The sequence below is a fragment of the Chryseobacterium carnipullorum genome, assembly GCF_003815695.1.
Taxonomy (GTDB): Bacteria; Bacteroidota; Bacteroidia; order Flavobacteriales; family Weeksellaceae; genus Chryseobacterium; species Chryseobacterium carnipullorum.
In genome coordinates this window covers 2,736,345-2,794,015 of sequence record NZ_CP033920.1, presented here as the reverse complement: position 1 = coordinate 2,794,015, position 57,671 = coordinate 2,736,345, and the positions used below count along the sequence as shown (strand labels likewise).

48 protein-coding genes, 2 tRNA genes, 3 rRNA genes and 1 riboswitch (2 of these 54 cut by a window edge) are annotated in these 57,671 nt (G+C 38.5%); of the genes, 15 read left to right on the top strand and 38 right to left on the bottom strand.

The genetic code is table 11. The features are described 5' to 3' along the window. The 6 genes from EG346_RS12750 to EG346_RS12725 all read left to right on the top strand — a co-directional run. Positions 1-2,512, top strand: the 3' portion of a protein-coding gene (locus EG346_RS12750; protein ID WP_078674559.1) for a CusA/CzcA family heavy metal efflux RND transporter. It extends 1,883 nt beyond the left edge of the window; the window shows 2,512 of its 4,395 coding nt (coding positions 1,884-4,395); its start codon lies off the left edge, out of view; its stop codon occupies positions 2,510-2,512. A 20-nt stretch (positions 2,513-2,532) separates the two neighbouring features. Beyond that, positions 2,533-3,720 (top strand): efflux RND transporter periplasmic adaptor subunit, encoded by a 1,188-nt coding sequence (locus tag EG346_RS12745; protein ID WP_074229984.1) that lies wholly within the window; start codon positions 2,533-2,535, stop codon positions 3,718-3,720. A gap of 30 nt (positions 3,721-3,750) precedes the next feature. Continuing rightward, positions 3,751-4,074 (top strand): DUF6122 family protein, encoded by a 324-nt coding sequence (locus EG346_RS25110; protein ID WP_074229985.1) that lies wholly within the window; start codon positions 3,751-3,753, stop codon positions 4,072-4,074. 29 nt (positions 4,075-4,103) lie between these two features. Beyond that, positions 4,104-4,985, top strand: coding sequence for a bestrophin family protein (locus EG346_RS12735; protein WP_123879061.1), 882 nt, complete (start codon positions 4,104-4,106; stop codon positions 4,983-4,985). Between the two features lie 65 nt (positions 4,986-5,050). Further along, positions 5,051-6,280, top strand: a complete 1,230-nt coding sequence (locus tag EG346_RS12730) for an MFS transporter (RefSeq protein WP_074229987.1) — start codon at positions 5,051-5,053, stop codon at positions 6,278-6,280. Between the two features lie 69 nt (positions 6,281-6,349). Further along, positions 6,350-7,171 carry an RteC domain-containing protein gene (locus tag EG346_RS12725; protein WP_074229988.1) on the top strand — a complete coding sequence of 274 codons (822 nt, stop codon included), beginning with the start codon at positions 6,350-6,352 and terminating at the stop codon, positions 7,169-7,171. A gap of 14 nt (positions 7,172-7,185) precedes the next feature. Here EG346_RS12725 and EG346_RS12720 read toward each other — a convergent pair whose 3' ends face one another. After that, on the bottom strand, positions 7,186-12,597 hold the full coding sequence (locus EG346_RS12720; RefSeq protein WP_123879059.1) for a helicase-like domain-containing protein: 5,412 nt from the start codon (positions 12,595-12,597) through the stop codon (positions 7,186-7,188). Continuing rightward, complete coding sequence (locus EG346_RS12715) at positions 12,584-13,021, bottom strand: DUF1896 domain-containing protein (RefSeq protein WP_088583478.1); 438 nt, start codon at positions 13,019-13,021, stop codon at positions 12,584-12,586. Before EG346_RS12715 ends, EG346_RS12720 begins: the two co-directional genes overlap by 14 nt. 169 nt (positions 13,022-13,190) lie before the next feature. Here EG346_RS12715 and EG346_RS12710 point away from each other — a divergent pair, with 169 nt between their 5' ends. From EG346_RS12710 to EG346_RS12700, 3 genes are all read left to right on the top strand, one after another. Next, on the top strand, positions 13,191-13,985 hold the full coding sequence (locus EG346_RS12710; RefSeq protein ID WP_088583479.1) for an AraC family transcriptional regulator: 795 nt from the start codon (positions 13,191-13,193) through the stop codon (positions 13,983-13,985). A 66-nt stretch (positions 13,986-14,051) separates the two neighbouring features. After that, the gene (locus EG346_RS12705) at positions 14,052-14,894 is read left to right on the top strand and encodes an SDR family oxidoreductase (protein WP_088583480.1); all 843 of its coding nucleotides are present in this window, start codon (positions 14,052-14,054) and stop codon (positions 14,892-14,894) included. A gap of 2 nt (positions 14,895-14,896) precedes the next feature. Continuing rightward, on the top strand, positions 14,897-15,484 hold the full coding sequence (locus EG346_RS12700) for an ASCH domain-containing protein (RefSeq protein WP_088583481.1): 588 nt from the start codon (positions 14,897-14,899) through the stop codon (positions 15,482-15,484). 27 nt (positions 15,485-15,511) lie between these two features. Here EG346_RS12700 and EG346_RS12695 read toward each other — a convergent pair whose 3' ends face one another. From EG346_RS12695 to EG346_RS12640, 10 genes are all read right to left on the bottom strand, one after another. Then, on the bottom strand, positions 15,512-16,390 hold the full coding sequence (locus EG346_RS12695; protein ID WP_123879057.1) for an ORF6N domain-containing protein: 879 nt from the start codon (positions 16,388-16,390) through the stop codon (positions 15,512-15,514). After that, on the bottom strand, positions 16,390-18,474 hold the full coding sequence (locus EG346_RS12690) for a type IA DNA topoisomerase (protein WP_123879055.1): 2,085 nt from the start codon (positions 18,472-18,474) through the stop codon (positions 16,390-16,392). Before EG346_RS12690 ends, EG346_RS12695 begins: the two co-directional genes overlap by 1 nt. 6 nt (positions 18,475-18,480) lie before the next feature. Continuing rightward, a complete protein-coding gene (locus EG346_RS12685; RefSeq protein ID WP_123879053.1) occupies positions 18,481-19,950 on the bottom strand; it encodes a DUF3945 domain-containing protein in 1,470 nt (489 codons plus the stop codon). A gap of 102 nt (positions 19,951-20,052) precedes the next feature. After that, positions 20,053-20,343 carry a helix-turn-helix domain-containing protein gene (locus tag EG346_RS12680; protein WP_074230273.1) on the bottom strand — a complete coding sequence of 97 codons (291 nt, stop codon included), beginning with the start codon at positions 20,341-20,343 and terminating at the stop codon, positions 20,053-20,055. Positions 20,344-20,354: 11 nt separating this feature from the next. Further along, entirely contained in the window at positions 20,355-20,708 is a 354-nt protein-coding gene (locus tag EG346_RS12675) for a helix-turn-helix domain-containing protein (protein ID WP_074229993.1), read from the bottom strand. A 251-nt stretch (positions 20,709-20,959) separates the two neighbouring features. Further along, positions 20,960-21,805 carry an RteC domain-containing protein gene (locus tag EG346_RS12670; RefSeq protein WP_078674553.1) on the bottom strand — a complete coding sequence of 282 codons (846 nt, stop codon included), beginning with the start codon at positions 21,803-21,805 and terminating at the stop codon, positions 20,960-20,962. 394 nt (positions 21,806-22,199) lie between these two features. Next, complete coding sequence (gene hemL, locus EG346_RS12660) at positions 22,200-23,483, bottom strand: glutamate-1-semialdehyde 2,1-aminomutase (RefSeq protein WP_123879049.1); 1,284 nt, start codon at positions 23,481-23,483, stop codon at positions 22,200-22,202. Positions 23,484-23,557: 74 nt separating this feature from the next. Then, the gene (locus tag EG346_RS12655; RefSeq protein ID WP_123879047.1) at positions 23,558-24,619 is read right to left on the bottom strand and encodes a glucosaminidase domain-containing protein; all 1,062 of its coding nucleotides are present in this window, start codon (positions 24,617-24,619) and stop codon (positions 23,558-23,560) included. 16 nt (positions 24,620-24,635) lie between these two features. Beyond that, entirely contained in the window at positions 24,636-25,547 is a 912-nt protein-coding gene (locus tag EG346_RS12650) for a 1-aminocyclopropane-1-carboxylate deaminase/D-cysteine desulfhydrase (protein ID WP_123879045.1), read from the bottom strand. A gap of 429 nt (positions 25,548-25,976) precedes the next feature. Then, positions 25,977-26,303, bottom strand: coding sequence for a hypothetical protein (locus EG346_RS12640; protein ID WP_073333238.1), 327 nt, complete (start codon positions 26,301-26,303; stop codon positions 25,977-25,979). A 40-nt stretch (positions 26,304-26,343) separates the two neighbouring features. Between EG346_RS12640 and EG346_RS12635 the strand changes: the two genes are divergently transcribed. Both EG346_RS12635 and EG346_RS12630 read left to right on the top strand, forming a co-directional pair. Further along, complete coding sequence (locus EG346_RS12635; protein ID WP_076510366.1) at positions 26,344-26,526, top strand: C1orf53 family protein; 183 nt, start codon at positions 26,344-26,346, stop codon at positions 26,524-26,526. 1 nt (position 26,527) lies between these two features. Continuing rightward, the gene (locus EG346_RS12630) at positions 26,528-27,055 is read left to right on the top strand and encodes a DUF4136 domain-containing protein (RefSeq protein WP_073333245.1); all 528 of its coding nucleotides are present in this window, start codon (positions 26,528-26,530) and stop codon (positions 27,053-27,055) included. Positions 27,056-27,138: 83 nt separating this feature from the next. Here EG346_RS12630 and EG346_RS12625 read toward each other — a convergent pair whose 3' ends face one another. Then, positions 27,139-27,339: a hypothetical protein gene (locus tag EG346_RS12625; protein WP_123879043.1), complete on the bottom strand. Its 201-nt coding sequence runs from the start codon at positions 27,337-27,339 to the stop codon at positions 27,139-27,141. 450 nt (positions 27,340-27,789) lie between these two features. Here EG346_RS12625 and EG346_RS12620 point away from each other — a divergent pair, with 450 nt between their 5' ends. Then, positions 27,790-29,322, top strand: coding sequence for an endonuclease (locus EG346_RS12620; RefSeq protein ID WP_123879041.1), 1,533 nt, complete (start codon positions 27,790-27,792; stop codon positions 29,320-29,322). Between the two features lie 161 nt (positions 29,323-29,483). On the opposite strand, the gene EG346_RS12615 is transcribed toward EG346_RS12620, so the two are convergent. From EG346_RS12615 to namA, 15 genes are all read right to left on the bottom strand, one after another. Next, positions 29,484-29,840: a hypothetical protein gene (locus EG346_RS12615; protein WP_123879039.1), complete on the bottom strand. Its 357-nt coding sequence runs from the start codon at positions 29,838-29,840 to the stop codon at positions 29,484-29,486. Between the two features lie 35 nt (positions 29,841-29,875). After that, complete coding sequence (locus EG346_RS12610) at positions 29,876-30,352, bottom strand: hypothetical protein (RefSeq protein ID WP_123879037.1); 477 nt, start codon at positions 30,350-30,352, stop codon at positions 29,876-29,878. After that, entirely contained in the window at positions 30,352-31,245 is an 894-nt protein-coding gene (locus tag EG346_RS12605) for a hypothetical protein (RefSeq protein WP_123879035.1), read from the bottom strand. Before EG346_RS12605 ends, EG346_RS12610 begins: the two co-directional genes overlap by 1 nt. An 82-nt stretch (positions 31,246-31,327) precedes the next feature. Continuing rightward, positions 31,328-34,162 carry an OmpA family protein gene (locus EG346_RS12600; RefSeq protein WP_123879033.1) on the bottom strand — a complete coding sequence of 945 codons (2,835 nt, stop codon included), beginning with the start codon at positions 34,160-34,162 and terminating at the stop codon, positions 31,328-31,330. A gap of 3 nt (positions 34,163-34,165) precedes the next feature. Then, complete coding sequence (locus EG346_RS12595; protein WP_073333266.1) at positions 34,166-34,666, bottom strand: DUF4280 domain-containing protein; 501 nt, start codon at positions 34,664-34,666, stop codon at positions 34,166-34,168. 2 nt (positions 34,667-34,668) lie between these two features. After that, the gene (locus EG346_RS12590) at positions 34,669-35,712 is read right to left on the bottom strand and encodes a hypothetical protein (RefSeq protein WP_123879031.1); all 1,044 of its coding nucleotides are present in this window, start codon (positions 35,710-35,712) and stop codon (positions 34,669-34,671) included. 18 nt (positions 35,713-35,730) lie between these two features. Then, a complete protein-coding gene (locus EG346_RS12585; protein ID WP_123879029.1) occupies positions 35,731-36,771 on the bottom strand; it encodes a LysM peptidoglycan-binding domain-containing protein in 1,041 nt (346 codons plus the stop codon). 167 nt (positions 36,772-36,938) lie between these two features. Further along, positions 36,939-38,351 carry a T6SS phospholipase effector Tle1-like catalytic domain-containing protein gene (locus EG346_RS12580; RefSeq protein ID WP_123879027.1) on the bottom strand — a complete coding sequence of 471 codons (1,413 nt, stop codon included), beginning with the start codon at positions 38,349-38,351 and terminating at the stop codon, positions 36,939-36,941. Between the two features lie 5 nt (positions 38,352-38,356). Then, entirely contained in the window at positions 38,357-38,662 is a 306-nt protein-coding gene (locus tag EG346_RS12575) for a hypothetical protein (RefSeq protein ID WP_073333278.1), read from the bottom strand. A 14-nt stretch (positions 38,663-38,676) separates the two neighbouring features. Continuing rightward, positions 38,677-39,651, bottom strand: coding sequence for a DUF2931 family protein (locus tag EG346_RS12570; protein ID WP_228429323.1), 975 nt, complete (start codon positions 39,649-39,651; stop codon positions 38,677-38,679). A gap of 64 nt (positions 39,652-39,715) precedes the next feature. Beyond that, complete coding sequence (locus tag EG346_RS24820) at positions 39,716-39,886, bottom strand: hypothetical protein (protein ID WP_155859170.1); 171 nt, start codon at positions 39,884-39,886, stop codon at positions 39,716-39,718. A gap of 1 nt (position 39,887) precedes the next feature. After that, positions 39,888-41,819 carry a type VI secretion system Vgr family protein gene (locus EG346_RS12565; protein ID WP_123879023.1) on the bottom strand — a complete coding sequence of 644 codons (1,932 nt, stop codon included), beginning with the start codon at positions 41,817-41,819 and terminating at the stop codon, positions 39,888-39,890. 167 nt (positions 41,820-41,986) lie between these two features. Beyond that, a complete protein-coding gene (gene tssD, locus EG346_RS12560) occupies positions 41,987-42,391 on the bottom strand; it encodes a type VI secretion system tube protein TssD (RefSeq protein WP_123879021.1) in 405 nt (134 codons plus the stop codon). A gap of 184 nt (positions 42,392-42,575) precedes the next feature. Next, positions 42,576-42,869, bottom strand: coding sequence for a DUF2752 domain-containing protein (locus EG346_RS12555; protein WP_123879019.1), 294 nt, complete (start codon positions 42,867-42,869; stop codon positions 42,576-42,578). A gap of 9 nt (positions 42,870-42,878) precedes the next feature. Next, on the bottom strand, positions 42,879-43,931 hold the full coding sequence (gene namA / locus EG346_RS12550) for an NADPH dehydrogenase NamA (RefSeq protein WP_123879017.1): 1,053 nt from the start codon (positions 43,929-43,931) through the stop codon (positions 42,879-42,881). A 100-nt stretch (positions 43,932-44,031) separates the two neighbouring features. On the opposite strand from namA, the gene EG346_RS12545 reads away from it, so the two are divergent. The 3 genes from EG346_RS12545 (at position 44,032) to EG346_RS12535 (ending at position 47,879) form a co-directional block, all read left to right on the top strand. Next, on the top strand, positions 44,032-44,514 hold the full coding sequence (locus tag EG346_RS12545; RefSeq protein WP_073333294.1) for a cytidine deaminase: 483 nt from the start codon (positions 44,032-44,034) through the stop codon (positions 44,512-44,514). A 258-nt stretch (positions 44,515-44,772) separates the two neighbouring features. Then, a riboswitch (cobalamin riboswitch) is annotated at positions 44,773-44,948 on the top strand. Between the two features lie 32 nt (positions 44,949-44,980). Next, a complete protein-coding gene (locus EG346_RS12540; protein WP_123879015.1) occupies positions 44,981-46,822 on the top strand; it encodes a TonB-dependent receptor plug domain-containing protein in 1,842 nt (613 codons plus the stop codon). Between the two features lie 13 nt (positions 46,823-46,835). Then, positions 46,836-47,879, top strand: coding sequence for a YncE family protein (locus EG346_RS12535; protein WP_123879013.1), 1,044 nt, complete (start codon positions 46,836-46,838; stop codon positions 47,877-47,879). A 157-nt stretch (positions 47,880-48,036) separates the two neighbouring features. Here EG346_RS12535 and EG346_RS12530 read toward each other — a convergent pair whose 3' ends face one another. From EG346_RS12530 to EG346_RS12485, 10 genes are all read right to left on the bottom strand, one after another. Then, complete coding sequence (locus EG346_RS12530) at positions 48,037-49,458, bottom strand: CCA tRNA nucleotidyltransferase (protein ID WP_123879011.1); 1,422 nt, start codon at positions 49,456-49,458, stop codon at positions 48,037-48,039. 42 nt (positions 49,459-49,500) lie between these two features. Continuing rightward, a complete protein-coding gene (locus EG346_RS12525) occupies positions 49,501-49,845 on the bottom strand; it encodes a nuclear transport factor 2 family protein (RefSeq protein WP_073333305.1) in 345 nt (114 codons plus the stop codon). 105 nt (positions 49,846-49,950) lie between these two features. Then, positions 49,951-50,499 (bottom strand): L-threonylcarbamoyladenylate synthase, encoded by a 549-nt coding sequence (locus tag EG346_RS12520; protein ID WP_123879009.1) that lies wholly within the window; start codon positions 50,497-50,499, stop codon positions 49,951-49,953. Between the two features lie 296 nt (positions 50,500-50,795). Continuing rightward, positions 50,796-50,903: ribosomal RNA gene (gene rrf, locus EG346_RS12515) — 5S ribosomal RNA — on the bottom strand. Between the two features lie 157 nt (positions 50,904-51,060). Continuing rightward, positions 51,061-53,822: ribosomal RNA gene (locus EG346_RS12510) — 23S ribosomal RNA — on the bottom strand. Between the two features lie 158 nt (positions 53,823-53,980). Continuing rightward, positions 53,981-54,054, bottom strand: a tRNA-Ala gene (locus EG346_RS12505). A gap of 86 nt (positions 54,055-54,140) precedes the next feature. Next, positions 54,141-54,214 (bottom strand) — tRNA-Ile (locus EG346_RS12500). A 218-nt stretch (positions 54,215-54,432) separates the two neighbouring features. Further along, positions 54,433-55,949: ribosomal RNA gene (locus EG346_RS12495) — 16S ribosomal RNA — on the bottom strand. Together the 16S, 23S and 5S rRNA genes with 2 tRNA genes alongside form the textbook arrangement of a ribosomal RNA operon. A gap of 980 nt (positions 55,950-56,929) precedes the next feature. Next, a complete protein-coding gene (locus EG346_RS12490; protein ID WP_123879007.1) occupies positions 56,930-57,436 on the bottom strand; it encodes a DinB family protein in 507 nt (168 codons plus the stop codon). Between the two features lie 108 nt (positions 57,437-57,544). Continuing rightward, on the bottom strand, positions 57,545-57,671 hold the 3' end of the coding sequence (locus EG346_RS12485) for a GNAT family N-acetyltransferase (protein WP_123879005.1). The gene runs 326 nt beyond the window's last position; the window shows 127 of its 453 coding nt (coding positions 327-453); the start codon falls outside the window, past its right edge; the stop codon is at positions 57,545-57,547.

Sequence of the window (57,671 nt, the reverse complement as noted above, 5' to 3'; positions counted from 1 at the left end):
CGGTGATATGGTCGTTGTTTTAAAACCTAAAAAAGAATGGACAAGCGCAGCAGATAGAGAAGAATTGATTGATAAAATGCAACAATCACTTGCTGTTATTCCCAATGCTACTTTCAGCTTTCAACAGCCTATACAAATGCGTTTTAATGAGTTGCTAACCGGAGCTAAGCAAGATGTTGTCTTGAAAATTTATGGAGAAGACCTGGATGTACTTTCAGATTTGGCTTCTGATGTAGGAAAGAAAATAAAATCCGTTGAAGGTGTAGAAGATTTGTATGTTGAAGAAATCACAGGATTGCCACAAATAAGCATCCAATTCGACAGAGATAAAATAGCACAATACGGTATGAACGTAGAAGATGTAAACAGTGCCATTGAAACAGGATTTGCGGGAAAAACTGCAGGCTTGCTGTACGAAGGAGAAAGAAGATTTGATGTAGTGGTAAGATTAGACAGCGCATCAAGAGCCGACATTACAGATGTACAAAACCTATTTGTAAGTACACCAACAGGACAGCAGATACCTTTAAGCGAAGTCGCCAATATTTCCTATAAACCGGGTCCTGTACAAATACAGAGAGATAATGCCAAAAGACGTATTACGCTTGGTTTCAATGTTCGTAACCGCGATGTAAAAAGCATTGTGAATGATATACAGGACATCGTTGCAGCCAAAGTAAAAATGCCGGCAGGTTATCATATTACTTACGGCGGACAGTTCAAAAATCTGGAAGAAGCCAATGCAAGACTTGCCGTAGCCTTACCGGTAGCGCTATTGCTTATTTTGCTATTGCTCTATTTTACATTCCGTTCTGTGAAGCAAGGTTTGCTGATTTTTACAGCTATTCCGCTTTCAGCTATAGGTGGTGTATTTGCATTGCTGATAAGAGATATGCCTTTTAGTATTTCTGCTGGTGTAGGATTTATTGCGCTATTTGGCGTAGCGGTATTGAACGGTATTGTACTCATTGCAGAATTTAACCGATTGGCAAAAGAAGGCGTTACCGATATTTATGAGCGAGTGCGCATTGGCACAAAAGTGAGGTTAAGACCCGTATTAATGACGGCAATGGTGGCATCATTAGGTTTTCTTCCGATGGCTATTTCTTCCTCATCAGGTGCAGAAGTACAACGTCCTTTAGCAACCGTGGTTATTGGCGGGCTGATAACTGCAACAGCGCTTACCTTACTGGTGCTTCCGGTGCTCTATATCTATTTTACAAAATCAACATTCAAAATGAAAAAGAATAAAACATTACCAACGGCAATATTGCTCTTAGGTTTTTTATGCTTTTCATCTACACTGAAAGCGCAGGTATCTTCAGGAACAAACACAAGAGTATTGACCTTACAGCAATCTATTGATGAAGCCGTAAAAAACAACAACAGCATAAGGATTGCCGAATACAACATCAATGTTCAAAAAGCTTTGAAAAAAGGAAGCGTAACCATTCCAAAAACTGAGCTTTCTTACACACAGGGCGTTGTAAGCAACCCAACCATTAATGATAATCTCATTAACGTGACCCAACGCTTTGACTTTCCTACACTGTACAGCAACCAGTCAAAACTGGCACAAGAAAAGATAATCAGCACAGAAAAATACAAAGCCGTTTCGGAAAATGAATTGATAGAAAATGTGAAGCTGGCGTATTTGCAATACCAGTATGTTCTGGAAAAAGGAAAACTCATTGCAGCGTTAGACAGTATTTACAGCAATCTGAGCAAAGCAAGTGATGCAAGATACAGAACGGGAGAAAGTACCAATCTTGAAAAAATGACCTCTTCCGTTCAGTTAAAACAAATTCAAAATGAACTTGAAAAAAACAATGCCGATGTGAAAATTGCCAAACAACAATTGCAAACTTTACTGAATACCACAGATGATATCAGCATTGCAGAAACCAACCTTACGGCTAAAGAATTACTATTAACTATCGAAAACTTTTCTGCAAATAACAATCCCATTATTGGATACCTGCAACAAGAAGTAAACGTAAGCCAGCAGGAAATACAGGTTGAAAAGAGTAAAATGTTGCCCGAAATTATTTTGGGTTATAGCGCTCAGACTTATAAAGGAATGCAGACCATCAATGGTATTGACAGGACTTATACCGGAAAAGACAGGTTTAGCTTTTTTCAAATTGGTATTGGCATTCCATTGTTTCCGGGAGGTTATAAATCAAAAATTAATGCAGCAAAAATTAACCGGGAAATTGCAGCAACACAGGTGGAGCTGAATAAAACCAACCTCAATGGTCAGTTAAAAGAATTGGAACAGCAATATGCCAAACTTCAGAATGAGCTGAATTATTATCAGCAACAAGCTCTGCCACAAGCCAATTTAATCATCAGCAATTCCGAAAAAAGTTTTAAAAGCGGTGAGGTTTCCTATGCCCAGCATTTGCAAAATTTAACGCTGGCAAATAACATTCGTACCGCTTACGTAGAAAGCCTGTACAATTTCAATAAGGCAATTATCGCCATTGAAACACTTTCCGGCAATAAATAATCATTAAAAAAATTAGAAAAATGAATAGTTCGTTCAAAAAATACATTCCCTTTTTACTAATCGTAGTAATTACGGTGTTATCCTGTAAAGACCAAAAAGAAACAGCTACAGAACAGGCAGTTACAGAGAACAAAACCGATACTGCATCCCAAGTAAAACAAATAACATTTACGCCAGACCAGTACAAATTATCGGATATACAAACGGGTACTATAGAACTGCGAAACCTAAGCAATATCATCAAACTAACGGGTGCAATTGAAGCCGAACCCAACAGTGTAGCCACCGTATCTGCACCTTTAGGCGGTTACATCAAATCAGCAGGTTTATTACCCGGGCAATTTGTAAAAAAAGGGCAACAATTAGCCACACTCGAAAACCCTGAATTTATTTCCATACAACAGGAGTATTTAGAAAGCATTGGCAGGTTAGAATACCTATCGCAGGAATACAAAAGACAACAGGATTTAAGAAATGAGGATATAAATGCAGCAAAAACCTACCAGCAGGTAAGTTCCGACTTCAAAGTAATGAAAGCCCGCATCTCAGGATTAGAGCAGCAAATGGCTTTGATTGGCATCAGTACTGCTTCTCTTAAAAGGAGCAATAAAATTTCGAGAACAGCGGGCATTTATGCACCCATATCAGGTTACATAAAAAACAGCAATACCAATATCGGAAAATACGCATCGCCTACCGATATCCTATTTGAAATTACAGGTACCAATGACCTACATCTTGCTTTAAATGCCTTTGAGAAAGATTTAGGCAAAATTCAGGTAGGGCAAACCGTTAGGTTTTCACTATCCAATGAAAATGATTACAAGCACACCGGAAAAGTATTTTTGGTTGGGCAGGCTGCAGACGATAAAAAGATGATACCCGTACATTGCCATTTTACTAAAGATGTAAAACTACTGCCGGGAATGTATGTAAAAGCGTGGGTAGAAACCGGAACAGATGAAAAAAATGCAGTGCCGAATGATGCACTTGTACAGTTAGAAGGAGTGGATTATATTATTGCGCAGACCAATGAAGGCAAAAACGGTTATACTTTTCAATTAATACAAGTTGCCAAAGGCATAGAACAAGAAGGTTACACGGGCATAGAATTACCATCAACAGCAAATCCTCAACAAATAAAAATAGTTACCAAAAATGCGTACACTATTTTATCAGCGATTAAAAATGCCGAAGAAGAGGAATAGTTAAGATTTGCCCCAAATAGAAGTTAAAATATGTCCCTATTTATATTACAAAACATTATCCACTATACGCTGCATTTTTTCTTTCCAGGGTTAGTTGCTTTTGTATTTTTTAAAAAGGAATGGAAAACGGTTTGGATAATTTTATTATCAACGATGCTTGTTGACATTGACCATCTGTTTGCCGAACCAATATTTGATCCAAACAGATGCAGTGTAGGATTTCACTTTCTGCATTCATATTACGCTATAGTGCTGTATGTTTTGTTGTTCCTATTTGGAAACAAAATAATAAGAATTATTGCCCTTGGTTTATTGCTGCATATGGTAGCCGATTTTCAGGACTGTTTGTGGTAGTGAACGATTAATAACAAAAATTTTAAGAAATGCTTTTAAACAAAAAAATATCTATTTCATACTTTGTTAAGCAAGTAAAATGGCAAATATTCTTTGTAGTTACCTTTGCTCTAACCATTGGTTTTCTGCATTTAACCCCTGTACTGGCAGATATTGCAATACCATTTAGCATATTGGCTCTTTTAGGAACTATTGTTTCTATTTTACTTGCCTTTAGAACCTCACAGTCTTATGAAAGATGGTGGGAGGCGAGGATTGTTTGGGGAGCTATCGTTAATGACTCTCGAATACTTACAAGGCAATTGAACCAATTTCTATCGACTAAAGAAAAAGAAGAAATTAAAATCTTTGCTCAACGGCAAATTGTATGGGTGTATGCTCTGGGCGAAACCTTGAGGAAAGTAGGATTTTCTTCAAAAGTCGAAGCGTATATTAATTTTCATAAAATTAGTGCTGTCAATATTCCAAACGCTATTCTTGATGAGCATTCTAAACAAATGGGTTTTTTAGCAGAACAAAGAAAAATTTCGGAGTTTCAGCAACTGCAACTAAACGAAACAATTACTAAGCTATGTGATAGTATGGGGAAATGTGAACGCAAAAAAAACACGGTATTCCCAAGAGCGTACAGCCTGCTATTACATACATTAATCTACGTTTTTACCATCTTGGTGCCATTCGGATTAGAGCATTCGCAGTTTACTATACAAATTATACTGTCAATACTTATTCCTATAATGTTTATTGCCATAGAAAAAACCGCCATAATGATGCAAGACCCATTTGAGAATACACCTGTTGATACTCCGATGACATCGCTGGCTTTAACCATAGAAATCAATATCAAGCAAATGATTGGTGAAGACGAAATACCCCAAAAGAAAGACAATGAGCTTTATTTTGAAATGTAGTGGTACTTAAGTTTTTATTATCAAACCTGTGTATCTGTCGTACAGAAATCAAAATTAAATAGACAATGAATAAAATAATTAAACCAATTATAGAACCCTTCAAATCTCTGAGGAATGCTACTTTTGCAAAGCTATATTTCGCCCAAATCGCAAGCCTTTTGGGTGATGCTTTTACTTGGCTCGGTTTGGCTTTGCTTACCTACCAAATGAGCCCTAAAAACGCAGCGGCAATATTAGCATCAGCCCTTACTTTAAGGGTAACAGCCTATATTCTCTTTTCGCCTTTTGCAGGTGTTGTATCAGAAAGATTTCAACGAAAGCAGATACTGCTCGTTACACAGGTGGCAAGAATGACAATCGTATGTGCGTTACCATTCGTTAATGCCGAATGGCAATTATATGGGTTGATATTTGCCTTGAATGTATTTGCAGCATTTTTTACACCAACTTATAGGGCAATTATTCCACAGATAGTTGAAAAAGAAATTTACAGAGAAGCCAATGGTTTATCAATGGCAACATTTCAGTTATTGAGTGTTTTCGGACCCGCACTGGCAGGGATTTTCGCAGTATGGATGGGTGCTACACAAATATTTTTCATAAATGGTGCAACTCTTTTCGTTGCTATACTTATAATACTTACTATTCCCAAAGGAACATTGCAAAAAGGTGTAAATAATGAGAATACAGCATCTAAAAATACGTGGAATGAAGTATTAAAAGGCATTCGATTACTATTCGGTAACAAAATTGTTCGTTTCGCTTTAAGCATCGAGTTTATATCAGCTATTGCAGGAGCTATCATCTTAGTAAATACAATAGGTTTGGTTAAAAATTCCTTGAAATTGGATGACCAACATTACGGTTGGATAATGTCAATTTTTGGCGTGGGTGCAGCTATTACCGCATTCTTATTGGGAAGTTTAGACAAATCGAAAAGTAGAAGTGTATCCCTAATAAGCGGTGCAATGTTACTAGGTATAGCCATTAGTTTTGCTAATTTTTTACCATACAACGGAGTAATGTTTTTATGGGTTTTGGCAGGTATCGGTCAAACATTAGCAGATATGCCGTCCGAAACCCTAATCGGCGAAAATATTGAAGCCAAAGACCACGGCAAAGTATATGGTGCTCATTTCGCATTTTCCCATTTATGGTGGGCAATAGCCTATCCCATTGCAGGATTTTTAGGTACACAGTTTCCCGGTCGGGAGTTTTTGTATGGCGGTATTGCCACAATTATTTTAGCGATTGCAGCTATTCTGCTGATTAGAAAACCACAGGTAAAACAATAAAAATGGCTTAATGAAAATAATTAGGACATTTATTAATTAGCCCAGATATTAATCCCAAAAGATAAATATATGACTAAATTCTTCAATGAAACGTTGCATAAACTAGAAACTGAAATCACAGAAATTGAAGCGGAAAGCTGTTTTCAAAAAGTTGAAGCAATCATCAACCTTATTGTAAATTCTTTGTCCGAATTAAAGGAGTATGTCCTGAAAAATGAATTCCAAGATAAAGAGGAAGAAATCCGCTTTTTCAAATATCAGAAACCTGTAATTGTTGCCAAGCTTATTTTTTACAACGCCATCTATAAAATCGAAACCAAAAGACCCTACGGTGCAAAACTCATTAAAAAATACTTAAATATAGAATTAAGGAAATTGAAAAGATTTTTTGAAAGTAATCTTGAATTTTATAAATACTATCGAACCAACAATACCTACATTGATGAAAAAATTTTTGTACGTGGCAAATATGATATTAAGCTAAGTTTAGATACTTTTTATTTTCAGGCAGACCATACCTTTTCGACTTCTCACGATTATAAAGTTGCAAAAATTATTGCCAATGACCAGCTTCAAATTTACATCGAAAACCAACTTCATAAAGCAACAAACGAAGAAAAATCAACCGATTTGCCCACACTAAATTGGACTGCCAGTAAAACGGCGTTGATAGAACTAATTTATGCTTTGCATTCCCAAGCTGTTTTTGAAGGTGGAAACATAGATCTAAAAGTGATAGCCAAAACATTTGGACAAACTTTTAATATAGATTTAGGCGATTTTTACCACACTTACATCGAACTGAAAAGCCGCAAAATCAACCGTACAAAATTCCTTGATAACCTTAAAGAAAGTCTTCTGAAAAAAATGGACGAACAAGACGAAATGTAAACGGTTTGATATTTTTAAACACCTCTTGAAAGATGAATGCTTTTATTCTTTAAAGCACTTTCGGGATTGGCTGTTTTTAGCGTTTGTTTTTCAATTTTTTCTTTCTCTTCGCCTTTATTTTCGGGGTTTATTGATAATTGTATCTTCCGTTCAACCGAAGCCAATTCAGTTTTCAGTTCACTCAATCTGTCTTCTTTTGCCCAAGTCCCATTTATCACTTCCTGAAGCACAGGTAAATCTTTTTGTATTTCTACGATTTTCTTTTTCTCTTGGTCGATGTAGCTTGGTAATTTTTCCAATGCGTTTAGGAAATTCATTGCAGCCAGCTTTTCATCTTTAGCAATTAAACCGTTGTTGTAGGTATATTTAATGTTTCCTTCGCCCTGAACCAAAAATCGGTTTACCCGAATATCCAAACCTTCTTTTTCAGACATTTCGGTTTTTACCAACAACGTAAATCCGTACAAATTTCCAATCTCTTCGTACTGACCGCCAGTTCGGGATTTATCTGCAAGTTGATTGAGCTTGATGCCGATTTGTTTTATATCTGCATTAAGTGGTAAACCGTCTAACTGTACAGGATTTGCAATAGTTCCATCCGAATGTTTTTGAATGCGTTGTTTTAAATTTCCCCAATCGAGGTTCATTCTGTTGAAACGAGATTGTGCGCTTTCCAATAACACTGTATAATCTTGCAATTTGTATTTGGCACTAGATTTAGAACGGTTGAAAGCTTGTTTTTCGCTTTCCAAACCTGCAATTTGTTTTTCTAATTTGGCTTTATCCAACAGGTCTGTATTTCCTGAAAGTATCGCCACATATTCCGAAAAATTCATTCCCGATTTTTCATCCATACTTCCTTCGTCAATCGTTCGTTTGCCCAGGTTATTGTTTTTTAATTGGTCAATAAAAAGTTGTTTGTTGTAAAGCAGATTGAACTTATAACTATCCAATGATTTTTCTACTGCATAGATAATTACATCCACTTTGTTGTTGGCAAAGAACTTGGCGATTTCATTGCCTTTGCGAACAGCTCTGCCATCACGTTGAGCAAGGTCGCTTGGTCGCCACGGCGTATCAAGATGATGAACAGCAACGGCTCTTTTCTGCGCATTCACGCCTGTTCCAAGCATACTTGTAGAACCGAAAAGTACACGAATTTTGCCTTCGTTCATTCCTTTAATAAGTTCCTTACGTTGCTTATCATTTTTGGCTTCTTGTATAAAACGGATTTCGTGAGCAGATACACCGTGGTCTTCCACAAGTTTGCGTTTGATTTCAGAATACACATTCCATTCGCCAGGTTTATAAGTTCCCAAATCAGAAAAAACGAACTGCGTTCCTTTCTGTGCATTGTATTGGTTGTAATATTTAGCAATAGTTGCTGCACAATGCGAAGCCTTGCTATCGGGATGGTCTTCGTATTTCCCACTTACCATTCGCATATCCAACGACATTTTGCGGGCGTAGTCTGTAGCAATGAGCATTTTTGCTTTTTCTTCACTTTGCGACAACGGTGGTCTTCCCAGCAACTCGGCATTTCCTGTTTTTGCAAAATCCATTAATTTTTGAATAAATGCAGACTGGTCTGGAGTAGGCGGAATAGTATATAAAATCTCATTCTTATCCGGTCGGTCAATTCCTATATCTTTTGCCGTTCTGTAATCTGTAATTTCAGAATAGAATTGCGCCAATTCCGGCACTTTTATAAAATATCGAAAACGTTCTTTTGCAACAATATTATTGGCAACTGAAAATTCATAATCGGTCGTTTTTCTTGCGTAAATAGCTGCCCAAGCATCAAAAGAATGAATGCCCTGTTTTTCCATTGCTCTTGGTCGCAGGTATTTAAACAAAAGGTACAACTCCGTCAAAGAATTGCTGATAGTTGTTCCCGAAAGAAAAGTGGCTCCCATATCCGCATTGATGCGCTCCTGAATGGTGCGGATAGCAAAGAGCAGGTTCATTGCCTTTTGGCTTCCGTCCACATTTCCCAATCCTGCAACCCTTGAATGCCTTGTATTAAACATCAGATTTTTGAATTGATGGCTTTCGTCCACAAACAAATGGTCAATGCCCATCATCTTAAAATCAACCACATCATCTTTGCGATTATCAATATCGTGTTGCAGAGTTTTTAGTTTTACTTCAAGGTTTTCTTTTCGTTTGATTACTCCGGCAAGCATTCCTCTGGTAACTTCTTTGCCCTGCGATTGCAACGCATCGAGGTTTCGTTCTACGCTATCTAACTCAATTTGTAGAATTTCTTTTTGCATTTCGGACGATTGCGGTATCATCCCGAATTGGTCGTGCGTGAGGATGACGCAATCCCAATCGTTGTTTTTAATGTCGCCAAAAATACGTTGGCGTTTTTGGGGTGTAAAATCTTCTTTGCCCGGAAACAATATTTTTGCGTGTGGATAAGCGGTGCGGTAAGCTTCGCCAATTTCGTGGACATTGCTTTTTAGCCCGATAATCATAGGTTTATGAGCCAACCCTAAACGCTTCATTTCCTGTGCTGCCGTACACATTACGAGCGTCTTTCCTGCACCTACTTCGTGGTCGCAGATTGCACCGTTGTTCAGCTTTATCATCCAAACCGTGTCCTTTTGGCTGGAATACAAATCTTCAATTCCGAGTGCTTTGCGGTCTAACCCAGGAAAGTTCTGGTGAGTTCCGTCGTAATTCGGACGGACAAAGCAGTTAAACGTGTCGTTGTATTTGTCGGTAAGCCTTGTTTTAAATTCATCATTTTGGGCATGAAGCCAGTCTGTAAAAGCGGTTCGGATTTCATCAATCTTGGTATTCGCCATTTGTATGGCTTCCATATCCCGTACCTTGACTTCTTGATCGCCAACCATCACTTTTTTAGTAATATCAGGCGTAGTATTGACAAGGGCGTGTTTGAGCAGAGCAATCCCGTCAAACGTCCGGCTTTCAGCTTTTACGGCGTATTTATCCCATATATGAACATTCTTTTGTTTACAGCTTACAGAAAAATCATCAGAACTCTCCGAGTAATGAATGTTCACCTCCGTATCAAAAAGATGTGAAGCAAACCGGCCATAAATACCAGTGGGTATCCAACGCTCGCCGAGGTTAAAATCCAATTCTTCAAACTCAATTCGTCTTGGTCGGGCTTCTTCCAAAACGGTAAGGCTTGCTTTAGCCTGTGCATCATCGGGATTACTTTCGAGATACGCTTTGACTTCCTGGGCTTTTTCCACAACGTTACCTGCAATCCAGCGTTCGGATATCTCGTATTTCTTTTGTAAAGGATTGTAATAAATACGACCGTGTAAGGCTTCTTTCAAAGCGTCATCAGTCATACCGCTGATTTCGGACATATAATCCAAATTCACGTTTCCGTACTTATTGAGCGAGGCCGCTAATGCTTCTTCGGGATTGTCCGTTGTTATGGTTAAGGTAGAAAAACTTACAGGGCGACTGAATATATCGGCCTTGTGTACCACGCCACCAACCACACGTTCCAGATAAGGTATTTCCTTTCCGGAACTATCCGTTTTGATGAGCTTGATATTATCGGCACTGTTGAGGTTTCCGTGCCTTTTGACAAAGGCATCGTATAATTGATTAAGATTTTCTCTTTCTTCTTTATGTTCGGTCTGAAGCTTCGCCTCCTTATTGTAAAGATCTTGGTAAACATCACGTACAGCAATGTAGGCTTCTGTTCTTGCTTTCTGCAAGGTCGGTAATTGCAAAGGGTGGAATACTGCCGTACCGTCTGATGTATCTACATTTTGCAGATGACCGACCCAACCTTTATCCAATACAAGGCAATCGTTTCTGTGGAATGATTTTAATTGTTCACCATACGGAGCTGGTTCAGGAATGTTGTCGGCATCGGCTGGCTTATCAGCTTGGCCATTCCCATTGAGACCCGAAAACAGGTCGCCGATGGCTTCCTGTTTTTCGCCATTGTTAGATGGGCTTCCGTTGGTAGTTCTATTGGTAATCGGAGGTGCATAAGGTTGCTGTATCGCACTACTGAACAGGTCAGGTTGGCGACCCATTGCACCTCTTCTTTTATTGGTGCTTTGCCTTTTAACTTGTGTTGTTCTTTTAGGTGGAGCAGTAACCATTACAGGCTCGTCCGAATTTTCAAATAGGTCGAAAATGCTTAATTGTTTTAATTCCTGCGGGTTTTCCCGATTGATTATAGGAACAGATAAAGATTGTATTTCCGGTTGAATGGTTACAGGTTCGATAACCGTTGGCTCAATCGGAATTTGTATTAAAGGTTCATCGTTCCGTTCGCTTTTGAACAAACCTAAATTCAGGTGCTTTCCAAAATCGTCGGAAAGCATTTTTTTGAGGTCTTTGGCAATTCCGGCAACGCCGTCTTTGTGCGTATAAATTAATGCTGGTTTTCCATAAGGGTCGGTATCTAATTTGCGGTCTGTATGTACAATTCTTGTGCTGTCCTGAAAAAAAGCATTACCAGGCGTATTGTATTCTGTTTGCTTGCTCTGACAAAAGAGTTCTTCCGCTTCTGTCAGATTTTGTTTTGCCGTATTTTTTTGAAGGATAATCAAATCACTGCCAACTTCCGTTCCTGCATATTCCGTAAACAAATTGTTGGACAATCTGACCAACGAAACCAAATTGTTATCCTGCATTAATGCCCTGCGTATCGGTTCGTTCTTTGGGCTATTTAAAATTCCTTGTGAAGTAATGTAAACTAACAAACCTCCCTCACGGAGCATATCAGCACCCTTTAGAAAGAAGTAATTGTGTATGCTTCGGGCTGCCTGTACTTTTGCACTGTCCTTGCTTCGGGAATAGGATAAATCAAAGACGGAAGTATCGCCGAACGGTATATTACTGGCGATTACATCATAGCTGTTTTGTTCCTTTTCGGGGATTTCCTCAAAACCGCTGATGCGGATATGGCTTTCGGGATAAAGCTGTTTTAAAACTTTGCCTGTCAGCAAATCCTTTTCAAAGGCGGTAACTTTGGGTTGTTGGTTTTCGGAAAAGGATTGAATGAACGAGCCGATACCTGCGGAGGGTTCGAGGAATTTATCAATGTTCAGACCGCTTTCACGAAAAGTTGCGGAAATCGCATCTATGACCTGTGGCGGTGTATAAAAAGCCGTCAGTACGGAGCTTTTCATACTGTCCACATACCTGCGGTATTGCTTTTCGTCTTCTGAATTTTCTTTGAGTAGTTGGTGAAGTTCCTGCGTAATCGGGAAAAGGTCGTGTTCTGTTTTTCTCCAACTATTGATGTCTATTTCGTTCGCTATGGGGTTCAATACGAATTTAAGACCGCCAAATCCGCTGTATTGCATCATTAGCAGCCTTTCACCTACGGTGGCTTGTCGTATCTCCTTTTCCAGTTTAAAAGCAATTCGCAGGGCATCAATGTTCTGTTGGAGATGTTGCTTTTTACTGAAGCCCATTTTTCTCTATCCATATTGCGATGGTTCCGGTTATTTCGGTATAGAGCAGATCAAACTCATAACCGTATGCGAAGTCATCGGTTAGTTCATAGCCGGAGAAAACAGGCTCACAAACAGGGAGCATTCTAAAGGCGAATGGTCGCAGTTCCTCGTCTGCCATTATGGTATCAAACTCATTGCATACGACTTGGAAAACCGTATCGAATTTGGAGAAATACAAGCCCTCAAAAAGTATGTAGTTGGCTATTTCGTTGCATTGCTCAATAGCGTTTCCCGAACGGAAAGCACCCTCGTAAGCATTGGCAGCCCACGATGAACGTTGGTCAATAAATTTTTGGTCGTTTGCCTTTTCGGGGAAGCTGGTGTTTAATAATTCTTGTAGTCGTAACCTAAAATATGATAGGTCTTTTTGCTGTATATCCATACTATAATTTTGTTAGAATTTACTTGAACCCTAAAATTATAGCAGTAGATAAGAGCCGTTAAAAATGTGGCAGGGTTTGGCGTTGAGAGGCAGGATTTGGCGTAAGAGAACTAATAGTGAGGGATTTAATTTGTACTTTTGAAATGACGAAGCAAAAAGGACAAACAAAATGAATTATCAACAAATACTTCCGACAGAGCCATTACGGAAATATGTCCGCTATTTTTGGATATTGGAAGACGATAGTTTAGGCTTTTCTCAAAAGACTTTCAAGATCATATCGGATGGCTTGCCCGGACTTATTTTTCAGGAAAACGAAAAAGCATTCCATGACAAAGACAATCAAGAGTTACCACAATTGTTTTTATATGGGCAGACTACACGATACACTGAACACAGAGCAATAAAAAATTTCCGAAACATTGGCGTTTATTTTGAACCGACCGCACTAAAATCCATTTTTGGAGTAGATTCTAATGAGCTGACTAATCAACATATTAGCATAAACGAACTGGTTAATACCAATATAACTGACCAACTTTCCGATACGACTTCTTCCAACCAGCGAATAGAATTATTGTCTTCCTTTTTGATACATCTTGCTAAACAAAGAAATACCGAAAACGAAAAAGTAAATTTTGCAACGGTCCAGCTGCAAAAAGGTGTGAGCCTACCGACGATACAAAACGAACTGAACCTATCTGAACGTTCGTTGGAACGGCATTTTAAACAGCATATTGGTATATCACCCAAACTATACGCAAGGATAAACCGCTTTCAATCCGCCTTGGAAAGCATGCGCCAAACCAGATTTAATTCACTGACCGACATTACTTACCAAAACGATTATTTTGACCAATCGCACTTTATCAGAGAGTTTCACGAATTTGCGGGAACAAACCCTAAACATTTTATACGCAACGCCAACGAACAAGTTGCGAACTTCCCCGAATGGAAAATTTAAGCGTTGTCGGTTTTATCCAATTTTACCAAAAAGAAGGCTGATAATTTTGCAGGAAAAAGTAAAGTTATGATAGCCATTACAGGAGCAAACGGACATTTAGGAAAAGCGACCATTCAATTTTTGTTACAGAAAGTAGCACCGACCGATATTGTTGCCATTATCAGAAACCCCGAAACGGTAAATGAATTTAAGGAAAAGGGCGTAACCACCAAACAAGCGGATTACAACGATTTCAACACACTTAAAGAGGTATTCAAAGGGATAGAGACAGTATTGCAAATATCCACCATCGGAGTGGACATTGAAACAGCCAAACAGCAGGAAAAGAATGTCGTAAATGCAATCGTGGAAAACAACGTAAAGCACATTGTTTATACAAGTATCGTACAAGCCCGACCCAACACCATTTTTCAAGGAACGGAAACGCAATACCATACGGAAGAATTGATAAAGGAAACAAAAATTCCTTACACGTTTTTCAGAAACAGTATGTATATGGAAGCCATACCCGAACTGATTGGAAACGTTTTCCAGACAAATGAAATCCGTTATCCATCGGGAAGCGGAAAAGTAAGTTTTGTATCACGAACAGACATAGCGGAAGCCATTGCAAACGTACTGACCGAAAACACACACCAAAACCAAACTTATGAAATCACAGGAAATAAAGCATATACGTTTGGCGAATTGGCAAAGCTGTTAAGTGCCGAAATGAAACACATTGATATTGCAGACACTACTTTTAGAGAAGAATTGATTGGCTATCAAATGCCTGTAGATGTAGTGGATTTATTGGTAAGTATGGCAAACGGGATTAAAGTGGGAGAATTTTCATATACATCCGATACTCTTGAAAAATTGCTTGGCAGAAAACCCTTAGATTTGAACAAGTATGTAAAGAGTTTATAAGTATGTTATTTAAAGAGATACATTTAAGCGGAATAAAATCGGGCAAGATAACTTTGGCATTCCGCAGATGGCAAAAGGTTTCTGTAAAAGTCGGAAACCTTTTACATACATCTATCGGCTTAGTAGAAATCCGTAAAATTGAAATCGTAGACGAAACCGATATAACCGACAAAGACGTTTTACACGCAGGATTTGCAAACAAAAAACAATTACTACAATCATTTACGCACAACAGCATAGGAATGATTTTCAAAATATCTGTTAGCTATCATTCCGCAGACCCACGAATAAAATTAAGAGAGCAAACGGAACTATCAGGAAAACAATTTGCCGACCTAAAAAAGAAGTTAGAACGGTTGGACAATCACAGCAAGCAAGGACATTGGACGGAAAAAATTTTATTGACGATAAAAGACAATCCAGATTTACACGCCATTGGCATTGCAAAGCTGACAGGCTTTGAAAAAGAATGGCTGAAACTGAATATCCGAAAATTGAAAAATTTGGGTTTGACAATAAGCCATACAGTAGGTTACGAGCTTTCGCCATTAGGTAAGAGTTTTACCGAAAATCTATTAAATGAAAAATAAAAACCTCTGAAAGTGCAGAGGTTCGTGTTATGGATTGTTGAGGATTTGAAGCATTCTGCCGACTTCAATATCCATTCTCGAAAAGGCAAACCATTTTTTGCCCAGGTCTTTCAGTGACGCTCCGATATGGTAGAGTTCCGTATCATCAATAATTAAAAAGCGGTCGTGTGCATCGGAAAAAGCCTCAATTTCAATCGGAGGGTATTGGCTATTGTACCGTTGCACATCCAGCCTTAGCTGGTTGCTGATATTTTTGGTATAGATGGTTGCAGTTACGGCATCGCCACGTTTACCCAATAAGGTCAGTACCGTATCATCTATATAATTATCCAAAAGGATAATGGAACTTTCGGCACTTCGGATAATATCGGAAACAAAGGCATAGGCATCAAAAACCTGCCCGTTGTAGAAAATACCTTTTTCACTGTGGAGCTTGTCGCTTTCCAAAGCCTTAAAAATCTCTTCAAATCTTTGGTCGGCTTCTAATTGTTTCAGTTCAATTTTATCCAAACGATGAAACAAAGCGGAATTACTGATAAGCATTCTACGCATTTCAACGAACGCTTCCATAATTTCAACACTGACTTTAACTGCAATATCTGAACGGAGTATGGCAGAAGCCATTGCGACACCTTGTTCAGTAAAAACGTAGGGCAAATAACGTCTTCCGCCATAGCTTAAACTTGAGGTTCCAAATTGGAACCTCAAGTTTTCAACTTCTTCTTCGGTCAGTTGAAAGCAAAAAGAAGCAGGAAACCTTTCAATATTTCTTTTTACGGCTTTGTTGAGGTTCTTTGTTTCCACTTGGTATAAGGAAGCGAGGTCGCTATCCAACATCACTTGCTTTCCACGTATGGAATAAATCAGGTTTTTGATTTCCATTATGCTAATAGGCTTATTTTCCATTACTTTTTGTAGCTTTTATTTTTGGTAAACTCAAAAGAGGTTTTGCAATCCTCATTCAACACGATATAAGCATCGAATTTCTTACCTGCCTTGCTTTTCATTCCTTTGATGAGTGAAGTTTTCTTTTTATTGATAAGGCTTTCAATATCGGCTATGCCGATTTGTACGCCACATACATTACGGAACTGTACCCAATTACAAGCCTCATCAGGACACTTCACTATTTTATCACGGATAGTGAGTTGCTGGCTTTTACATTTCGGGCAAACCAATTTTGGCAGGTTATTTTGAGCAATCGAAGTTTGCAACAGTTCATTGGTAATAGATGAGGCGTAAGTTTCCATTTCTTTTTGAAATGCCCCTGCATCGGCTTCGTTGTTTTCGATTTTTTGCAAAGCCAATTCCCATTCGGCGGTCATTGCCACATCCGCAATTTTACGGTCTTTGACCAATTCGTACACCTGCAATCCTTTTTCGGTAGGGATTAAGGATTTCTTTTCACGTTGTACATAGTTACGGGTAAACAGGGTTTCAATTATTGCGGCTCTTGTAGCCGGAGTGCCAATACCGATATTTTGCAGGGCTTTCCGTTCGTCTTCATTTTCGATTTCCTTTCCTGCACTTTCCATAGCCGACAAAAGCCCTGCTTCGGTATATAATACAGGCGGTTTGGTTTTTTTTTCCAAAACGGAGGCTTCTTTTTTTTTAAGTTCATCGCCTTTTTTCAGTTCGGGCAAATCCTGTACAGGCTCGGTATCATCATCGGAGAAACTGCCTTTGATGGAACGCCAGCCCGCTTCTATAACCTTACAACCCTTTGCCGTAAAATCATAATGCAACGCCTGTAAACCCACATCGGTTATCTCTTTGATGCAGGCTTGTGAAAGGGCTTCGAGCAACCGAAAGGCAATCATATCATAAACGGAGCTTTCCTTTGCGTTCAGGGCAGACGGGATTTTATCCGTAATCAATAATCCGTGGTGGTCGGTAACACGCAAATCGTTCACGATGCGTTTATTGAAACGTCCCCATTTTATTTTTGACACTGCTTGCTTGCAAGTTTCTCTGTCCTGCAAAGCTCTTACGAGATTGGGAATTTCTGCCCACACATCTTCTGGTATGTACTTGCTCCCGGTACGTGGATATGTGATAAACTTTTTTTCGTAGAGGCTTTGGGCAATATTGAGCGTTTCTTCGGCAGAAAGGTTCAGTTTTTTGTTAGCTTCCTTTTGCAGTCCGGTTAGGTCGAACAATAAAGGAGGTTGCTCCGTTACACTTTTGGTTTCTACCGATGTAACCGTTGCCATTTCGCTTCGCCGAATGGCTTTCAGCGTATCATCGGCAAGTTTTTGGTCTTCCCATTTGGTTTTGGAAATGCTTTTAAAATCTATCAGCTCTTTGTTGTGCGATAACTGTATCTGCCAATATCTCTTTACCGAGAAATTTTTGTTTTCCAGATAGCGTTTGCATATCAAAACCAATGTAGGCGTTTGCACTCTTCCGAGTGAATAGATACCATTTCCTGCGGCTATGCTCAATGCCTGTGTAGCATTGATGCCCACGAGCCAATCGGCACGGCTTCTGCCTTGTGCCGCCTGGTAAAGTCCGTCAAATGCTGCCCCGTCTTTAAGGTTATCAAAGCCTTGTTTAATGGCTTTTTCGGTAAGCGAGCTTATCCAAAGGCGTTCAAAGGGCTTGTTACATTTCAGGTATTCATAAATGTACCTAAAAATGAGTTCGCCTTCACGCCCTGCATCGGTTGCAACGATAATGCTGCAACTTTGCTTAAATAGCTGCTCAATAACTTTCAGTTGCTTTAATGCGCCTGTATCAGCGGTATAACCTTTGTCTTTTTTTACTTTCCGGACGGTCAACAAAAAAGGGTTGGGGAGTATCGGCAAAGCAGCTTTGTCAAACCCCGAAATCCCGTAATCTTCTGGCATTCCCAATCCTATTAAATGACCGAATGCCCACGTAACAAAATAGCCATTACCTGTCAGGTAACCTTCCTTTTTATCGGATGCTCCTACAAGTCTGGCTATTTCTCTTGCTACGCTTGGTTTTTCTGCAATGATAGTTTTCATACTTAATTATCTTTTTACGCCTTTGGACTTTGCAGGGGCTTGAGACTTTTCCTGTTGTTCCTGCTGTTGCTTGTTTTTCGGTCTTTGTTGCCCCGATTTTAAAGGCTCATTGATTTTTTTGGTGGCTTCATTGGTTTTCCCTTCTGAATTGACAGCAGTTTGCGTTTTATGGGTTTCAGTAGGTTTTGCTCTTTCCTTGTATTGATTTGGAAATTCAAAATTTGTTTTACCATCTTCTTTATTGAAAGTGATGTAACCTTGATAAGGCTGTCCTTTTTTGTCTACCAATCCGTCAATGTAGATGGTTTGACCATTTTTAAAATCCTTATGTTGCTCATCGGTCAGTTCCTTACCACGGAAAGTTTTTGGAGCTTCTTGTGCTTGGTTCTGCTGATTGCTTTGTTGATTGTTCTGTCCGTTGCTTTGAGTTTGCTTGTTGGTGTTGCTTCTATCAAACAAAAACTCAACATAACGTTTGTCTGCATTAAACTGAACCGTTGCTGAAAATTCCGTTCCTTTGTTTGAAATCATACCCTCTAAATAAAGCGGTTTACCTTCCAATAATGTTTGTTTTTGGGCATCATTGAGTTTCACGCCTTTAATTTCATCAGGGATTTTTATGAAATCTGTCCGTAGGGCAATAATGTCGTTGGTAAGCCTATCTATACTGATGATGGATGGCATCATTTCGCCTGTTTTGGTGTTTTTTAAATCAACCACACGACCCATATTGCCAGTTGCAAGTAGATTTTTTTTGTCTTCATCGGTAAATTTGTGTCCGAAAAATTCAAAATGTAAGGTTGGTTCTTTTTTGATACCGTGAATTCCCACAACAACTTTTCCATCTTCGGCTTGCTGTAATGAAAGACGGGCATCAGTACGGAGAATTGAACCACCGAGATTAACGCCAATGGGCACAAGTTCGTTGGTCTTGAAGCCTTTTAATAAAGGTTCTAACAGATTTCTTTTTTCTAAAAATTCCTTGCTCAATCCAAGATTATTCATTGTGTCCCAATCAATTTGTTCCGGTTTGTAGCGGTATTCGCTAGTTTCCGCTGCTGTTTGTGTTGTTGCCATATCTTTTTGATTTTCTTGTTTATTATCCTGCTTTATTTCTGTTTTTATTTCGTGTTCTTGCATCACTTTTTCGCCTTCGGGAGTTGGCTTATTTACCTGTTTTTGCATTTCCTGTGCTTTTTCAACTGCGATAGGGGCAGGTACTTTAAAGAATGAAAAATTGGTAGGGTTCTTTAGTTGGCTGAAAAAATTGGAAAAAAAATTGGAAAAAAAATCGCCACCCTTATCCACACGCATAAACTGATTTTCATTTTTCTTGGTGGGGTCAACGGTTTCCATTTTCCCTTTCTCGTCGATACTTTTTACGGCTTGGATTTTCATTTTTTCTTTATCCAGCACTAATAATATGTCCGATAGTTGTTCGGGCATTTCCTGCGTATTTGCTGTTTCTTCGCTCATAATTTGAAAAATTTAAAATTCACTATCGAATGTAAAACAAGCATTTACTGGATTGGTGGAAATGGCATTAAAAGGCAGTATTTGTCATTTATTGGCGTTCATTTATTTAGTAGGAGGATTAAAACTTTCACGAATAAATTGATGTACATCGGAAAGTTTATAGTACAATTTTCCACTAATCGTATAATAAGGCAACTTCCCATTCGAACGATACCGCTGCAGAGAACGATTACTGATTTTAAGCATTTGAAGCAAATCCTGATTGTCCAATAATTCCTCGCCATCTATGCTGTTACGCTTTTTTTGCAACTCATTGATATTATCGCCCAGCATATCGAGGCGACCAATAAGGCGTTCCATCCACGCCAAAAATTCCATTCTATCAATATTCATAGCCATACATTTTATGGTTTCCCCAATTTCAGATTTCTTCCTTTTTCGATATAGCTTTTACCTTTTGCCATAAGTTCCTGCAAAAACTCATCACTACTCTCAATTGCATTTGCATTCAGCATATCTTTAATTGCACCGATGGTGTAGAAATACTGACCGTAGATTTTTGAATAGGCAATCTCGCCTTTGGTACGCATACGCCATAAGGTTTTCTCGCTTAGGCGTAGGTATTGAGATACCTCGTGGTTATTGAGCCACAAGTCATCATAACTTTTATCTTCCAATTTTTTCAGATAATCGGCAATGGCATTAATACTGTTATTTAACTTTAGCCAAGCTTCTTCTTCAATTGTGATTATTTTCATTGCATATCATTTAAAGTTCACTATGCAAAATTGTGAAAGGTGGCAGTGTTTGTCTGCCAATGCTTGCCCATTGGTTTTTGAAGTTTTTTGAAAAATTTCACAATCAAGTAAAACCTTTATCAGACAAGGTTTTTAAGGCATTTTGAATATTTAGTATTGAAGTTTTGGAAGAATTTACCAATTGGCAGATATGGGCAAAAAAAACAGTACTTTTTGAGTACTGCTTAAAATAAAAATATCCCCGAATTAACCTAAAGGTCTTTATCCATATATTCTTCGAGTGACAATTTGAGTTGGTCTAAAAATGCAGTTCGGGAGCCAGCCCTTGTTTTCATCCGGTGGAAAGAGTGATGTATATCATTTAAGGGTGTTTGGAAGAGGACTTGAAAAATCAAAGCTAATTTTCGGATACCAATTTTTCCGTAAGCCACGGAATTTGAAGCATAAAGAGCGTATATCAGTTCAATGAGTGCATTTTGTGAATTTGTCCACGAAATATCCTTGTTGGTTTCTAAATTTTGTAAAAGCGCATCGGGATTTTCTTCAGGATTTATTTTGGAAAGTAAATAAGTATAGATTAGTTCATTGGCAATTATATGGGCTATTTTGTGGTCATAATAGGTTGAGAAAGTTAGGTCAATTTCAAATACACCGCTCTTTAAACCATCGTGATAATTTATGTTTCCAAGTGTGAAATAGCTATGGTCACGGTCTGTTCTATTTGCACGATAATATCTGTAAAAATCTTCGTTGCAGATGTTTTCCTCGTATTCGGTTTTAAGAATTTTCAACTGTTTTTCGTAAAAACTTTGGTACATTTTGCCTTTGCTTGCAGGACAAGTTGTTTCAAGACGAAATACCTTATTGTAATAAATAAGTTTGCCTAAAATTTGCGGTTTAATGTTTTTAAAAAAGTCTATTTCTTGTTGTTCATTCTTAAAACCTGATTTTAAAACATCTGCTTTAATGTTATGCAACATCGTATTTAGAAATAAAGTCATTTGGTAAGCCTCGTCAGACGTCTGCATTATATGAGAAGAAAAAATATTTTCTTGATGCCGAATTTTTAATAATATTTCACTTAATAGGATTTCCATAGCGTAATCGATTTTAGGTTAACATTATTTGTTTTATAATCAAATCTTTGATTATTCAAAATTTGAAAAAAATAATGAAACCATTCCCACAGGTTCCCCCAAGGTGGGAATTTTTTTTTTTGAAGTGAAATTTCAAATACAAAAAAAGGCAGACAAAAAAAATGGACAAAGTGTTAGCCACATTGCCCATTAATCATTAAATTTGTAGTATTGATTTACAGGGGTAATTCAATGAAATCAAGCGCAGTAAGCACCATTACTAAATCGTTACCAACAGAGTTTTGCACTCTTGTAAGCTACTGTTTATTAGTCAATTTCGACTTGATTAATCTTTTTCTAATAAAAAAAGACCGGATTCTAAAATCCAGTCTTATTATAATTGATGTAGTAAATCTTAAGAATACTCAAATTTTCTTACGGCTTCAAGCGTCATTTCAATTTCTTTATCTTTGATTGCGTCGCTGATGAAATAGGTTTCGTAGCCACTTGGCGGAAGATAGATTCCATTTTGAAGCATCTGATGGAAGAAGTTATTGAATAAAGAATGGTTAGAAGCGGCGGCTTCATCAAAATTGGAAACGCTGTTGATGTGGAAAAATACCGACATCATCGATCCTTTTCTGTTGATTTTATGGGCAATTCCTTTTTCATTCAGAATTTTTCCGATCCCGAAATCCAGGGTCTCTGCTGTTTTATTAATTCTGTTAAAGAATTCTGGATCATTTTTAATCAGCTGTAGTGTTTTCAATCCAGCTCTCATTGCTAATGGATTACCGCTTAAGGTTCCCGCCTGATAAACGCCTCCTTTTGGCGCAAGATGGTCCATGATTTCGTTTCTTCCTGCAAAAGCCCCTACCGGAAGACCTCCCCCGATCACTTTTCCATAGGTCACTAAATCAGCTTTTACATTGTACAGTTCCTGTGCTCCTCCAAAAGCTAACCTGAAACCTGTCATCACTTCATCAAAAATCAACAAAGCTCCGTTTTCATCACAGATTTTTCTCAGATTCTGAAGAAAATTATTTTCAGGAAGTACGCAACCCATATTTCCGGCAACAGGTTCGATAATAATGGCTGCAATCTGTCCCTGATTATGACGGAACAAATCTTCTACCTGCTCAAAATCATTGTAGCGGGCCAGAAGAGTATCTTTAGCGGTTCCTTCTGTTACACCCGGAGAATTTGGATTTCCGAAAGTGGCAGCACCACTTCCTGCTTTGATCAGAAATGAATCTGAGTGGCCATGATAACAGCCTTCAAATTTAACGATCTTATCTCTTTTTGTAAATCCTCTTGCCAGTCTTACCGCACTCATACAGGCTTCTGTACCTGAAGAAACCATTCTGATCTGGTCAATATTAGGAACGTTTTCTACGATGAATTTAGCAATTTCTGTTTCCAGTTCTGTAGGCGCTCCAAAAGAAAAGCCTTTTTCAGCCTGTATTTTCAGTTCTTCCAGTACTTCAGGATGGGTATGTCCTAAGATAGCAGGTCCCCATGAATTGATGTAGTCGATATAGGTATTGTCATCTGCATCGGTAAGATAAGCGCCTTTTGCAGATTTCATAAATACAGGAACACCTCCTACTGATTTGAATGCGCGAACCGGAGAATTGACTCCTCCCGGAATGTATTTGTAGGCTTCATCGAATAAAGCCGAACTTCTTTGATACTTCATATTTTAGTTGAGTGTTGCAAGTTTATAATCTGGCCGTTAAAGAGTAACTGACCATGAGAAACTTACAACAAAAATTAGTTTCTAGGTTTTTTATCAATCAAATAAATCAGCTGGCCTGCAGATGGTTTTTGTCCTTCATCCATTCTGTTTTTTGCGTATAATTTATTCAATTTGATTCCGAATTTCTGTGCGATATCGTGCATATCTTCGCCGGATTCTGCTTTGTAAACGGCAGTATTTCCTGAAGAGTTTTTAGATTCAAGAAATACAATATCATTTTTCTTCAGAACATCGCTTTCGAGCTCATTCCATTTCATAAGTCTGCTTTCGCTTACCCGGAATTTATCTGCGATGAATTTAACATTCGTGTCCTCAGGAATGACGATATATCGTAAACCATCGTTGGGATGGGTTTTAATAAGAATCGAATTAAGGATTTCAGCTTTTGTTTTAATCCTTTCCACTCTCTTCTGTTGCTGCGCATAAGAAGTCTGTTTGTAAGGAACCTCAACAGTCACGGCATCTTTCGCTTTCTTACTGATGTTCTTTGAAGGTTCCAGCTGAGCCATAAACGCGCGGTCATCTTTCAGATCCGGGTACATTTTAAGAACGGCATACAAAACTTCTGTAGAGCTGGTATCATCGTACTCATACAGTCTGTACTTTTCAATTTTACTGATCAGGATGGAAGCGTAACGAGGATTGGTTGCATATCCTGCTTTTTTAAGGCCATGCGCCCACGCTTTGTAATCCTTCATATTGAGATTAAAGAGATTCGTGTAATATTTTCTTGTTGATAAAAATATAGAATGGTCTTCGTACGACTGTCTTGGGTCTTCATAGACGCGGAAACACTCATTGGGAGCATCATCTGTATGCTTCATGGTTTTTCCTGTCCAGTCTTCTTTACATTTTATTCCAAAGTGATTTTTGCCTTCCTGAGCCAGTCTGCTCTGCCCTCCTCCGGTCTCCAGGAGTCCCTGAGCCAATGTAATAGAAGCAGGAATTTTGTATTTTTCCATTTCTTCTACCGCATATTTAGCGAATTTTTGAATGTACTGGTCTTCAGTAGCCCAAGCCTGAGCTGAGAATTTTGATAAAACTAAAAGGCTTACGAGTAAGAAAAGTCTTTTCATGTTTTTCAATTTTTACTTATATAATTAAATTTCTATTCTGTTTTTCCAAAAGCAGATTGGCTCCTTCAATACCCTGCAAACCGCCGGTATGAAAGCACAAAATTCTACTGTTCTCAGGAAAATACCCTTCATCCACAAGTTCAAAAACTTTCTGCATCATCTTTCCTGTATACACCGGCTCCAAAGGGATACCGTACTTCTCTTTAAAATCATTGATAAAACGGATGTTTTCATCTTTTATTTTACCGTAACCTCCAAAACATGAATCTATTAGATTAAAATTTTGTATAGAAGTTAATTCTAAGATTTTATTCTCCAGTGAATCATCGTCAACGACCTTAAATCCTATTACTTTCTGATATTCTTCACAAAATTTCGCCATTCCGGCAACTGTTCCTCCGGTACCGACCGCGGTGCAAAGATAATCAAAATCTTTTGTTTGGTCATTGAGCATCATTTTAACCCCCTGTAAAGCCTCTTCATTAGTTCCGCCTTCCGGAACAATCAGCGCATCGGGAAACTCATTCTGTAGAAATTCGGTTAGTTTTTCTTTATGTCTGTATTCTTCTCTGGTGACAAATTTCAGATTCATTCCGTTTCTTTTGGCAAAAAGAAGGGTGGGATTATCCCGCCATTTATGTTCCAGTTCCTGTCCTCTTATTATTCCCAGCGTTGGAATACCCGATAAATTACCAACCGCAGAAACCGCGGCGATATGATTTGAAAAAGCGCCTCCAAATGTAATGATATAAGGATTCTCCGGACTTTTTTCCAGATAATTATTGATATTGTAAAACAGTTTCCAGTATTTGTTTCCTGAGATCTGGGGATGGATAAGGTCTTCTCTTTTGATGAAGAGTTTTATATTCTTATGCTGAATAGGGATTTCCTGAATCGGAATGGGTTCTGCCGGAACTTTTAATAGCATTTTTAAAGTTTAACTATTAGGTACAAAATTAATAAAAGATTTAGATGGGTTGGCTATGAATTTTGAAAAATGCATTTTAAAGGGATTGTGCTTTTTTTTAACGCAAGGTGGGCAAAGATTTTTGATAAGAATAATTGTTATAAGATCGCAAAGGCGTTAACACTCAGCAGCGGTTGAATGCTGATTTTGTAAGGAGACAGCATAGGGTCAGTCATCATTTTTTAAATGCAAAATAGAAATTTATTTTTCCCAAATCGGATTTCTATTTTCTTATAGAGGTTTACTGAAAATATCTTTTATCTTTTATCTTTTATCTTTTATCTTTTATCTTTTATCTTTTATCTTTTATCTTTTATCTTTTATCTTTTATCTTTTATCTTTTATCTTTCATCTTTTATCTTTCATCTTTCATCTTTTATCTTTTATCTTTTATAAATACTTCCTAAAGCTCCAGAATTTCCTTTTCTTCAGATAAATCAGATCCCGTTCATTGGCATACGCTTCTCTTTCAAACGAGATTCTTTGATAGGCCATGAAACCGTCTTTCAGTTTGAAAAACCAGTAGTAATATTCGATGACATAAAAAATATAAAAGAAAATAACGAGCATTTCGAGCTGTTGTCTCAAATGGATTTTTTCGTGATTGATAAGTACTTTATTTTCCTTATCTTCGGGTTTCCTAATGAAGATAAAGGGAAAGAGAGCAATGCCGTTAATTTTTAATTTCTTTAATGGCTTTTGGCATATAATTATCATACTAACAAATATAAAGTTTTTTGACTTAGAGATTTAACTTATGGCCCAATATGATATCAAAGAAGGTGAAGACTTCTACTATAATGAACAGGGGTACAAGGTTTTTACAGAAAAATTCCATCTGAAAAGGGGACATTGCTGTAAAAGTGGTTGCAGACACTGTCCTTACGGGTACGATAAAAAGACTGATACATTCATTAAAAACGATAAAAAAAATAAATAAAATGAAAAAATATATTTTTATTTTGTTAGCATCGGCTGCATTAGGCCTTACATCGTGCAGTCCTTTCCAGGTGCGTTCAGATTATGCGCAATCTGCGAATTTTACGACTTATAAAACGTATAAGATCAGAATTGACGATCTTAAACTGAATGATATTGATAAAGACAGGGTTTTAAACGAACTGTCGAGACAGCTTCAGAGCAAGGGACTTCAGTCCGGCGAAAATCCTGATCTGATTGTCAATGTAAAAGCGAATCATAAAAAGGTGACCGATATCAACAGCAGCTCTCCTTACGGCATGTGGGGATGGGGCGGCCCTTTCGGATGGGGCGTTGGGATGAGCAGAACATGGACCAGCAATTATAACGAAGGTGCTCTGATTGTTGACCTTATCGATTCTAAAACCAACAAACTGGTTTGGCAGGGTATCGGAAGCGGAATTTCCGTGGATTCTCCAAAAGCCAAGCAGAGACAAATTCCTGAGATCATGGCTGAGATCATGAAAAACTATCCTCCTCAGAGAAAATAATTTTTATTTAAATCAACCGATTATATAAAACGCCGATACAGAAAATTGTATCGGCGTTGACTATTTTAGCGAAACCTTACTTTCTATTTTGATTTGTCTAAGTAATAGATCAATTTATCATTCCTGTTGGTGACAAATTCTTTTCCGTTTTTATTGATCCTGCAGACTAAAACTCCCTGATTATAGGTGTCCCAGATTTTAAATTTATATGACCTCTGTTTTGTGTATACAGTAACGAAGTATTCTTTTTCTTTTGACAGGATGGTTGACCCAGGTAAATTCATCAAATTTCAATTCCTCAAAAAGCTGATGGCACTCTTTATTACTGACAATCTGATTATCAACAACGATTCCTGTCACATTTGAAAATATTTCGTGGTTATAAGAATTGTACTCTTTAAAATCATACCTAACTTTTACAAAGTATCCGGTCAGCAGCAATGCATATATAGGGAATGGAATATAAAAATTTATTTTTTCTACTTCATTACGACAGGAAGCAGGTTCGTTAAAATCAAAAAAACGAAAACAATTCCTATATAGATACTTCGTGGTATTAACTTGTAATTATAGAATTAAAATTTTTACCAATATGATGAGCATTATTAAATGTCCAAACATTTTTCGCCATTGTAATGGTATGCATAAAAAAAGCATGCTTTACATGATAAAATTAACAGTAATGTAATTTCTTATTCGTGAAAATAGAGTATTCTTACAGAAATTTTATGAGTATGAAAAAATTAATATTATGTACTGTGATAGCCGGGTTTGCCAATGCCCAGGCTCCTGCAGGCTATTACAATTCAGCCAACGGATTGAGTGGTGCTTCACTGAAAACAGCATTAAGTTCTATTATCACCAACGGACATCAGGATAAAGGATACAACGGACTCTGGACGGGCTATAAAATGACGGATATTGATAAGAATTATGAAAACGACGGGTCTATCATGGATATTTATTCAGAAAAACCTTCGGGAACAGATCCATATAAATATACCCCCGGTACCAACCAGTGCGGAACATATTCTGTAGAAGGAAACTGCTACAACAGAGAACACATTGTTCCTCAAAGCTTATTCAATGAATCTTCACCCATGGTCTCAGACATTCATTTCATCAGAGCAACAGATGGAAAGGTGAATGGAATGAGAAGTAATTATCCTTTCGGAAAGGTAGGTTCAGCAACATTTACTTCCAAAAACGGATCAAAGCTGGGAAGCTCTTCCTCTTCAGGATATGCAGGGACAGTTTTTGAGCCGATTGATGAATTTAAAGGCGATGTAGCAAGGATGATCTTTTATTTTGTTACCCGCTACCAAAGCAAACTTTCTTCTTTTTCTTCCGGTAATATGCTGGGCAGTTCAACATTTCCGGGATTACAGACCTGGGAGCTGAATGTTCTTCTGGCATGGCACAATCAGGATCCTGTTTCACCAGCAGAAATCAGCAGAAATAATGCGTCTTACAATTATCAGGGAAATAGAAATCCGTTCATTGATAACCCTAATTATGTCAATCAAATCTGGGGTACTTCCAATCCGGGAACCACTGATCCGGGAACGCCGATTCCTAATCCGGGTACAGGCTGCGTGAATGAAACTTTCGAAAGTATTCCTGCCGCCAATGCTTCTTATACAACAAGGACGTGGACTGGAAGCGGTATTTCATGGACGGCTACCGATGCAAGAACAGATCAGACCATCAACAATAAAGCGATTACCGTGAGAGATGGTTCTTTAACATCCGGTACTTCAGCAAATGGAATCGGATCACTGACGGTCACTACCCAACTTAAATTTTCAGGAAGTAACGGGACATTTGATGTAAAAGTCAACGGAACAACAGTAGGAACTATTCCTTACAGCGCGACCGCTGCAACGACAACGATTAATAACATCAATATTTCAGGAAATGTTACGGTAAGTCTTGTTAACAGCTCATCAAGCAACAGAGTGGCTATCGATGATCTTCAATGGACATGTTATTCAGGAAGTTCCAAACAGGCTCAAAAAGCAGCAATGGATCAAAGTGCTATTCAGGAGCTTCAGGTCTACCCTAACCCAATTTCAGGACAGGAAATCTTTGTAAAAGGGGACACGCAGCATATTAAAAAAGCAGAAATTTATAATCTTCAGGGGAAAACACTTGAGACGATTAACAGTCCTTTTAAAAATGGAAATTCTATTAAGATCAAAAATCTTGCGCAGGGAATTTATATTTTAAAGCTTGATCAATCTACGTTGAAGTTGATTGTGAAATAAATAATTTTTAAGTATAATTTAAGCCGGTTCAAAAATTTTTGAACCGGCTCTTTATTTTTTGATGCAAAGTTTATTTAGAGTTTGCCTTTTAAGGAAGGCAAAAGTCAATTTAAAAATGTTTCCGTACTTTTTTAGAGGGAAATGTGCTTAGATCTCATTCGCTATTTAAGTTTTATATATTTATTTTCCATTCCTTCATAGAGAATGGTCAATGTATCATTTTTAATACTGTACTGACTTTCAGAGGTTTCTTTCGTGTCCTGATCTGCGCTGATTATTTTATTATTTTGAACTTCAAAAGTTGATTCTATGGTATTCTGCATTTTACCTTCTCCCAGATGTTGACGAAAATGACCGTCTTTTGTGAATTCCAGAACTATCTTATCCATTGAACTTCCCGTTTGCGAATCTTTCAGAAGGCCTCCCCATTTCCCTATAAGCTTAGGATCTTTCTTTTTTTGCGAATGACAGTTGAATGCCAAAATGCATCCTAAAATCATTAAAATAGGTTTCATCATATTTCTTATTATTATTTTAAACCCAATAATTATCTTCAATTACAGTTCAAAGACAGTTCTTTTCTCAGCCAATTCTTAGCTTTATGATAGTTGAATATATCAGCTATTAAAAAACCTAATGGTATTAATGAAATGGAAGCTATCAGAAGTCTATCCGTAAAACCAACGATATGGGGCTTATGATCAATTTTTATGACCTCGACAAATAAAGCCGGTAATATGCTTATCCCCAGTGTAACTGCAATGCATAAAGCTATTGAAAAGTAATTAGGTTGATAACGAACAGTTACTTTCGACCTGTTCCCTGATGGAATAAAGGATATTTTTGAAGATAAGTAGAAAAGAGACTTTGAAAACCCATTGTTTTTAAAATGAAATGATACATACCTGATCCCACCTTCTCTTCTCATATTGATGTATCGGTAGCTCATGTATGTAAACCGCTTATAAAACTCCTCTTCAGAAAGATTGGTCTCACAGTTTTCTTCGTAGATTAAAAAATATTTAAACATTAATAGATTTCAAATTCTGTTTTTCCTTTTGGGATATGTAATAAATAATCCAGCTCAGCTCCGGTCCAGCTTCCATCTTTCTTAAATTTACAAAGTAACGCAGAAGCTCCTCTGAAGCCTTTGTCTTTTTTGATACTTTTTAATCCTACCAGCTTTCCATCTCCGTAGAAAACCAATTCGTAGTTACTCAACGGCATAAATTCTAAATTTTCGGCTTTTGCAATAGAGATCAGTTCATCCCAGCCTTCCTGTACTTCATCTTTATCAAAATACTGAGCGACTGCCTGGTCTTTTATTTTATTGTAAGAAAACTGTGCAATTTTATCCAGATCTTTTGCTTTAAATGCAGCCTCAATCATTTTATACGCTTCAAGTACCTTAGCTTCCAATATTTTTTTGTCAAAATTTCTAAGATCCTGGCTGTCTTTCCAGCCTTCAATAGTAAAAGGTACATTGGACAGCTTAAATGTTTTTGTTTCTTCAAAACGATCTTTCCCTGCCTCTTTAAATAATTTATCCTTATCCTTTGGTGCGTTATAAACAAATAAGTTATCCTGCTGTTTTTCAGCTGAAAGCTTATCCGTATTTTCATAAGATTCCACTTTTACATCAAACTCTGTCTGAGTGTCCAATTTTCCCAGATCTTCCCGTGGATAAAGTACAACTTTTAATGTGTTGGTATTTCCGGTAAGGTATGGATTGATCTCATTTCCTGTACTAAACGATTCATTATTAAAGCTTTTCGTCACTTTAATATCATTTATAAAAATTTCAAAATTGCACATCCCGTTCGTATGGTAAATAACATATTTAGGTTCCTTTGGATAGTGCTTAATATTCTGAAGGGTTTTCTCTATTATATTTTTAGAATTAATTTCTGAATTCTGTTTCATATTTAATTGATTGTTAGAAGTTTGAGAGCAGCTTAAAGTTGTTAATAAAATGGTTAATAATAAAATATATCTTTTCATAACATTATATTTTCAATAAATAAATTTTAAATAATCTAACTCTATCCGGAGCAAGCAGTTCATATTCTTTGGGTTTACCTTTTTCATCTTCTGTACTAACGTCAAAAATTGTGTATTTAATAATCATCAATTTCGCTTTAGCACTCAAAGTTACCTTAAGTCCTGAGAAAGAGATATAATTCTCTATGTAAAAGCCCTCTGTATCTTTTCCGTAGGATTGGTATAATCCAATTAAAGCGCTGCCTTTAAACTCAAGATTTCCTTCAAATTTATGATAAATCAGACCAAAAATGAAATCTTCATACGCCATTTTCAGTTTTACTTCCGCTGCTAACTTTACATACTGACCATAGGCGACCACTCCCCTCGCTTCATCATAAAAATTTCCTGCTTGTTTTGAAAAAGCATAAGACTTCGTGAGGAAATTATATTTTATGTTTTGCTCTATACTTATCCCTCCCACAATCGATATGGAAGCCGCAATATTATTGAGTTTATCCTCGTAGGTTCCCTTTGCTTTATCCCTTATATCTTCAAAGTCTTTTTGTTTTTGTTTGCCGGTAATCTTATCTTTTACAGTTTTATCGGTAATATAATCTAACAGGTCAAATTCCTTTTTATACTCTACTGCCACTACAGGTTCTATTTTCAGATCTGCTTCCCACACCAGGGCAATTCTTCCGTCTGCCTGTTTATAATAGTAGAGACCGCTCCTGTAGGCCATAGAGGGGCCTAATATTTCAACATCTTCAGGTAAGCTGTCCATTACCTTTTTTAACTTTTTCAATCCTTTCGCCAGCTTTTTGATTTTCTTAAGCTTGCTTATTCCACTTCGTCCTCTGGTAAGAAGCAGAATAAGGATTTCTATGACAATCTGAAGGCAGACAAAACCGTACATTGCGGCACTTGTTGCATATTTGGTATATTTTGTTTGAGCAATAAAATCTACGGTAGTTCCTGTAAGACTTAAAGCGGTACCTTTCTTCTCCTGGGTACGATTGTGAATAGCATGCAAACCTATTTCAATTTTTTGAGCTTCCGCTTTTATATAATCGAGCAGGACTCTTTTTGCCATATAATCCACCATACTCAGAGAGGTCCATTTATAGATACTGTCTATTAAGGATTCAAATTCCGGCGCGAGTCCCTTTTGGAGACTAAGACTATGATTGTGGAAGAAATAATCTTCTTCATAATCATATTTTCCGTGAGCCAGCCAGACAATGTCGGGATATGTTTTTACATGTATTGTGGGTTTATTATCTTGTGGATAATAGGTACAACTGTTGATGTAGAAATAGTAGCTTTTGTGTATGGAGGAAAAGTAGTTGATGTATTTTCCAAAATAAAGTATATAATTTTTGATAAAATCATCTCCTATATTCGCATTTACAGGATAAGTGATTGTATTTTTCGGCTCTGTTTTGGAAATCGTACCATCCAATACTTTAATTTCATCTTTATGCCTACCGCGGCAACCTTTTCTTTCCTTACCTACCGCACTTACGGTCAATTTCTTTGTTTTGCCTGCAAAGGGTGCAATGGTTTCAAAAACAATAGGTGAGAAAGTATTTTCATAATAGTTAAACCGAATAGAAGCCCGTCTGTTCTCCTGATGTTGTGCTTCAGTAAGATTTGTACCTTTATGTTTTAGCTGGCTTTCTCCATGCCCATGACATTCAAACTTTGAACTCTCCAGTCCATTGCTTTTGAAAAAGTTCATGATGGCTTCTGCTCTATCCTGAGACAGTTTGAGGTTATAGTTTCCAGGTCCTCTCTCATCCGCATGTCCATCTATTATAATTCTGGAATGCTGGTTGGCTCTCAGTAATGAAATCAAGGGATTCAATACACTTTGTGCGTCTCCCCGCACGCCTGTTTTACCAAAATCAAAAAATATAAAATGTTTTTCCTCCAGAGGGGTGGTAGAAATAGGTTTAACCTTTGTTTTCCCATCAACAAAAACGGGGAACTCATCAATTTCATTGATCTTAATCTGTTTAAATGTACAGGATCCTACTCTTGCAATATTGGTATTAGGTTGCCCTATAATCAGAGGCGTCTGATTGGAAGGCTTTGTCTTGTTGACCGCTTTCAGCTGATTCTTAATATTAAGATATTGGCCGTGTCTGTCACTACCTTCTTTATCTTTGAGATAGGGACCGTTTTTTCTTTTAATTTTCACATAAAATTCTTCATTATCCTGAATCTGCTTTATGTGGGCTTTCCACTGTGAAGTATTGGGGATTTCAAGGTTGATCTGCCCGTCCTTAACTTCTACATTGTATATAGTACGCATCTTGTAGTCTCCGTTCCACATCTCATTGTGAACTTCTATGACCACTATTTCTCCGTTAATACCTTCTGTTCTGGCATGAAAATGTACAACCTCTCCATAGGCTAAACCGAAGTTTTGGCTATCTTTATTTTTAATGGTTTTTCCTCCCCTGGTTCTGCTCCAAGCACTGGAAACAATAAGTGGATCACAATATCCGCTTAAGAACAACCCTGTAAAAGAGGAGTCGGGTTTTCCTGTCATGCTTGCTTCAATGTAATAAGGGTAACCACAAAGATTTTTAGGGATCTTATAAGAGAACAGTTTATCCGTCATACACTCAAGCCTGTCAACGATATTTTTTCTATCCTTATCTAAAACAATCCAGTAAATTTTTCCTTTTTTCTGGGCATCCGTTGTTTCATTATGCCATTCCTTGATATGAAAATGTGCTTTTTTATTGGCTGGGACGCATGCCCATCTATCCGGACTAAATTTGGAATTTGAACTATTAGCTTCATTCGCTATGGAGACAAATTTTATTTTTTTTATTCCTTTTGGCATAATTTACAATTTTGGAGATTCTCCGGCTTCTAAACCTTCATGTGTGGGTTGCTCTTTATACATTTCCTCGGAACTTACAAGTGGATTGATTTGCTGCTGCACATCCTGATCAGCATTTTTAAAATTCTGTGCACTACCTTCCGTTCTCTGCCCATGGTCTATGATTTCAATACATGGGGTTCCGGCAATGGCACAGATGGCCTTGCTGGTTTCCAGAATGATATATCCTCCGTTATTAAGCTGAACCTTTTCATAAAAATCTTTCCACTCGGTCACCATGATTTTGCACGGTGGTGGCGGTACTCCCATTTTGGTACAGTTGCCGAATGTATTCTTCTCAAAGGTAGCCGCTCCTATTTCCTTCGTGGTCACAATTAGTTTTTGTGAAGCATTTTTATCATTAGCGTATTCTTTCTGGTGCGAGAGCACTTTAATCTTGTCCGGAAGCTGTCCGAACTGGCATTTGCACATGGCACCCTGCACTACAATATGTTTTTCTGCCATAACTACAATTCTTTATTTGAAACAACGAGTCTGGTTAAATATTGATTTCCAAATTCGAGACGGACAAAAGAGGAATTCATTTTAAAAGTAACAACGGTTAATGCTCTGGCTGAATTTTCATCGGTGTCTACCGTTGTCTGATAAAGCTGTGCATTGTACCGTGCAAACTTCTGCTTACACTCAGAGGGTGAGCTTTCGTTGAATACTAAACCAAATGGCAATCCTGAAACGCTGTCCTCTCCGTAATACTGAATGGCGTAGTACTCTTCTCCTCCATTCATATTGGCATAAATCATATTAAAATCTTCAAAATCCCAGTTGGAATATTTCCCGCCTTTACAGTCTTTGCATTCCAATTCACTTGGACCGGTCTGTAAAAGTTTTGTGAAAGTTCCTGAGGTAGCAGGTAATGTGATAAATTGTTTTTTACCAAATAGACTTTGTAATTTTTTAGATACGGTCTTTTTTTGAGTGGTTTTTGCTTCAAAGGCGGCAACCTGAGCCGTTGCCTGTGCTTCGGTTTCCTCGTCTGTGAACGAAGCGTCAACAGCTGCCAGATCATTTGAATGTTCTGCAGGCTTGTGGTTTAATAGAAATTCTTTGATCTCTTTCTCAAGTTTCCCTGTGGATTTGGTCAGCTTTGTATCCACTTCTTTTTTAGACCAGCTGTCCGGCACTACTTTTTCAAGAAAAACGGTGATTTTCGTGCTTTTTGAAGAGACCTTTTTCATATTGACGTTCCAAACTGCCTGTTGGATAAACTGTTTAGATTTGGCTCCGGTTTTCAGTGCTAAATCCAGATAAGGATTTTTTTGGCTTCCTTCATATTTGAGATCATAGAGCTCGACAGTCGTTGAGAAGTCGGTGTCTGATGCCGCTGCGGCTTTAGCTTCGTCTCTTGTAAAATCATTTTTAAAATTAAAAATGGAATTCTGTAAGGTCTGGATGTCTTTCGGTATATTAAACTCCACTTTTTGCCCGAAATACAGGCTAAAGCTTAATAGAAAGGTCAGTATGGATAATTTGTGATTGGTTTTCATTTTCATTTAGTTACGTTTTTTCTATTACTCTGTCAGAGCCGCAATGACTACTGCTATTTTCTTTTCTTTTTCAAGGTCTATACTGCATTCCAAATACAATGATTCGGGCAGTAACGTTTCTCCGTTCAGATAATATGCCAATTTGAAATTTCCCTCATGGTTCATTACCGGATGTTCTTCAATAATCAGGGAAAAAGGAGCTCCATTCATAAAATCATAGACGGTTCTTTCATCGTTTAAGATTCCTTCCCCTTGGATATTAACCAGGTCATATTCATCTTTCAACGGATCAATCTCCAGTTTTACTTCATACTTCGGTTCCACAGAATTATTGACAATAGGGAAACTTTCTGCTGTACTGGTTTCATAATGAGGTCCGAACTGATGATAGATCCCGAAAAACAATGTTCTGATGAAATAGTCATTTTTTAGATAAAGACTCATGGCTTCAGGTTCGTTGATTACTTTTTCTATTTTTTCACAGTAGCGGTCGACCGTTTCTCCTTCAAACTCTTGATAAACCTCCTGCTTTACTCCGGGCCATCTTTCTTTAAACACTGAAAGATTTTCTACCGCATTAAATTTTCCCTGTTCATCTGCACTGATGTGCAGGGGATACAAAACTTTGGACGTTTTAAAGGCGAGCAGATCGGCTATTTCGTTAACTTCTTCTTCATTCAGATAAAGACCGGAGGTTCTGTCTATTTCAAAAAAATGCAGTTGATTTTCTGTTTTCAGCCAGCGTACAGACATTTCATATTTCAGTTCATTTGTATGATCATTGTTTTCAATATTTACACTGATTCCGTATCTGCTGAAAGAGTTTTGCGGCTGAAAAACCAGACTGTTTCCCCTACCGAATCTGACCAGTTTATTTTTATCCGTCACGGAGGTTCTGGGAATAAACAGCTCCTTCTGACCGGTAAGATCAATCAGGATCATGTCCTTTACGTCGCACTGGTTATTATGAAATAGTTTTAAAGCATCGGTATCTAAGTGGTACAGCGATGCTATACTTTTCAGGCTTTCTCCTTTCTGAACGGTATGTATGTTAAATTTCTGCATAAAATGATCAGGCATTCCTGTTCTCTGTCGTGGTATTTTATTTCATGTTCTTTAGACAATCGCTGACAGTATTACTATTCAATTGGTAATTCTGTTCTTTTTATTTTTCGTGAAAAATGGTGACTGTCCATTCTGTTTACTGTCAGAATCTATTCATAGATCCGGAATTAATGGAGGACTCTCACTCTGTCTGATGTAGGATCCATTCCTATTCCCTCTCTTCTGGCAGACCAGTGCAGATATTCATTTCTAAGTCTTCTCAGGTCATCCTGTTCTTTCATTTCTTTCTGATAGTCTGCATATTTCTGTTCCGGTATTGATGTCCCGCCGTACGCGGTTTCCACGTCCTTATATCTTTTAAAAACATATTGTTTCCCATCTGCCATGGCGTACGATCTCAGCCTGTCTTTTACTCTTATCAGTAAAGGATCTTCTGAAATGGAATATGTCTCATCAGTAAGTTTTTTTATGGTCAGGGGAACTGTCTTCTGAACACCATACTCCGCCATAAAATGTAAGGGCACAAAGCTGTATCTTTTTACGAGTTTACGGCTGCCTTTTAACGCCAGATAAAATCCGGGGGTAATGGTAAGCTGATCTTCTTTGTACCAGGCATCTGCTATAAGCTGGCTTCTCAAGGCTTTTAATTTCGCGCTGGTAGTCCATGATGTTTCAATTTCCTCCCAGGTCTCTGTTCCGTCTTCATAAGCTCCTCCCACATCACAGTGTACACCGGGGAATATTTTTTCTATACCTACATGCACATTGGTAAGGTCAAAATTTTCTCTATGTTCATTTTCTGCTACAAAATGGATTACGGTCTGTGCTCTTCCGATATCATTCAGACTAAGCTCTTCCACATCATTGTGAAAGTTCGGCATGGCAGAAAAGTTTTTTGAATAAGAGGACACGGTATCGTAAATACCCAGAAATCTTATTTTGATTACATCGACTGTAATTCCGGCTTCCTGTAGTTTCAGTCCCAGATGTCCCCATTTCGGAAGTTCATCGCCTTCCACTGTGGTGCCATCGCTGTCATACCTCGAGGTTACAGTCATCCCTTGATGTGAAACTGTAGTGGTGGTTGCTTTGTATTTTGATTTTCCTATTTCATGAACGAAATTACGGGCTGCTGCCGCACCACGGCTGAAACCGAAAACGTCAAAAGTCAGTACTGCAATCTTATCCGCTTTTTTGGCGTTCTTGATATTTTTAACCTTTTTGACAATCTCTTCACATCCTTTCCTCACTTTGCCCCGGATACCGGTGGCTCCCGTTCCGAAGGCATAGCCCAGCATGGAATCTTTCTCTTTATCTTCAGTTCCTATCCCTTCGATGTAAATACCAAAATTTTTATCGTAATTGTCCCACAAACGCGCTACGTTGCTCCAGTCGTTATTATAACTGTTATTATCTGTGGGTGAACCTCCGTTTTTTTTGTATTCGGGAGTTTCGCGTCTTCTTTCGATGGTATTGGTTTTATTATTCAAAGTTCCATCGAAAAACATCCCAAGAGTAATGTCTAAAACTTCCTCTTTGGTTATTTCCGGTGTATAATCTCCAAATTTATTATTGTGCATCGTTTTTATTTTAGTTTTAATGACAGAATAACAATAAAATATAGTAATAAGGCTAAACTAACAGCCCATGCCATTATATTTTCAACAGCCCATTTTCTGTTTTTCCTGTACAGATAAAAAATGATTGCGGCCAAAACAGCTTCATACAAAATGATGTATCCGATACAGAATACCGGGCTGTACAGATCTCCCAAATTATATCCCCCTCCTCCTATCGATCCTCCTGCTGTATCATATAAAAACCACGCAACAATTGCTGCTACGGGAATGAACAAAAACAATAGGTTATAGGTAAGGGTTTTATAATTCATATATCTGGATATCTTTAGTCTATTTTACGTGACCATCTGATCTTTGCTTTTGTAACAGGCAATTCTTCGGTTTCGCTTTTCAATGATAATAAGGCGCTTGTATTCTCTGCATTGACTTTGATGGTAAAATCGATGTTCTTTTCTTTCCCCAGTTTTTGAAACAATTGAAAAATTTCTTTCTCATCAAAAGAATCTATCCATACGCCATATCTGTTCTTATTTTGATCTCTCCAGTAAAAACCGCAGAATTTCGGAACAGCCCGTTTTTTATAGGTATCTGAGGTTAAACTTTCGCCGAAAAGGTTTTCCTGCTCTCCGTTATAATTCGTGAGACCGAAATCGATCCATTCGCTTCCTTCCGGAAGGATCACTGAAGGTTTCCAGCTATATCTTTCTCTGTATACATCATAGATTCCTGGATCAGGATAGCCTTCTTTCTCTATTTTAGCTCTGATTTCAGGTTTAAATGTTTCGTAAGAAGGATCTTTAAGCATCCTTTCTGCAAAACCTTCCTTCAGCATATATTTTGCATTATCGTATGCTTTTTCTTTGGTAATAAGGGTATCATGAGCCTGAAAAACGCCTACTTCTTTTTGATTGCCCGGTCCGTTGATCCATAAAACCACGCGTCCTTTTGGAGCAAGTCCTACAATAAAATTAGTATACGTTGTTTTCTTACCGTTGTCCTGATCTATAAATCCTTTCGCAAAAAGATCTTTTATTTTTCCATGATCAAGATCCCATTTTCCGGTATAAAATTTATTTTCTACCAGAGAGTACCAGGTAAATTCAAGTTTTTTGGGAATGCCCATTTGTCTGGTTTCTACACTCATGGTCCCTCCTTCGTTTCCCCAGCCTGTATTCTGCGTTCCCCAGATTGCATCGAAGCCGTAGGTAAAGTCATCGGCAATAATGGCGCCTTCGTAAATTTCCATAGGATATTCCTGAGGTGCAGAGAGGGTTCCTAGCCAGCTGTATTTTTCTTCCATTTTTTTATTTTGACAATTGATTAATGAGAAACTACTAACAATAAAAAGAATCAGAATTCTTAATTTATTTGTTTCCATGGGACATTATTTTCTTATTACTTGCCAAAACAAGGTTGTTTTTCTGAGCTTCCACATTAATTTTCTGTGCAATTTTTTCAACCTTTTTGCCTACACTCAAATGATAAGAGTCGGTGACTTTTATCTGTATATTTTTAGCTGTTTTGATGATCGCCATATCAGAAAAGTTTTGATTTTTCAGCACTGTTGAATTCTACAATTTTTCCGCTCTGCATGGTCATGTTTTCCAGCTCGCTGAACATAGAGATCTCTCCGGCTATTTCATTAGAGGTTTCAGACTGTCTTTTGAATTCCTTTTCTACCATTTCTGTTCTGGTATCCGAAGATTCTCTGATATCTCCAGAGGCCGTCTGAACAATATCTTTTCCGGCTGTAGAAATGATACTGTCATTGGCAGAACTGTTGATTCCTTCTCCTGCACTGATTGAAATTTCTTTTCCTGCAGTAATGTTGATATTATCTCCGGCATTCAGCGTGAAATTCTTTGGTGCCTTCATACTGATATTTCCGGCTCCATCCATAAAATAGATGTTTCCGCTGGGATCCATGATTTTTACGCTTCCCTCTTCGTCATTCATCAAAATCCTGATTCCGCTTCTGGTCTGAATGGACTTCATATGGTTGTTGATGCCACCGCCTAAACCGATTCCTCCGTGGAACATTCCTCCCATTACAAAAGGTCTGTCGGGGTGACTGTGAACAAAATTCACCATCACCTGGTCTCCTACTTCCGGAATGGCCACATATCCTCTGTTTTGCGTGATCTGATCGGTTCCTCCTGCATCAGGGCTCATCATTCTTATAAAATGGGTGGTATCGCTGGTCTGCCAGTCGAACTGCACCTGGATCCTTCCCTGTCCTTCCGGATCTGTATTGGATATTACCACTGCGGTCTGAGGTTCAGCTTTTGGAATTTTGTATTCCGGTCTTGGAAGAAATCCTGTATCTGCTGCTATTCCTACAAAACTACCCTTGTAATGCCCTATCGTATCGATCTCATGTTCGGCTTCTGTAATCATTATTCTGGTAAAATAGGAAGTTTCATTCGAATCTGGTTTCCGCATCTGAACATCGGCTACACATCCCGGATGAAGGAAAGGAACCGTGGTATTTCCTGAAATAGAAAAAACGTTCACAGCCTCACTTCCTGAAGCACTTTTTTGTGAGTATTCAACGTCAAGGTGCGTGGATGCCTTGATAGGCGCTACCTGAAGTGCCGGTGTTTTGTAAATATTATTATTGTGATCGTAGGCTGTTTTGGCAATGTCACTTACATGCTGAATTGGCGTAGCTCCTGAAGTAAGTTTTTCATTCTTGTTACTGTTGTACCCGTAGAACTGTGGTTTGGTATGTACTGCTTTCAGCTCCACTTTAATATCATTGGCGCTGCTTCCGTAGGTAAGGGTAATCGGTTTGTTCTGAGGCGGTAATTTTCCAAAATGCAGAACTTCTCCGTCATAATAGAACTGTTCGCCATAGGCTTCAGCCATTCTCGCCAAATAATTGTAGTGCGTCTCGTCGTACTGACTGCTGTAAATAATCTGTGAAAAATTATTGGCATCAACCCTGATATCAAAACGGCCCTTATCAATTCCCTGCTTGATAACTTCTTCAGCAATGATTCCCATATTCACAGGCTGAGCTCCTCCAAAACTCTGGATATGGGCTGCACCATCCAGCAGAATGGTAGGACTGCATCCGGTAAGGACGATATTTCCAAGACTCATTTTTTCCTGACTGAAGGCCACCCCGGTAATAATTCCTACAAAGGTTCTTTCAGGGCTGTTCTCTATATCTTTATAGGCAATGACCGCTGTAAGACGTTTGCCTAGAAATTTATTGGCATCTTCCAGAGAATGGGTCTGGCGGTCTCCCAAAGTATCATGAGCCAGGGTAAGGGTGAATTCATGATGGCGCTGGGTACTCTGTTTAAGTTTAAAATGCTTATAAAACTTGATAATCTTTCCTTCTATGACTAAGGAAAGCTTTACCAGACGGTTGATGCCGATATGATGATTTTCGGACACTCCGTCTGCATTCTGTGCAGGACGAAAAATCGCTCCCTTTGATTTTTCAGGTATACTAGACATATTTTATAAAGTGATTTGTGTGTGTTTAAAAAAATTGTTTACATTATTCATCCAATCGGGAATTTTTGAAAATAAACAAAGATTCCTTGTCAGAAAATAGCATTCACAACAGGTAAAAAAAGACCGTCTTGAGGGACAGTCTCTTGGTATTTTGTACTACTCCAGACCTAGCTTAATGGCCAGAATCCGTCATATAGTGAATTTCCGTACGTTATGCTTTCTGCGCTTATCACAAAGCTTACCAGCATATTATTACTATCGATGGCATCAAAATCCATTTCATGCTGGATGACATATCCGTTTTCCCATTTCAGGGTAATCAGTGTTCCTTCTTCATGAGATTTATTAAAAGTAACTTCACCACTTGTAGGCTTATATCTGCCATTGACTAAACTTTCCAGAATATCAGACTTTTCAGTAGCTTCGATGGTTATTTTTATCAAAGCATTTGACGGATCAGAAGCGACACGTCCTGAAACATCTGTAGATCTTGATACACTGTAATTAAGTTTTAATAGCTTTTGTCCTTCACCTCCATTGAATTTTAAGATTCCTCTTGAATTTCCTGCCATATTCTTACATTTTAATCATTAATGATTATTCTTTTCATAAATTTTGTCTAACAAAGATAGACTTCATGCTCTAATCTAAAAAGTTTTTGTGCAACAGATTCATATTTTGTAGTAATTCTACGACTTTTTTTCTCTTGATATGGATTAAAGATTAAAAAAACACATAATCATTAAATCGTTTTTCTCAATGAGCATGAATGTAAAAGTGTTTATAATAATAAGATACCATCATCATGACAAGATTTACGGCAATCATGATCAGGAGAATCTTACTGTACTTTCTTTTTTTATCTACAAAACTCAGGCCTAAGGTAAAAAGAAAGATCAACACGGTATAAACAGCAGGATACAGATGAAAAGCTTCTGAAAATTTCCCTTCAAAAACAAGCACAATAGCCCTCTGGGCTCCACATCCCAAACATTCAATTCCGAGAAATTTCTTGCTGGGACAGGTTAACATAAAGTCTTCAATCTTCATTTTTGATTTTTATGATGAAATTTTCGCCCTTGTATACTGATGGGGAAAAAAGCAGTCTTTCTTCATTTCAAATGATCCCTGAACAGCCATATACGGGTTTCTCAAAATCGCTCTTGCGACAAATATAAGGTCGGCATCTCCTTTCTGCAAAATTTCTTCAGCCTGGTCTGTTGTGGTGATCAATCCCACCGCTCCTGTTTTTACCCCTCCTTCATTTCTTACCTGAGATGAAAAGGGAACCTGATAACCGTCAAATACAGATATTTTTGCTCCATGAATATTCCCTCCACTTGAAACATCTACCAGATCTACGGAATGTTCTTTTAAAACTTTGGCCAGTTCTACACTGTCATTGATGTCCCATCCGTTTTCAGCGTATTCTGTTCCTGAAATCCTTACAAAAAGGGCTGTATTTTCATCCAGTACTTCGTTTACCGCATCTACAATCTCCAGCAGAAACCTGATCCTGTTTTCAAAACTTCCACCATATTCATCTGTCCGGATATTGGAGAGTGGGGATAAAAACTGATGAACCAAATAGCCATGAGCTCCATGAATTTCTATAACATCAAAACCCGCTTTGACCGCTCTTTTTGCAGCTTCTTTAAAATTTTCTACCTGTTCCCTGATTTCTTCAACAGTGAGAACATGCGGAATTCTCTCAGACGGATGATAGGGAACAGCACTTGGAGCCACCGTTTCCCAGCCTTCTTCAAGTGGAATCTGCAAATTATTCCAGGTGGAACCTTTTCTGCCTGCATGGGCAAGCTGGATGCCAATTTTACTTTCTGAACGGGAATGAACAAAACCGACGATTTTCTTCAACGCTTCTGCCTGCTCGTCATTCCAGATTCCCATACAGTGATTGGTAATTCTTCCTCTGGGTTCTACTCCTGTAGCTTCTACCATGATGAGACCTGTTCCGCCTTGGGCACGGCTTCCGTAGTGTACAAAATGAAAATCATTTGCGATACCGTTTTCGCAAGAATACATACACATGGGAGACATTACCCATCTGTTTTTTAGCTCTATATTTCTGAATTGTATTGAAGTGTATATCATTTTATTTTTTTGAATTTCAATTTAATGCTGAACAAAAAAAACATTGTCCACCTGATGAAAAAGAAGTAAATTTAGCCCCCCTTTTTAGTCTGACTAATATATGAAAAAAGACATACAGATCAGTTACGAGCACTTTAAAAACAGCAGTGAACTGAATGAAATAGAAAAAACTCTATTTAAGAGAGCGATACAAGCCCGTGAAAATGCTTATGCGCCTTATTCTAATTTCCTGGTAGGATGTTCCGTTTTGTTGGAAAACGGCGAAATTTATTCGGGAAACAATCAGGAAAACGCAGCTTATCCGTCAGGATTGTGTGCAGAAAGAACCACTTTGTTCTGGGTAGCAGCCAACTTTCCGGACGTAAAAGTAAAGAAGATCTTTGTCGTGGGAGGTCCTAAGGAATTCCATGAGAAAAATCCTCCGATTCCACCTTGCGGAGCCTGCCGGCAGAGTTTAATAGAATATGAAACGAAGCAGAATGAGAATATAGATCTTTATTTTTCAAGCATGAATGATGAGGTGGTTAAGGTATCATCCATTAAAGATCTGCTGCCTTTTTATTTTGATTCTACATTTTTGTAGAGGAGAAAAGTGAATGGAAAGTAGTCAATGGTGAATTTTGCTTTGCAGATAAAGGATGAATTTTTCTTACCAATCATCATTGCCTTTTCACGATGAGGTATTTTACTTTCAAAAATTATGTCAATGATGAATTCTGCTTTGCAGGTGAATGGTTACGTTTAAATACAAACATCAATACTTCTCTGCTTAGTTGTGCAGAGCAAAGTTGACGATTCGGGATTGATTTTTCTGTCTTTTTGTGCAATAGATTTAAAAAGTTATCTTTGCAAAAATTTTGGTTTCCAGCATATTGGAAATAATAGGGAATTGGGTGAAATGCCCAAACTGTCCCCGCAACTGTAAATCGCTATAAAAGTTTCTGCAAAAAACCACTGTTCATACGGGAAGGTGCAGAATGCGAAAGTCAGGAGACCTGCCAAAATTGTAACTAAAAAACACATTACTTTCGGAGGAAAAGTAAAATAGTATGGATATAAAAAGATCTTTAGTACTGCTTTGTTCGTCTTATGGCAGCTTTCTTTTGGGACAGGAGAAGGCGGTAGACACCATTTATATTTTTGACAACCAGATGAATAAAGTAAAGCTTTTTCATCCGGTACGCACCATTAACCCAAAAGATGTTGAGAAAAACTCAACGAACCTTTCTGAACTTTTACGGTATCAGTCTTCTATTTACATCAAGGAAAATGGCCGTGGTGCTGTTTCGTCGCCGTCGTTCCGTGGAACAACTGCGCAGCAGACGGCTTTTGTATGGAATGGAATCAACATTAACTCCAGTTTTTTAGGACAGGGCGATGTTAATAATATTCCATTGTTCGGATATGATCAGATTGAGGTAAAGGCTGGCGGCGGAAGTGTGGTTTACGGCAGTGGTGCTGTTGGAGGAAGCATTCATTTAAACAATATTTTAGATTTCAACAGAGGATTTAAAGCTTCTGTGTTTTCGGAAGCTGCTTCTTTTGATACGTATAATAATTTTGCACAGGCTTCTTTCAGTAATGATAAGCTAAGTGTTAAAGTTTCAGGAAGCTACGTCACGAGTCAGAATGACTATAAAGTTCCTGAGTTTGTTGTAGGAAATACAGGATTCAATAACGTTAACGGAAGGTATTACAATACTTCAGTGAATATTGGAGCTTCTTATAAAATTGCTGATCAGCAGACGATTTCGTGGCAGAATCAAATCTTCGATGCATCACAGCACTATCCTATTTTTGAGGATAACGGCAACAGAACAAAATATAAAGCGCAGACTTTGAGGAGTCTGATCGCATGGGATATTCAAAAAAATAATCTTTCGAACAGCTTAAAAGCAGCGTACACGGAAGATAATTTCCAGTATTTTTCGAGTCTTAATCTTCCTAAAGCCAGTGGTGCAGAGGGAAAGAATTACATTTTCAAAAATGACTTCAACTATTTCATCACTCCAAAAATCAACATTAATGCTATTGGAGAATTTCAGGTAAATAAAGGAGAAGGATATGAATCCGGAATTGGAAGTATCAGTAGAAATGTAGGTTCGCTGGCTGGTTTGATCCGGTATTTTGCTACAAAAGATCTTCGTTTTGAAGCAGGAATCAAGAAAGACTTTGTGGAGAACATTTCTTCTCCTCTTCTTTATTCTTTTTCAGGAAAGTGGAATGCGCTTCGCTGGTATCATGTTGGGGCAAACTTTTCTAGAAACTTCAGATTCCCTTCGTTTAATGATCTCTACTGGCAGCCGGGAGGAAATCTAGATTTACTTCCAGAAACTTCTACGAATATCGATATGGACCATGAATTCAGTTTTGGAGATTTTAAGATCACCTTAAGTCCTTATTATATGGACATCAAAAATCTTATTAACTGGCTTCCTACGCCTTTAGGATACTGGGCTCCATTCAATACGGCAAGGGTAGAATCTTACGGTTTTGAATCGCAGGTTACCTGGAATAAAAAATTGGGCAAACATTCTGTGAAACTTGATGCAGGGTATACTTATTCAAAATCAGTGAATAAAGACACCCAACTGCAGCGGATGTATGTTCCCCTGCATAAAGCGGTGGGAAATATAGAGTACGGATATTCTTTCCTAAGCGTCTATGCTCAAGGGCTTTTCAACGGTCTTACCTATACGACTACCGATCAGCAAAGATCTACTGCCATTGATCCTTATTTTATCTTAAATACAGGGATTTCTGCGGCTATTTTCAAGAAATACACTTTAGGATTCAAAGTGAACAATGTTACCAATACGGTGTATCAGACGGTATCTTTGTATCCTATGCCGAAGAGGAACTACAGTGTGTACGCAACGATTAATTTTTAAACTTAAAAATATTATGAAACTGAACAAATTTTTACATTTTCTTTTTGCTTTTACCCTTCTCTTGGGCATTGTATCGTGTAACAGTGATAACAATGATGAGCCGGAAATATTCTACGGCAATGGTTTTTTGATCGCTAATGAAGGTACCTTTGGAAAGCCTGAAGGTGACGTAACGTTTGTAAGTGCAGACCTGAACCTTAAACAGGACAATGTTTTCTCCCTTAATAACGGAGGAGCGAAATTAGGGGATGTTTTACAAATGATTGCATTCAATGGTGACAACGCGTATCTTCTGTTGAATAATTCCAATAAGATCCAGGTGGCAAACCGATATAATTTTAAAGCGGGTGGCCAAATCACAGCTGAACTTAATAATCCACGTTATATGGCTTTTGCCAACAATAATATTTATGTAACGAATGATAAATATGGAGGTGATAAGTTTGTGAGCATTTATAAGATCTCTGACGGTTCTTTCATTAAGAAAATTCCTTTTACAGATGCTGCTGAAAGAATTGTAGAAGCCGGAAACAATATCTTTGTACAGAATGCATCATTCGGTTTTGGAAATAAGATTTCTTATATCAATACTTCTACAAATGAGGTTCAGTCTACCATTACTTTACCTAACGTCAATATCAATAAGATCATTTCAAACAACCAAAACGTGTATGCTATTGCTGCCGGAACTGCTGATTCTTATATCTATCAGATTTCAAGCACAGGAAACCTTACAAAGACAACGACTTTAACAGGTATTGCGAATGCTAAAAACCTTGAAATTTCGAATGGTAAATTTTACTTTACCTCAGGGAAAAATGTATACACCATGGATATGAGTGCTACAACAGCTCCTACTTCACCACTATTTACAGTAGCAAACAGTGTTGACGCCTATTCTGCTTTATATGGATTCAGTGTAATTAACGACAAAATTTTCACTTCTGATTCAAATGGATTTACCCAGGCTAGTAAAATTGTAGTTTATAATACTTCAGGAGCTATCATCAGAGCATTTACTACGGGAATAGGGTCTAATTCAGTGTATCCAAACTAAGACATTAATACTTCGGTATTATTTATAAATTTTATTTTTTTTCATCATTTGTGTTTTTTTTCAGGCCGCTTCTTCGAAGCGGCCTGATTTTGTTTTCACTGATAAAAAAAGCTTCGGCGGGATTTATCCCGCCGAAGCCTTTTTATTAAGTCTTAATTTAGTTATACTTTAATCCCAATTTTTCAGCTTCAGCGATCACAAATTTCTCGGCTTCTTCCTTATCATTCAGGATCTCTCCTTCAAGTATGGCTTCTTTTACTTTCTCTTTCAGGATTCCAATTTCTTTTCCGGGTTTAAGATTAAACATCTTCATAATTTCTTCTCCGGTAATTGGCGGCTGAAAATTACGTACCTGATCCTTTTCCTCTACTTCTTTGACCTTCACCGCTACATATTCGAAATTCTTTTTGAATCTTTCCTGCTTTTTAGAGTTTTTGGTAGTAATATCTGCTTTACAAAGGGTAAAAAGATCTTCCAGATTTTCTCCGGCATCAAACAAGAGTCTTCTCAATGCAGAATCTGAGGCATCATCCGTGATCAGAGCAATGGGTCGTGATGAAAGTTTTACCATTTTCTGAACGTACTTCATATCACTTCCCAGCGGCTGTTTCAGTCTGTGGAAAAGAGTCTTTACCATCTTTGAGCCTAGAAACTCATGGCCATGGAAAGTCCATCCTGTACCTTCAACAAATTTTTTGGTTGGAGCTTTACCTACATCATGCAATAATGCTGACCAGCGAAGCCAAAGATTATCTGTATTTTCAGAAATATTGTCTACTACTTCCAAAGTGTGGTAGAAATTATCTTTATGAGTCTGTCCTTCTACTTCTTCTACTCCTTTCAGTTCTATAAGCTCGGGAATGATTAATTTTAAAAGACCAGTTTCCTCCATTAATCCTAGACCTACAGAAGGTTTTTTGGACATCATGATCTTATTGAACTCTACCATGATCCTTTCCATAGAAACAATCTTGATTCTTTCTGCTTCCTGCTTAATGGCGTTCAAAGATTTCTCTTCGATCACAAAATTCAATGTAGAGGCAAAACGAACCGCTCTCATCATCCTCAACGGATCATCGGAATAGGTTTGTGCGGGTTCCAAAGGTGTTCTTAAAATTCCTTTTTCCAGATCTTCAACTCCATTAAAGGGATCGATCAATGCTCCGAAATTAGCCTTATTTAAAGAAATTGCCATCGCATTGATGGTGAAATCTCTTCTTTTCTGGTCGTCTTCCAAAGTTCCACCTTCAACTTCAGGTTTTCTGCTGTTCTCGGTGTAGCTTTCTTTTCTGGCACCTACAAATTCCAGCTCAAGATCCTTATATTTGATCATCGCTGTTCCGTATGTTTTAAAGACTGAAACTTTCAATTTAGGGTCAAGGTCCTTTGCTACAGTTTCAGCCAGCTCAATGCCGCTTTGTTCAGTCACAAAATCGATATCGGTAGATGCTGTTCTCTTCATCAGAAGATCACGGACATATCCACCGACAATATAGACGGACTGGTTATTTTTTTCTGCCGCATCAGCAATGATCTTGAATAGTTTTAAATTTTTATTTTGGGTAAGATTAATTTTCATCGTTAATAAATAGATCGTCTTTTCTAGCAATGTCTTTTTCCATTAATCATAATGGGCATACATCTTATTAATTTTTCCTTCATCATCAAAAAACATGACTTCTACGGCATATTTATCCATAATAGATTTATAATACAAAGCCACTGAATTTACTCCTGCTGTTGATTTGATAAGTTCAAAATTCAAATCAGGGAATTTTTCCAATGCTTTTTTCCAATATTCCCATACATCATTTTTTCCCTTCAAAGTATTTTCTTTTCCTCCTGTAGCCAAAGTAATCATGGGTGTAGTCACCTCGATATCATCAGCATAATGGAATAGTATTTTATCCAGATCATGAGAATTCCAGGCATTAATCCATTCTTCAGCAAAATTTTCATGGTTCATAGCACGTCTTTTATGAATTGAATAATGCAAAGATAGAAATTTAAAAAAAGAAATCCTGCCAATATATGTTGACAAGATTTTAAATTGAGTGAATTACATAGAATTTTATTCACGAAGAACCTTAATCCTGTTATCATTCCATATTTTTATCACTGAAGAACCTGAATATTTTGAAACTTTCTCTCTATCATCTTCTGCAGCATAATCCACCAGTTTAACGATTTCCGGTGAAATATCCGAAAATTTCAGAGGACTTTTGTCACCACTGAAATTGGCAGACGTAGAAACTAAGGGTCTGTTTAATTTTGTAATCAGCTTTCTGCAGAAATCTGTTTTTATCATTCTGATACCAATGCTACCGTCTTCAGCAAGTAGTTCCTTGGGAAGTCCACGCGGATTTTCATAAACAATCGTTACAGGTTTTTCGCTAAGATCCATAATTTCCCATGCCATTTCCGGAACATCCACCAGATCCTGAAGTCTCTTTTCAGATTCCACAAGAATGATCATGGATTTATTTTTTTCTCTTTTTTTGATGTCAAAGATCTTATTGACTGCTTCTATATTGGTAGCATCACATCCAATTCCCCAGATCGTATCTGTAGGATAAAGAATTGTTCCGCCGGATTTTAGTATTTCAATAATATTTTCCATAATTCAACAGGGCATGAAACCCGTGTATAAAGGTAAAAAAACAAGATGCTTCAGCCAAAAAATAGAGTGTTAAAATGTTGTGTTTTGATGAATATTTTATGTTGTGTAAAAAATACACTTTGTATTTAGCTTATCAATGATGAATGATGAATGATTTGTGCGGTGGTCTATTCCCTCTCTTATCTCTTATCTCTTATCTCTTATCTCTTGTCTCTTGTCTATTATCTTTTGTCACCTTTGGAGTATATCACAAAAAAAAGTCTCATACAAATAAATGTATGAGACTTTTAAATAAAAACTGGCGGCGGCCTACTCTCCCGCTTTCGCAGTACCATCGGCGCTGGTGGGCTTAACTTCTGTGTTCGGAATGGGAACAGGTGAGCCCCACCGCTAAAACCACCCTAAAGGCTTTATATAAGACGTGAGATTTGTAGACCTGAGACTCGAGACTTTATGTCTCTTATCTACTATCTTTATATCTCTTGTCTGGTTTATCGATAAAAACACTCACAAAGACAAAACCTTTACTGCGCATATAAAACTTGTTATACAGTAACCATAGGCTATAAATCTACGGGTAATTAGTACTACTCGGCTATGACATTACTGCCTTTACACCTATAGCCTATCAACGTCGTCATCTCCAACGACCCTTAAAAGATGTCTCATCTTGAGGCGAGTTTCGCACTTATATGCTTTCAGTGCTTATCTCTTCCAAACGTAGCTACTCAGCGGTGCTCCTGGCGGAACAACTGATACACCAGAGGTTTGTTCAATTCGGTCCTCTCGTACTAGAATCAAGCCCTCTCAAACATCTAACGCCCGCAATAGATAGAGACCGAACTGTCTCACGACGTTCTGAACCCAGCTCGCGTGCCACTTTAATGGGCGAACAGCCCAACCCTTGGGACCTTCTCCAGCCCCAGGATGTGACGAGCCGACATCGAGGTGCCGAACCTCCCCGTCGATGTGAGCTCTTGGGGGAGACTAGCCTGTTATCCCCGGAGTACCTTTTATCCTATGAGCGATGGCCCTTCCATACGGAACCACCGGATCACTATGTCCTGCTTTCGCACCTGATCGACTTGTTGGTCTCACAGTCAAGCACCCTTATGCCATTACACTCTACGCACGGTTACCAAGCGTGCTGAGGGTACCTTTGAAAGCCTCCGTTACTCTTTTGGAGGCGACCACCCCAGTCAAACTACCCACCACGCAATGTCCTTCTAAAAGAAGTTAGGCTCCAAGTAAGTAAAGGGTGGTATTTCAACGTTGGCTCCACGAACACTAGCGTGCCCGCTTCAAAGCCTCCCACCTATCCTACACATTACTTACTCAAAGTCAATACGAAGTTATAGTAAAGGTTCACAGGGTCTTTTCGTCCCATTGCGGGTACTCGGCATCTTCACCGAGACTACAATTTCACAGAGCTCATGGTTGAGACAGTGCCCAGATCGTTACACCATTCGTGCAGGTCGGAACTTACCCGACAAGGAATTTCGCTACCTTAGGACCGTTATAGTTACGGCCGCCGTTTACTGGGGCTTCAGTCAAACGCTTCGCTTACGCTAACGCCCTTCCTTAACCTTCCAGCACCGGGCAGGTGTCAGACCCTATACTGCATCTTTCGATTTTGCAGAGTCCTGTGTTTTTGATAAACAGTCGCCTGGGCCTTTTTACTGCGGCCACCATTGCTGATGGCGTCTCTTCTCCCGAAGTTACGAGACTATTTTGCCTAGTTCCTTAACCATGATTCACTCTAGCACCTTAGGATTCTCTCCTCGACTACCTGTGTCGGTTTTGGTACGGGTTGCTTCACTTCGGCTTTTCTTGGAAGCACTTTCCCTACAACAACTTCGCCCGAAGGCTAGGTCTTGACTATTCCGTCAGTCTCCAGTAAGTACGGCACTCCGTCCCCTTTTTAGTGTGAGCAAGTATGGGAATATTAACCCATTGTCCATCCACTACCCCTTTCGGGTTCGCGTTAGGTCCCGACTAACCCTCAGCTGATTAGCATGGCTGAGGAAACCTTAGTCTTTCGGTGAGCGGGTTTCTCGCCCGCTTTATCGTTACTTATGCCTACATTTTCTTTTCTGTACGCTCCACAATACCTCACGATACTGCTTCGGTGCAAACAGAATGCTCTCCTACCAGATATACCCAAAAGGTATAAATCCATAGCTTCGGTACTCTATTTATGCCCGATTATTATCCATGCCGGACCGCTCGACTAGTGAGCTGTTACGCACTCTTTAAATGAATGGCTGCTTCCAAGCCAACATCCTAGCTGTCAATGCAGTCCAACCGCGTTGCTTCAACTTAATAGAGATTTGGGGACCTTAGCTGTTGGTCTGGGTTCTTTCCCTCTCGGACATGGACCTTAGCACCCATGCCCTCACTGCCGTAGAACATTTATTAGCATTCGGAGTTTGTCAGGAATTGGTAGGCGATGAAACCCCCGCATCCAATCAGTAGCTCTACCTCTAATAAACTTATATACGACGCTGCACCTAAATGCATTTCGGAGAGTACGAGCTATCTCCCAGTTTGATTGGCCTTTCACCCCTACCCACAGGTCATCCGAAGACTTTTCAACGTCAACCGGTTCGGTCCTCCACTCTGTGTTACCAGAGCTTCAACCTGCCCATGGGTAGATCACAAGGTTTCGCGTCTAATCCTGCTAACTAAGCGCCCTATTCAGACTCGCTTTCGCTCCGGCTCCGGACCTGAAGTCCTTAACCTCGCTAGCAAAATTAACTCGTAGGCTCATTATGCAAAAGGCACGCCGTCACCCAACTTGTGGGCTCCGACCGCTTGTAGGCGTACGGTTTCAGGTTCTATTTCACCCTTCTATTCGAAGTGCTTTTCACCTTTCCTTCACAGTACTTGTTCACTATCGGTCTTTCAGGAGTATTTAGCCTTGGAGGATGGTCCCCCCATATTCAGACAGGATTTCACGTGTCCCGCCCTACTCATTTATCATCAAAATATGCCTTTCATATACGGGGCTATCACCCTCTATGGCTGTTCTTTCCAGAACATTCTATTAAACATATAAAGACTTTTGGGCTAATCCGCTTTCGCTCGCCGCTACTTACGGAATCTCTTCGATTTCTTTTCCTCAGGGTACTTAGATGTTTCAGTTCTCCTGGTTTGCTCTCTAATTAATTAGAGTGACATGTCTTCAACATGCCGGGTTGCCCCATTCGGACATCTGCGGATCAATTCGTGTGTGCCAATCCCCGCAGCTTTTCGCAGCTTACCGCGTCCTTCTTCGCCTCTGAAAGCCTAGGCATCCGCCATACGCCCTTAACGATTTCTTTCCTATTTTTGGTTACTCAAGCGCTTATATGCGCTCGGTTTTTTCTTTGTGATATTTTTACCGTTAATGTCAATGATCTTAATGTCTTTTCTTCTGTCTGATGAACGAATATTGTTTTTTGGCTCTATCCGTAACTTTTAAATCAAACTTCCAAAACTGTGGAGAATAAGGGAGTCGAACCCTTGACCTCCTGCGTGCAAGGCAGGCGCTCTAGCCAGCTGAGCTAATTCCCCCTCTAGTAGACTAAGAGAGTCAAGATGCTAGATTAAAGATTTACATCTTGGCTCTTGCCTCTTTCATCTTCCCGTCTTATAATTAGTAGTCTCGGGCAGGCTCGAACTGCCGACCTCTACATTATCAGTGTAGCGCTCTAACCAGCTGAGCTACGAGACTGTCTTTTAGACTAACAGTCCTAGATCCTAGATACAAGACTTTTGCATTCGTCTTGGTTCTTGGCTCTCGGCTCTTGTATCTCTATCCCTATACTAATTTCTAGTGGGTTGTGTATTTTTATAATATATAGCAACCAAATAAAAAACTAAAGCTTTACTTTAAGCAGAATCAATGTACATTGCTGTACTAATTTTGTTTAACGTCTTTAAGACGCTCTAAAATGAGATGTTCCAGCCGCACCTTCCGGTACGGCTACCTTGTTACGACTTAGCCCTAGTTACCTGTTTTACCCTAGGCAGCTCCTGTTACGGTCACCGACTTCAGGTACCCCAGACTTCCATGGCTTGACGGGCGGTGTGTACAAGGCCCGGGAACGTATTCACCGCGCCATGGCTGATGCGCGATTACTAGCGATTCCAGCTTCATAGAGTCGAGTTGCAGACTCCAATCCGAACTGAGACCAGCTTTCGAGATTTGCATCACATCGCTGTGTAGCTGCCCTCTGTACTGGCCATTGTATTACGTGTGTGGCCCAAGGCGTAAGGGCCGTGATGATTTGACGTCATCCCCACCTTCCTCTCTACTTGCGTAGGCAGTCTCACTAGAGTCCCCAACTGAATGATGGCAACTAGTGACAGGGGTTGCGCTCGTTGCAGGACTTAACCTAACACCTCACGGCACGAGCTGACGACAACCATGCAGCACCTTGAAAATTGTCCGAAGAAAAGTCTATTTCTAAACCTGTCAATTCCCATTTAAGCCTTGGTAAGGTTCCTCGCGTATCATCGAATTAAACCACATAATCCACCGCTTGTGCGGGCCCCCGTCAATTCCTTTGAGTTTCATTCTTGCGAACGTACTCCCCAGGTGGCTAACTTATCACTTTCGCTTAGTCTCTGAATCCGAAAACCCAAAAACGAGTTAGCATCGTTTACGGCGTGGACTACCAGGGTATCTAATCCTGTTCGCTCCCCACGCTTTCGTCCATCAGCGTCAGTTGTTGCTTAGTAACCTGCCTTCGCAATTGGTGTTCTAAGTAATATCTATGCATTTCACCGCTACACTACTTATTCCAGCTACTTCAACAACACTCAAGACTTGCAGTATCAATGGCAGTTTCACAGTTGAGCTGTGAGATTTCACCACTGACTTACAAATCAGCCTACGGACCCTTTAAACCCAATAAATCCGGATAACGCTTGCACCCTCCGTATTACCGCGGCTGCTGGCACGGAGTTAGCCGGTGCTTATTCGTATAGTACCTTCAGCTACTCTCACGAGAGTAGGTTTATCCCTATACAAAAGAAGTTTACAACCCATAGGGCCGTCGTCCTTCACGCGGGATGGCTGGATCAGGCTCTCACCCATTGTCCAATATTCCTCACTGCTGCCTCCCGTAGGAGTCTGGTCCGTGTCTCAGTACCAGTGTGGGGGATCACCCTCTCAGGCCCCCTAAGGATCGTTGACTTGGTAGGCCGTTACCCTACCAACTATCTAATCCTGCGCGTGCCCATCTTTATCCACCGTAGTTTTCAATATCAAATGATGCCATATGATATATTATGGGGTATTAATCTTCCTTTCGAAAGGCTATCCCCCTGATAAAGGCAGGTTGCACACGTGTTCCGCACCCGTGCGCCGCTCTCAGTATCCCGAAGGAAACCTACCGCTCGGCTTGCATGTGTTAGGCCTCCCGCTAGCGTTCATCCTGAGCCAGGATCAAACTCTCCATTGTATGTTTTTCCTGACCCACTCAAAGTTTTTTTTACGCTTTAGTTTTTTTTCTTACTTGGTTGTATATTGTATGTCAATGATCTTTTTTCTTTCCGCAAAACATAGAGAAGCTTTTCTGTCGTTCTGTTCCCTATTTGCGGTTGCAAAAGTAATTATTTATTTCTAAATGACAAAATATTTTCCAAAGAAAATTTGAAGTTTTTTAAGTAACCTTAACTCCCTGACAAACATCCGTCCTTACTGCTTCTGCGCTCCGTTTAACCGGACTGCAAAGATACTAAAATTTTTAAATCCCACAACTTTTATTTCTAAAAATTAATCAGATCATTTTCTAGCTCCTATAAAGCATTTTCATAAATAGTATCGCTTACCTAAAAGCTCTTCTGTGCTACTAATCAACTCTCGTTTTTCAGTGGGGCAAAGATAACAACTTATTAACACGCAAAACAAACTTATTTAACATAAAATTCATCATCCCGTCATATTAATGCATAAACAACTGGCAGGCAGAGAGAAAAATTTAAACTTATGTTTAGTTTTAAAGTCTATTTGAATACAAAGTGCAGCCCTATTGTTTATTTTGTACATAGATAAGGCTTAAAAAGTCAGCATAGGACTTCTTCAATCTATAAAGAAGAGAATATAATCTTCGAAGATTTGAATACAGAAGTACTTTTAACTACATATGTTATGTATTCTGAAACTTTACTGATAAAGGAGATTTCTATAACGAAAAATAGAGAATGGCTGATCTTTCAACGTAGAATCAAAAGATTATTAAATTAGCGCCTACAAAAGTTTGAAAAGCTCTTTTACTTTTAATGAAGTATTCCTATATATATGTATAAAGGCAAATACGTAATTTTTGATTGGAGAATTTAAAACTGAAAATGAAAGAATATTAAAATTTCATGAGAATGAATTTAGTTATAATATTAATCATTAATACAATAATGCTTACTCATAGTCATCTCTATCAAACTATTTCAATCCTGGTAAATATCTTTCTTCAATAATGCTCAGGTGATGATAATTGTGTCCCACTATCAATTTTCCGATCGTTTCTACAGTCAGTTGGTTTCCGTTGGCCCTACCTATATTTTTTAAAACAGATGGCTCCAGAGTTTCAAGTAATATTTGTGAAGACCTTCTTATCAGTTTATATTCATCAAGCAAAGATTCTAAAGATCGGTTATTGGCAAAAGAAGTCGCAGCATAATTTTCTTCATCGAAGCCGGGTAATTCAGCCTTCTCCCCTCTTGCAAAAGCCAGAATTCTGTATTGAAATATTCTTTCAGTATCAGATAAATGTAGCAAAAGTTCTTTTAGTGTCCATTTTCCTTCTGCGTAGGCAAAAATAGATTGTTGTTCGGAAATGGCAGAATATATCTCCACCGTTTTTTCCCCAGATCTTTTTAATTCTCCTATCCAGTCTTCAGAAGGGATCTGATCAAGGTATCTTTGTATGTATTTTTGAAAATCAGACATATTTTTTGAGTTATTACGTTATTAGTGATGAATGAAAAATCAGTGGTGATGGTTTAGAAAAGATGATTGAACTATCCTATTAACAATTCACATTCTAATTCTTCATTTTTAATTTATTTTGTTTGTCCATTCATAAAAATTCACTGAATCATACCGTTCAAAGCCGCAAGCAGGATATAATTGATTTCCTACGTCATTGTTTTTTCCTGTTTCCAGAAGGATTCCACAAGCGTCT

Coding starts and splice junctions, on each gene's coding strand:
- EG346_RS12605 (WP_123879035.1), bottom strand. CDS start 31,245: ATGAAACAGAATTCAGAAATTAATTCTAAAAATATAATAGAGAAAACC.
- EG346_RS12565 (WP_123879023.1), bottom strand. CDS start 41,819: ATGTCTAGTATACCTGAAAAATCAAAGGGAGCGATTTTTCGTCCTGCA.
- EG346_RS12625 (WP_123879043.1), bottom strand. CDS start 27,339: ATGAATTTACCTGGGTCAACCATCCTGTCAAAAGAAAAAGAATACTTC.
- EG346_RS12640 (WP_073333238.1), bottom strand. CDS start 26,303: ATGATAATTATATGCCAAAAGCCATTAAAGAAATTAAAAATTAACGGC.
- EG346_RS12490 (WP_123879007.1), bottom strand. CDS start 57,436: ATGTCTGATTTTCAAAAATACATACAAAGATACCTTGATCAGATCCCT.
- EG346_RS12690 (WP_123879055.1), bottom strand. CDS start 18,474: ATGAAAACTATCATTGCAGAAAAACCAAGCGTAGCAAGAGAAATAGCC.
- namA (WP_123879017.1), bottom strand. CDS start 43,931: ATGATATACACTTCAATACAATTCAGAAATATAGAGCTAAAAAACAGA.
- EG346_RS24820 (WP_155859170.1), bottom strand. CDS start 39,886: ATGGCGATCATCAAAACAGCTAAAAATATACAGATAAAAGTCACCGAC.
- EG346_RS12525 (WP_073333305.1), bottom strand. CDS start 49,845: ATGAACCATGAAAATTTTGCTGAAGAATGGATTAATGCCTGGAATTCT.
- EG346_RS12600 (WP_123879033.1), bottom strand. CDS start 34,162: ATGCCAAAAGGAATAAAAAAAATAAAATTTGTCTCCATAGCGAATGAA.
- EG346_RS12730 (WP_074229987.1), top strand. CDS start 5,051: ATGAATAAAATAATTAAACCAATTATAGAACCCTTCAAATCTCTGAGG.
- EG346_RS12655 (WP_123879047.1), bottom strand. CDS start 24,619: ATGAAAAGACTTTTCTTACTCGTAAGCCTTTTAGTTTTATCAAAATTC.
- tssD (WP_123879021.1), bottom strand. CDS start 42,391: ATGGCAGGAAATTCAAGAGGAATCTTAAAATTCAATGGAGGTGAAGGA.
- EG346_RS12735 (WP_123879061.1), top strand. CDS start 4,104: ATGCTTTTAAACAAAAAAATATCTATTTCATACTTTGTTAAGCAAGTA.
- EG346_RS12635 (WP_076510366.1), top strand. CDS start 26,344: ATGGCCCAATATGATATCAAAGAAGGTGAAGACTTCTACTATAATGAA.
- EG346_RS12585 (WP_123879029.1), bottom strand. CDS start 36,771: ATGCAGAAATTTAACATACATACCGTTCAGAAAGGAGAAAGCCTGAAA.
- EG346_RS12575 (WP_073333278.1), bottom strand. CDS start 38,662: ATGAATTATAAAACCCTTACCTATAACCTATTGTTTTTGTTCATTCCC.
- EG346_RS12610 (WP_123879037.1), bottom strand. CDS start 30,352: ATGTTTAAATATTTTTTAATCTACGAAGAAAACTGTGAGACCAATCTT.
- EG346_RS12530 (WP_123879011.1), bottom strand. CDS start 49,458: ATGAAAATTAATCTTACCCAAAATAAAAATTTAAAACTATTCAAGATC.
- EG346_RS12595 (WP_073333266.1), bottom strand. CDS start 34,666: ATGGCAGAAAAACATATTGTAGTGCAGGGTGCCATGTGCAAATGCCAG.
- EG346_RS12675 (WP_074229993.1), bottom strand. CDS start 20,708: ATGAAAATAATCACAATTGAAGAAGAAGCTTGGCTAAAGTTAAATAAC.
- EG346_RS12555 (WP_123879019.1), bottom strand. CDS start 42,869: ATGAAGATTGAAGACTTTATGTTAACCTGTCCCAGCAAGAAATTTCTC.
- EG346_RS12700 (WP_088583481.1), top strand. CDS start 14,897: ATGTTATTTAAAGAGATACATTTAAGCGGAATAAAATCGGGCAAGATA.
- EG346_RS12710 (WP_088583479.1), top strand. CDS start 13,191: ATGAATTATCAACAAATACTTCCGACAGAGCCATTACGGAAATATGTC.
- EG346_RS12695 (WP_123879057.1), bottom strand. CDS start 16,390: ATGGAAAATAAGCCTATTAGCATAATGGAAATCAAAAACCTGATTTAT.
- EG346_RS12620 (WP_123879041.1), top strand. CDS start 27,790: ATGAAAAAATTAATATTATGTACTGTGATAGCCGGGTTTGCCAATGCC.
- EG346_RS12580 (WP_123879027.1), bottom strand. CDS start 38,351: ATGCACAATAATAAATTTGGAGATTATACACCGGAAATAACCAAAGAG.
- EG346_RS12570 (WP_228429323.1), bottom strand. CDS start 39,651: ATGGAAGAAAAATACAGCTGGCTAGGAACCCTCTCTGCACCTCAGGAA.
- EG346_RS12650 (WP_123879045.1), bottom strand. CDS start 25,547: ATGCTATTAAAAGTTCCGGCAGAACCCATTCCGATTCAGGAAATCCCT.
- EG346_RS25110 (WP_074229985.1), top strand. CDS start 3,751: ATGTCCCTATTTATATTACAAAACATTATCCACTATACGCTGCATTTT.
- EG346_RS12545 (WP_073333294.1), top strand. CDS start 44,032: ATGAAAAAAGACATACAGATCAGTTACGAGCACTTTAAAAACAGCAGT.
- EG346_RS12615 (WP_123879039.1), bottom strand. CDS start 29,840: ATGATGAAACCTATTTTAATGATTTTAGGATGCATTTTGGCATTCAAC.
- EG346_RS12520 (WP_123879009.1), bottom strand. CDS start 50,499: ATGGAAAATATTATTGAAATACTAAAATCCGGCGGAACAATTCTTTAT.
- EG346_RS12630 (WP_073333245.1), top strand. CDS start 26,528: ATGAAAAAATATATTTTTATTTTGTTAGCATCGGCTGCATTAGGCCTT.
- EG346_RS12725 (WP_074229988.1), top strand. CDS start 6,350: ATGACTAAATTCTTCAATGAAACGTTGCATAAACTAGAAACTGAAATC.
- EG346_RS12680 (WP_074230273.1), bottom strand. CDS start 20,343: ATGAATATTGATAGAATGGAATTTTTGGCGTGGATGGAACGCCTTATT.
- EG346_RS12685 (WP_123879053.1), bottom strand. CDS start 19,950: ATGAGCGAAGAAACAGCAAATACGCAGGAAATGCCCGAACAACTATCG.
- EG346_RS12540 (WP_123879015.1), top strand. CDS start 44,981: ATGGATATAAAAAGATCTTTAGTACTGCTTTGTTCGTCTTATGGCAGC.
- EG346_RS12590 (WP_123879031.1), bottom strand. CDS start 35,712: ATGAAAATGAAAACCAATCACAAATTATCCATACTGACCTTTCTATTA.
- hemL (WP_123879049.1), bottom strand. CDS start 23,483: ATGAAGTATCAAAGAAGTTCGGCTTTATTCGATGAAGCCTACAAATAC.
- EG346_RS12720 (WP_123879059.1), bottom strand. CDS start 12,597: ATGGGCTTCAGTAAAAAGCAACATCTCCAACAGAACATTGATGCCCTG.
- EG346_RS12705 (WP_088583480.1), top strand. CDS start 14,052: ATGATAGCCATTACAGGAGCAAACGGACATTTAGGAAAAGCGACCATT.
- EG346_RS12715 (WP_088583478.1), bottom strand. CDS start 13,021: ATGGATATACAGCAAAAAGACCTATCATATTTTAGGTTACGACTACAA.
- EG346_RS12535 (WP_123879013.1), top strand. CDS start 46,836: ATGAAACTGAACAAATTTTTACATTTTCTTTTTGCTTTTACCCTTCTC.
- EG346_RS12745 (WP_074229984.1), top strand. CDS start 2,533: ATGAATAGTTCGTTCAAAAAATACATTCCCTTTTTACTAATCGTAGTA.
- EG346_RS12670 (WP_078674553.1), bottom strand. CDS start 21,805: ATGGAAATCCTATTAAGTGAAATATTATTAAAAATTCGGCATCAAGAA.